The following is a 57,671-nucleotide window of genomic DNA, read 5'->3' as shown; positions in this document are numbered from 1 at the left end:
CCGCACTCCCCTAGAATCGACTGCTATGAGCACAGTCCTGTCCGCGGTCGCCTGGCCGTACGCCAACGGTCCCCGCCACATCGGCCATGTCGCCGGTTTCGGCGTCCCCTCCGACGTCTTCTCCCGCTACATGCGCATGGCCGGGAACGACGTGCTCATGGTCTCCGGCACCGACGAGCACGGCACCCCGATCCTCGTGGAGGCTGACTCCGAGGGCATCACCGCGCGCGAGCTCGCCGACCGCAACAACCGCCTCATCGTCGAGGACCTCGTCGCGCTCGGGCTGTCCTACGATCTGTTCACCCGCACCACGACGCGCAACCACTACCAGGTGGTGCAGGACATGTTCGTGACCGTGCGCGACAACGGCTACATGGTCGAGAAGCTGACCTCCGGCGCGATCTCCCCGTCGACCGGCCGCACCCTGCCCGATCGCTACATCGAGGGCACCTGTCCGATCTGCGGCGCCGGCGGCGCCCGCGGCGACCAGTGCGACAACTGCGGCAACCAGCTCGACCCCACGGACCTCATCGACCCGATCTCCCGCATCAACGGGGAGACCCCGGAGTTCATCGAGACCTCCCACTGGTTCCTCGACCTCCCGGCCCTGGCCGGCGAGCTGGGCCGCTGGCTCGACGACCGCGAGGCCACGGGCCTGTGGCGCCCGAACGTGATCCGCTTCAGCCAGAACATCCTCGACGACATCAAGCCGCGCGCGATGACCCGAGACATCGACTGGGGCATCCCGGTGCCGGGCTGGGAGGACCAGCCGAACAAGCGCCTGTACGTGTGGTTCGACGCCGTGATCGGCTACCTCTCCGCCTCGATCGAGTGGGCGCGCCGCAGCGGCGACCCCGAAGCGTGGCGCGCCTGGTGGAACGACCCCGAGACGCTCGCCTATTACTTCATGGGCAAGGACAACATCGTCTTCCACTCGCAGATCTGGCCGGCGGAGATGATCGCCCAGAACGGGAAGGGCGACAAGGGCGGCGAGCCCGGGAGGTTCGGCGAGCTGAAGCTCCCCACCGAGGTCGTCTCGAGCGAGTTCCTCACGATGGAGGGCAAGAAGTTCTCCTCGTCGAAGAAGATCGTGATCTACGTGCGCGACATGCTCGAGCGATACCAGCCCGATGCGCTGCGCTACTACATCTCGGCCGCGGGTCCGGAGAACCAGGATGCCGACTTCACCTGGGTCGACTTCGTCTCGCGCACCAACAACGAGTTGGTCGCCGGCTGGGGCAACCTGGTCAACCGCACCGCGGCGATGATCGCCAAGAACGTCGGGGAGATCCCTGCTGCCGGGGAGCTCGAGGAGGTCGACGAGAAGCTCCTGGGCGCGATCCGGCAGGGCTTCGACACCGTCGGCGGTCTCATCGAGGCGCACCGGCAGCGCGCCGCGATCGCCGAGGTCATGCGTCTCGTCGGCGAGGCGAACCGCTACGTCTCCGAGACCGAGCCCTTCAAGATGAAGGCCGACGAGCAGCGGCCCCGCCTGCTCACCGTGCTGCACGTCCTCGCGCAGGCCGTCACCGACCTCAACACGATGATGGCTCCCTTCCTGCCGCACTCGGCCAACGAGGTCGAGAAGGCGCTGGGCGGGGAACGGCTGATCGCCCCGATGCCCTCGATCGTGGAGGTCGACGACCTCGACGGCGGGCCCGGATACCCGATCATCACCGGCGACTACACGGGCGTCCCGGCCTGGGAGCACCACCCGGTGGGCGTCGGCCAGAAGGTCGTGAAGCCCACCGGCATCTTCGTGAAGCTCGATCCGGTCATCGCGGAGCAGGAGCTCGAGCGGCTCGAGGCCACGACCGCGGCCGAACCGCAGGGCTGATCCAGAGGGCTGATCCAGAGGGCTGGCTCGGAGGGCTGATCCCGACGGCTGTCCTTCCCGACGGATGTGCACGGCCCTCGCCGCCAGATAACACTTCCTTCCCGAAGTGTTACTACACTGGCGGCATGCCCACACATCCGGCGCCGTTGCCCGTTCCCGCCACCACCCGGCGTGCGGGGACCTGGGTCGTGCCCGATGACGGCCTGGTCTCGCGGTCAGCCCGGTCCCGGGGCACCGGACCCTATGAGTCCACGGTGCCCGCGGTGCTGTCCCGTCCCGCCGGGGCGGCCGACCACGACCTCGACCACCTCCTCGATCTCGCCCTGCCCGGGGATCTCGCCGCCGATGTCGCCGACGGGGAGCGTGCCCTGACCACCTTCGGGCTCCACGCCGCTGCCCGACTCGGTGCGGACAACCCCGCCCTCGGCCCGATGAGCAGCATCCTGCTGCGCACGGAGTCGGCCTCCTCCTCGCAGATCGAGGACCTCACGGTCGGGGCGCGGCAGCTCGCCCTCGCGGAGCTCGAGCAATCCCGCAGCGCGAACGCCCGCGCCGTGGTCGCGAACGTGCGCACGATGGAGGCGGCTCTGCGACTCGCCTCGGACCTCGATCTCCAGGCCGTCCTGAGCGTGCAGGCAGAGCTGCTCGCCCCGGACCCGACAGCGGGCCGTCTGCGCGAGCGGCTGGTCTGGGTGGGACGCAGCGGGCACAGCCCGCTCGGCGCTGTGCAGATCGCCCCGGAGGCGGAGCTGGTGCCTGCCGCGATGGCGGATCTGCTCACCTTCATCGCCCGGGACGACCTCCCGGTGCTGCTCCACGCGGCGATCGCGCACGCCCAGTTCGAGACGATCCATCCCTTCACCGACGGCAACGGCCGTACCGGACGTGCCCTCGTGCACGCGATGCTCACCGGAAAGGGTCTGCTGACGGGCACCACGGCCCCGGTCTCGGCCGGTCTGCTCACGGACCTGCTCGGCTACACCGAAGCCCTCACCGCCTACCGGGAGGGGAACGCCCGACCCGTCGTCGAGCAGTTCGCGCAGGCCGCCCGCTACGCCGCCGTCACCGGGACGCAGCTGGTCGACGATCTCGCCGCGCAGCTGGAGCGGGATCGGGAGCGTCTGGCCGGCGTGCGCCGCCATGCGCTCGCATGGAGGGTGCTGCCCCTGCTGGTGGGACAGCCGATCGTCAATGCGGCGCATCTCCAGCGGAACCTGGGGGTGACCGCGATGACCGCGCAGCGCGCCCTCGCCCAGCTCACGGAGACCGGCGTGCTCACCGAGGCGACCGGGCGCTCACGCAACCGGGTGTGGCAGCACACCGAGATCCTCGGGGTGCTGGACGAGTACGCCGCCCAGGTGCGCCGGCAGGGCTGACCGCCGGACCCGGGAGCGACCGCCCGGTCCGACGCGCTGGTCACGCCGGGTATAGCGTGTCAGCATCCGCGACCGCGACACCGATACCGAACGGGAGGCGTCCTTCCCATGTCCACATCCGAGCAGTCCGCCGGCTCCACGGCGCAGCACGCCCAGCATCTGAACCCCAAGGTCGTCGTCATCAGCGTGGCCGCCGCGATCGGCGGCTTCCTGTTCGGCTTCGACACCTCCGTCATCAACGGTGCCGTCAATGCGCTGTCCGACGAGTTCGCCCTCGGCGCCGGGCTCACCGGCTTCGCGGTCTCCTCGGCGCTGATCGGCTGCGCCGTCGGCGCCTGGTTCGCCGGCAGCCTGTCCAACCGCTTCGGACGCATCCCTGTCATGGTGATCGCCGCGATCCTCTTCTTCATCTCCGCGATCGGCTCCGGTCTCGCCTTCGGGGTGTGGGACCTCATCGTGTGGCGCGTGGTCGGCGGTCTCGGCGTGGGCGCCGCGAGCGTCATCGCTCCGGCCTACATCGCGGAGGTCGCCCCGGCCAGGTACCGCGGCCGCCTGGGCTCCCTCCAGCAGCTCGCGATCGTGCTGGGCATCTTCACCGCGCTGCTCTCCAACGCCCTGCTGGCGAACACCGCCGGGGGTGCGGCCGAGTCCTTCTGGTTCGGGGTCGACGCCTGGCGCTGGATGTTCATGATCGAGGCCATCCCCGCCGCGGTCTACGGGGTCATGGCGCTGTTCCTGCCGGAGTCCCCGCGCTACCTGATCGCGAAGAACGAGCTCGACAAGGCCTCGCGGGTGCTCTACGACTTCACCGGTGAGCTCGACGTCAACCTGAAGATCGAGCAGATCCGTCGCACCCTCGAGCGGGAGGAGAAGGCGAGCCTGCGCGATCTCGTCGGCGGACGCTTCGGGCTGAAGCCCATCGTCTGGATCGGCATCCTGCTCTCGCTGTTCCAGCAGCTCGTGGGCATCAACGTGATCTTCTACTACTCGACGACGCTGTGGCAGTCCGTCGGCTTCGACGAAAACCAGGACCTGCTCACCAGCACGTTCACCTCGGTGATGAACATCGTCGCCACGATCATCGCGATCCTCCTGGTCGACAGGGTGGGACGCCGCCTCATGCTCCTGGTCGGCTCGGCCGGCATGACCGTCTCCCTCGGACTCATGGCGCTCGCGTTCTCCTTCGGGGAGATCGCCCCGGGGACCGATGCCATCACCCTCCCGGATCCCTGGTCCACGGTCGCGCTGATCAGCGCCAACGCCTTCGTGATGTTCTTCGGGACCACCTGGGGCCCGCTGGTGTGGGTGCTCCTGGGCGAGATGTTCCCCAACCGCATCCGGGCCTCGGCCCTCGCCGTCGCCGCTGCTGCGCAGTGGGCCGCGAACTGGGCGGTCTCCGCCACGTTCCCGTCCCTGTCGACCGTCGGCCTGAGCTTCGCGTACGGCCTGTATGCCCTGTTCGCCCTGCTCAGCCTGCTGTTCGTGTTCCTGTGGGTCCCGGAGACCAAGGACCGCGAACTCGAGGACATGGAGGACCTGCAGCTGGGACGGACGAAGAAGACGACGACGTAGACGCCAAACACGACGACAAAGACGACGACGTAGACGACCCCGACGCGAGCCGGCTCCGCCGACCGGCCTCCTGGCGCCTGCACCGACAGTCGCTCCGCACGGACGACGGCCGCCCCTGATCCGAGATCAGGGGCGGCCGTCGCTGTCGGACAGGGCCGTTCGGGCAGGGCCGTTCGGACAGGGCCGTCCGGACGGGGCGGTCAGGCCTCGAGCAGGCTGCGGGCCGCTTCGGCGATGTGGGCCGCATCGATCCCGGCCCAGTCGAGAAGCTCGGCGGGGGTGCCGGATCCCGGGACGCCGTCCACCGCGAGGTGGCTGAAGCGCAGGTCCGTGATCGGCTCCGCGGCCAGCGCGGCGAGCACCGCGGCTCCGAGTCCGCCCTCGGCGTGGTGGTCCTCGACGACGACGACCCGTCCGCCGGTCGCCTCGACCGCGGCACGGATGCCCTCGGCATCGATCGGCTTGACCGAGTAGGCGTCCACGACCCGCGCCCGGGTGCCCTGCTCCGCGAGAGCGGCGGCCGCCGAGAGCGCCTCGTGGAGGGTGACGCCCGCGCCGATCAGCGTGACGTCGTCATCCGCGGACTCCACCAGCGTCTTGGATCCGCCGACGGGGAATTCCTCCCCTGCCTCGTACAGCCCCGGGTACTCGCCCCGTGTGGTGCGCAGGTAGCTCACCCCGGAGGTCTCCGCCATCTGCTGCACGAGAGCCGCGGTGGAGGTGCCGTCGGAGGGGTAGAGCACCGTGGAGCCCTGGAGGGCGGCGAACATCGCCAGATCCTCCAGGCCCATCTGGGAGGGTCCGTCGGCCCCGATCTCGACGCCCGCATGGGAGCCGACCATCCGCAGGTCGACACGGGAGACGGGGGCCATCCGCAGGAAGTCCGCCGCACGGGTGAGGAACGCGGCGAAGGAGGAGGCGAAGGCGATGTGGCCGCGGGTGGCGAGCCCGGTGGCGGCGGCCACCATCTGCTGCTCCGCGATGAACATCTCGAAGAAGCGATCCGGATGCTTCTCGACGAAGGTGCCCGTCCCCGTGGAGTTGGAGACCTCGCCGTCCAGGGCGACGATGCGGGGATCAGCATCACCGAGTGCGGCGAGTGCGGCGCCGTAGGCCTTCCGCGTCGCGACCTCCTCGCCCTTCTCGAAGGTCGGCATGCTCGCGGTGCCCACCTCGGGCGCCGCACGCTCCACCTCCGGAGGCTTCGGCCCGCGCACGAGCAGGTGGCGCTCGCCGCCGAGGCCGTCGATGGCCTCGGCGGCCTTGTCCTCGGGCAGCGGCTTGCCGTGCCAGCCCTCGGCGTCCTCGACCTCGGGGTATCCCTTGCCCTTGATGGTCTTCGCGAGGATGACCAGGGGCTTGTCGAGGTCGCCGTCCGTCTCGGCCAGGGCGGCGTCGATCGCGTCGAGGTCGTGCCCGTCGAGCACGATCGCCCGGGCGCCGAACGCCTCGACGCGGCGCTGGTAGGCCTCGAGGTCCCAGCCGAGATCGGTGGGGCCGCGCTGTCCGAGCCGATTGACGTCGACGATCGTGATCAGGTTGGTCAGGCCGTAGAGGGACGCCTTGTCGAGGGCCTCCCACATGGAGCCCTCGGCCATCTCGCTGTCACCGCACAGCACCCACACGCGATACGGGGCCTTCTCGAGATCCTTCGCGGACAGGGCGATGCCGACCGCGTCGGGGAGACCCTGGCCGAGCGAGCCGGTGGCGACGTCCACCCAGGGCAGCACCGGGGTGGGATGGCCCTCGAGCCGCTCGTCGAAGCGGCGGTAGCCGGTCATGAGCTCCTCGTCGGAGACGACGCCGGCGGCCTTGTACACGGCGTACAGGAGCGGGGAGGCGTGTCCCTTGGAGAAGACGAGATGGTCGTTGCCGGGGGCGTCGGCGTCATCCCAGTCGTACCGCAGGTGGCGGCTCATCAGCGTGGCGAGCAGGTCCGCGGCGGACATGCTCGAGGTGGGGTGTCCCGAACCGGCGCTCGTGGAGGCGCGGATCGAGTCGACGCGCAGCTGGGCGGCGAGCTCGGGGACCTGCGAGAGATCGAGTCCCTCGTGCTGGGTGTTGGTCATGGACTGCTCCTTCCCGGAGCCCGGGTGCGGAGACGTGACCGCGCGGGGGCGCCGATGTTCATCGTCCTGTGTGGTCATCACCTTAGGAGCGTGCCCGGAGGACGACAAGGGTGCTGACGACCGCTCGGTCCAGAAGTGCGGTGATCAGTCGCTCTCGGCGCTCCGGAGCCCACCGAGGTCGTGGACCCGCATCGTCACGGCGTGCTCGGTCCCGGCGGCCCCGCCGCCGTCGCGGAGGATCTGGGGGATGAACTCCTCGGGCACCGGGTGCCCGGTCACGTGCGCGAGATACGCGGCATGGGCGCGCAGCGAGTCCACCGACGCCTGCACCTGCTCGGGTCCGACCGCCTTGGCGTGGGTCGGGGCGGGATGGCCGACGACGAGCAGGGCGCGGGCGCTCCATGGCTCCAGTCCCTCCTGCTCACGCAGCTCACGGAACACCCAGGGATTGGCGGCGTCGCGGGCGCCGTCGGCGGCGCTGAGGCCGGCGGCGCGATGATCGGCCTGGTTCAGCGATCCGTAGGCCTCGAGGTCGAAGTTCGTGGTGAGCACGAGATCCGGGCGCACCTGGCGGATCACGCGGGCGATGTCGCGGCGCAGGCCGAGGGTCGCCTCGAGCATGCCGTCGGGATGCTCGAGGATCCGCAGATCCTCCACGCCGACCACGTCGCAGGCGCCGCGCTGCTCCGTCGCGCGCAGCTGGGCGACGAGCTCGGGGTCCTCGGCCATCCCCGCTTCGCCGCGGGAGAGCAGCAGGTAGGTCACGGAGATGCCGGCCGCGGTCCAGGCGGCGACGGCGGCGGAGGCGCCGTACTCCATGTCGTCGGGGTGGGCGACCACGCACAGCACCCGACGGATCCCGTGCTCCGGCAGGGGCGGCAGCGGCTGGGCGTCGGTGTCGGTCATCGGGATCCTCCTGGGCTGGTGGCGGGTCCCTGCCCACTCTAGGCAGAGACCGCCGGTTCGCGCTCGAGCGCGGCGAGCAGCGCGGTGACCGCGGCGCGACCGGCACGATTGGCGCCGATCGTCGAGGCGCTGGGGCCGTAGCCCAGCAGGTGGATGCGCGGGTCCGAGACCACGGCGGTGCCGTCCAGGGCGATGCCGCCGGCGGCGTTGTGCAGGCCCAGCGGCCGCAGATGGCGCACCTCGTGGCGGAACCCGGTGGCCCACAGGATCGTGTCGAGCCCGGTCTCCGTCCCGTCGGCCTCGCGCACCCCGTCGGGGGTGGTCCGCACGAACATCGGGCGGCGCTCGAGCAGCCCGCGACGCTGCGCGTCCCGCAGCGCGGGGGTCCAGCGCAGGCCGGTGTTCGAGACGACGGAGCCCACCGGAAGCCCCTGCCGCACCCGCTCGATGACCCCGGCGACCGCCTCGCGCCCGTCCTCCTGGGTGAACGGGCCGTCCTCGAGCACGGGCTCACTCCGCGTGTACCAGAACGTCTCGGCCACGTCGGCGATCTCTTGGAGGAAGCCGAGCGCGCTGATCCCTCCCCCGACGATGCCCACGCGCTGACCGGCGAAGTCCGCGGCCCGCACATAGTCCACGGTGTGCAGCTGCCGGCCGCGGAAGTCGGCAGCACCCGGAGTGGCGGGGAGGAAGGGTCTCGTCCAGGTCCCGGTGGCGTTGAGGATCGCGCGGGTGCGCAGCGGCGGCAGCGGGACGGCATCGGGCCCGAGGGCGTGCACCCGGAGCAGTGCTGTTCCTCCCTGGGCGGCGGTCTCCTGGTCGTCCTCGACCCGGACCACACGCACCGGCCGCTGGACCGGGACCTCGAACCGTCGCTCGAAGTCGGCGAAGTACTCGGGCACCGCACGGTTCGCGGGGTCGGCGGGATCGGCCTCGACCACCGGCATCCCGGGCAGCTCCCGGATCCCGTTGACGGTGGCCATGGTCAGGCTGTCCCAGCGATGCCTCCACGCCCCGCCCGGGCCGCTCCCGGCGTCGAGGATCACGACGCTGCGCTCTCCCGGTGCCGCCAGCGCCGCCGGTCGCACGCCCCGGCGCAGCAGATGATGGGCGGCCGAGAGCCCGGCCTGGCCGGCGCCGATCACCACGACGTCCACCACGCCGTCCACGCTGCCTCCAGGGATCCACATGTCCGGTCGAACTCCGAGCATGCCCGGGGTGTTCCCCGACGCGTCGGACATCACCGCGGCCTGTGCGGCATCAGCTCAGCAGAGCCGGTTCCTGCGCCGCTCGATCGGTCCCGGGTGCGACCGCCTCGACGGCGGCCAGGCCCCGCTCGAGATCGGCGGAGAGGTCCTCGAGGTCCTCGAGGCCGATGCTGAGGCGCACCGTGCCCGGGTGCACCCCGCAGGCCCGACGCTGGGGCTCGGTCAGATGCGAATGCGTCGTGGTCCCGGGGTGGCAGACCAGCGATCGGGCATCGCCGATGTTCACGGCGAGGGTGAACAGCTCCAGGGCGTTGCAGAAGGCGGCGGCCGCCTCCTCTCCCCCGGCGAGGTCCACGGAGAACACGCCGGAGGTGCCGTGGGGGAAGTCGCGACGGACGAGGTGCGCGTCGGGACGGCCCGGGATGCTCGGATGGTTGACCCGGGCGATCCCGGCGCTGCCATGCAGGCGCCCGGCGAGCGTCGCGGCATCGGCGCTGATCTTGCGCATCCGCAGGTCGAGGGTCTCGATGCCCACCAGGATCTGCTGCGCGCTGGTCGCCGGCAGCGTGGTCCCGAAGTCGGTGACGTACTTCGCGCGGGCGTACGACAGCAGCCCCGAGGCGCCGCGCTCGTAGTCGTCGGCGAAGACGACGCCGAAACGCCGGTTGCGGGTGGTCAGCCGCTGCCAGCGCTGCGGACATCGCCGCGGGTCGAAGCGCCCTGTGTCCACGATGATCCCCGCGATCGTGGTGCCGTGGCCGCAGAGGTACTTGGTGGCGGAGTGCACGACGACGTCGGCCCCGTGGTCGCCCGCCCGGTACAGCGCGGGGGTGGACAGCGTCGCGTCCACGACCACCGCCACGTCATGGGCGTGGGCGATCGCGCTGATCGCGTCGAGGTCCACGAGCTGCGCGCCGGGATTCGCGATGGATTCGACGAGCACCACGCGGGTGCTCGGGGTGATCGCGCGCTCCCAGGCATCGAGGTCCCAGGGGTCCACCGTCGTGGTCGTCACGGCGAGGTCGGCCAGGGTGTCGTCGAGGAACTCGGTGGTGCCGCCGTACAGCAGCGCGGAGGCGACGACGTGGCTGCCCGGCTCGAGCAGCGCGCACAGGGCGATCGTGGTGGCGGCCTGGCCGCTGGCCACCGCGATCGCCCCGATCCCACCCTCGAGCGCGGTGAGGCGCTGCTCGAGCACCGCCGTGGTGGGGTTGCCGGAACGGGCATAGGCGAAGCCGCTGCGGCGCCGGGCGAACAGCTCCTTGAGGGAATCGTGGTCCGGGTGCGCATAGGCGCTCGTCGCGTAGATCGGGGGTGTGACGGCGCCGTGCATGTCGCCGCCGCTCCAGCCTGCGTGGATCGCTGACGTGCTCACGTGGCCTCCCCGGGGGTGTCGTCCTGTGCGGAATCCTGCTCAGCTTCGGGGAGACCGCGCAGTGCGCGCGAGGAGTGTGACGGACTGTGGCCGTGCGCGGGCTTCACGTCGCACCGGGTCACGCACCGTCATGTCAGGCGGGAGAGCCGTCCTGCGTCCACACCTGCGAGGATCCGCGGCGGTGCGATCCCAGCAGATGGGTGTCGACCACGCCGAGAGCCTCCATGAGCGCGAACATCGTGGTGGGGCCGACGAAACGGAACCCGTGACGCTTGAGCTCCTTCGCCAGGGCGATCGACTCGGCACTGGTGGTGGGGACGTCCTGCGCGGTCGCGGGCATCGGGGTGCGCTCGGGCCGGTGGGACCAGACCAGATCCGCCAGATCGGCGCCGGGCCCGAGCTCGCCGCGCGGGCCGAGCCCGTCGAGGTCGCGCAGGGCGATCGTGGCCCGCGCGTTGGAGATCGTCGCCTCGATCTTGCCGCGATGGCGGATGATGCCCTCGTCGTGGAGCAGCCGCTCGACGTCCTCGGGACCGAAATCGGCCACGACCTCGATCTCGAATCCGGCGAAGGCCCGCCGGAACCCTTCGCGTCGGCGCAGGATCGTCGCCCAGGACAGCCCGGACTGGAACCCCTCGAGGGCGAGGCGCTCGAAGACTCCGTGCTCGTCACGCACCGGGAGGCCCCACTCGGTGTCGTAGTAGTGGCGGAGGTCCTCGTGCACGGAGGCCCAGGCCGGCCGGTGGAGCCCGTCGGGCCCGAGGACGAGACCGTCGGCCATCAGTCGTCGATCTTCCCGATGATCTCGCGCTTCTCGGCCTGGAACTGGTCCTCGATCCGACCCAGCGCCCAGTACGCGGAGACCGAGATCTGCTCGCGCGGGATCCCGGAGTCCTTCACGAGGAGCCGGCGCAGCTGCTTGGTCAGGCCGCGCTCGGCGTGGCAGAACACCTGCAGGCCCTCGGTGCGGGACAGGTCCAGACCGCGCACGGCCTCGAGCAGCTGCTCGCGCTCACCGACGATCCAGCGCAGCTCGACACCGGCGGGCCGTGGGAGCTCGAGCGCGTCCTCCTCGTGGTCGAGGTGGAGGAGCACGAGACCCTCGGCCTGCTCGTCCATGGCCTCGAGGGACGCGGCGATCGCGGGCAGCGCGGCGTGGTCGCCGATCAGCAGGTGGGTCCTGGTGCCGGGCTGCGGGGTGTAGCCGCCGCCGGCTCCGGAGAGGGCGATCAGGTCGCCGGGCAGGGCCTCGTCCGCCCAGCGGGCGGCGATCCCGCTGTCCTCGCCGTGGCCGTGCAGCACGAAATCCAGGTCGAGGGTGCGGGCCTCGTCGTCCCAATGACGCACGGTGTACGTGCGGCGTGCCGGGAGCAGCTCGGGCTGCTCCTCGCGGAGGGCGTCGAGATCGTACGGCGGGTGCAGGCCGGAGGCGGGATCCGCGATCAGCAGCTTGACGTAGGCGTCGGCGTTCTCGTTGCGGTTCAGGTGGTCGTACTGCTCCCCGCCCAGGGTCACTCGGAGCAGGCGCGGGGAGAGACGGGTCTTGCCCGTCACCTCGAGCACCGCCTGCTTCCGGGGGCGCTTCGCGGGGGCGGACGGGGCAGGCGTGGTCTCCATGTCTCCACATTACGCGACACCTGCGTTTCGTTAATGAACGGCAGCTGGGATCTCATCTGCTGGTCTCTGCTGGTCTCTGCTGGTCTCTGCCGGCTCTCGGATCACGACGTCTAAGCTGGCGACATGAGTGCACAGCGGTTCGCCGAGCTCGATGCCGTCGTCGTCGGCTCGGGGCCCAACGGCCTCGCCGCCGCCGTCACCCTCGCCCGCGCCGGGCTGCGGGTGCAGGTGCTGGAGTCGCAGGACACGATCGGCGGCGGCGCCCGCACCCTGGATCTCGGCCTCGCCCCCGGCATCACCCATGACATCTGCTCGGCCGTGCAGCCGCTCGCCCTGGCGAGCCCGTTCTTCCGTGCCTTCGACGTGAGGGCCCGAGGGGTGGAGCTGCGCACCCCCGAGGCGTCCTACGCCCAGCCCCTGGACGACGAGCCCGCGGCGATCGCCTGGCGGGACGTGGAGCGCACCGCCGCAGGCCTCGGGGCCGACGCCGCCGCCTGGCGCGCCACCCTCGGCACCCTCGCGGCCCACTGGGACCTGGTGGTCGAGCTGTCCCTGGGCGACAAGCGGTCCGTGCCGTCGGCGCTGCTGAGCCCCCGCACCCTCGCCGCGGCGCCGATGTTCGGTGCTCTGCTGGGCCTGCAGGGCACCGCCGCCTGGAACCTGCCCTTCCGCACGGAGCGGGCCCGGGCCCTCCTGACCGGGGTCGCCTCCCACGCGATCGGGGATCTTCCGTCCCTCGCCCTCGGCGCCACCTCCGCACTGCTGGGCACCCTGGCGCACGGCACCGGCTGGCCGATCCCCGTCGGCGGCTCGCAGGCGATCATCGACGCCCTCGTCGCCGACCTGCGCGCCCATGGCGGCGAGATCGTCACCGGTCACCACGTGAGCACCTGGCGCGATGTCCCGTCGGCGCGAGCGGTGCTGCTGGACACGACCGCCGGCGCCGCGGCGGACATCCTCGCGAACCGACTGCCCCGGTCCCTCGAGGACTCGCTGCGGCGCTTCCGGCACGGCAACGCCGCCGCGAAGGTCGACTTCGTGCTGTCCGGCCCGGTGCCGTGGCGCGATGCGGAGGTGGGCCGCGCCGGCACGCAGCACCTGGGCGGGACCCGTGCGCAGATGGCGGCCGCCGAGGCCGAGGTCGCGGCTGGCCGGGTCCCCGAGCATCCGGTGACGCTGGTCAGCGACCCGTCCGTCGGCGACCCCTCCCGCATCCAGGCCGGCCTGCGACCGCTGTGGGCCTACGCCCACGTCCCCACCGGCGACACCACGGACCCCACCGAGCTGGTCACGCGCCAGATCGAGCGCTTCGCGCCGGGATTCCGCGACGTGGTGGTCGCCTCTCGCGGGGTGAGCGCGGCAGACATGCCCCACCACAATCCCGCTCTCGTGGGCGGGGACATCTCGCTGGGGCAGGTCACCATGTGGCGCATGATCGCCCGACCCACCGCCCGTTGGGATCCGTACCGGCTCGCCGACACCGGCTGGTACCTGTGCTCCGCCGCGACGCCGCCCGGCCCGGGCGTGCACGGCATGAACGGCTGGCACGCCGCGCAACGGGTGCTGCGCCACGAGTTCGGGATCCACGAGCTGCCGGACCTGTCCCCGCAGACGGCCGACGTGACAGGCTCCGCGACTGACCCGTCACATCCGCGTTCCTGAACGTGACGGCGGACGTCCTGTGTCGCAGGATGATTGACCGTGAATTCTTCAGACCCCTCCGCTCCGACCCCGTCGGCCCCCGCGGCCGAGAGTCGTGAGGCGGATCTGCACAATCCCTCCGGCAAGACCTTCATGGGCCAGCCCCGGCCGCTGGCGAACCTGTTCAGCGTGGAGCTGTGGGAGCGCTTCAGCTTCTACGGCATGCAGGGCATCCTCGCGATCTACATGTACTTCTCGGCCACGGCCGGTGGCCTGGGGATCGACGAGGGCGTAGCCCTCAGCATCGTCGGTGCGTACGGCGGCTCGGTGTACATCTTCTCGATCCTCGGCGCGCTGGTCTCGGACCGGCTGCTGGGCCCGGAGAAGACCCTGTTCGGCAGCGCCGTGATGATCATGATCGGCCACCTCGCCCTGGCCCTCGTGCCGGGAGTGCCAGGCCTGGTCGCCGGACTGCTGCTGGTCGCGATCGGCTCCGGCGGCCTGAAGGCCACCGCCGCGACGCTCGTCGGCTCGCTGTACGACCTCCAGGACACCCGGCGCGACGCCGGCTTCTCCATCTACTACATGGGCGTCAACATCGGCGGGCTCTTCGGTCCGCTCGTGACCGGCTTCGCCCAGAAGGAATGGGGCTTCCACCTCGGCTTCGGGCTGGCCGCGATCGGCATGGCCGTCGGGCTCACGCAGTATCTGCTCACCCGTAGGTCGCTGCCGCGCACCGTGCACGTGGTCCCCGATCCCCTGCCGCGCTCGAAGTACCCGCTGTGGGCCGCGATCGCCGTGGTCGTGGTGCTGGTGGTGCTGATCCTCGTGCTCACCGGGGCGATGAATCCCGGCAACCTGGCGACCATCATGGTGAGCCTGTCGGTGGTCGGCGCGGTCGTCATCTTCACGTTGCTGCTGACCTCGAAGAAGGTGACCGGCGACGAGCGCTCGCGCGTGGTCGCCTTCATCCCGCTGTTCGTCGGGACCGCGGCGTTCTTCGCGCTTTTCCAGCAGCAGTTCACGGTGATCACGCTGTACTCGGACACCCGGCTGGACCGCAACCTGTTCGGCTGGGAGATGCCGATCTCCTGGGCGCAGTCCTTCAACCCGTTCTTCATCATCACGCTGGCACCCCTGTTCGCGGCGCTGTGGACGAAGCTCGGCACCCGCCAGCCCACCACCCCGAAGAAGTTCGCCCTGGGCATCATGCTGATGGGCGCGGCATTCCTGCTGTTCCTGCCGATGGTCCCGGTGGCCTCGGTGCCGGTGCTGTGGATCGCCCTGATCATGCTGGTCGCCACGCTCGGCGAGCTCTCGCTGTCCCCGGTGGGTCTCTCGCTCACCACGAAGCTCGCCCCCGCGGCCTTCCCGGTGATGATGATGGCGCTGTACAACCTGTCGATCGCCCTGGGCACGTCGCTCTCCGGTGCGCTCGCGCAGTTCTACTCCGCCGAGACCGAGGGCGCCTACTTCGGCATCCTCGGCGCGGTGACCATCGCGATCGGCCTGATCATGCTGGCGATCTCGAAGCCGGTGCACCAGGGCATGCGCGGCGTCCTCTGACGCCCCCGCTCCCCTGCCGTCAGGGCATGACGACGGGGATGAGCACGCCGATCACGGCGCACACGATGCCCAGACCGCCCGCGACGCGCAGCAGCGTCCGGGCGGTCGTGTCGTGCCAGCCCTTGAGCAGGCCCAGCGCGACGAAGAGCACGAAGGAGAGGACCGCGAGGGCCCCGACCGCGCTCAGCAGCGCGATCATCGGCCTTCTCCGGTCCGACGGGTCCGATGGATCGGCGGGCGGGCACGGGACGCGGGGACGGGTTCCATGGCCTCACCGTAGGAACTTTCGGTCAGATGTCCAAGTGGTCACCGGACCAGCGCGTCCCGAGCAGCGCCTTCACCATCACATCGTGCGTGCACCGTTGTGCGTTCACCGTCGTGCGATCACCGCTCAGCGCGCCCCGTCACGAACGCCCGGATCGTGGCCGCGTCGAGCTTGGGCCGACGGTCCGCGTCCGCGAGGCCGTTGGCCTCCTGGAGGGTGTCGGTGAGCTGCGTGTAGCAGTGACCGGCGAGCACGGGGCTGGCGTTGAGCGCGGCGAACAGCCCGCCCACCTTCGCCTCGAACTCCTCCGGGGTGGTGACCGTCGCGTAGCCCCAGGTGTTCTCGGCGGCGTAGGCGATCCCGCCGAACTCGGTGAGCATCACCGGGGCACCCTCGGTGACGTGCTGGGCGGCGTCGTCGACCGGGCGCCGACCCTGCGGACCCCGGCCCTCCAGGACGTCCTGCACCGCGGTGTCATCGGCATAACGACGCTCCAGGGTCGCGGCGTCGGTCGTGTAGTCGTGCAGCGCGAGGATGTCCCCGCCGGTGATCTCATAGCCGTCGTTGGCGACCACGGGCCGGCTCGGGTCCAGGGCCCGGGTGATCGCGGTCAGCGCGATCGTGAGGTCCTTCTGCGGGGCGTGGTCGGCGAGGTCGCGCACGCCCCAGGATTCGTTCATCGGCACCCACGTGACCACCGACGGATGGGCGCGCACCTGCTCGACGATCTCCGTCCACTCCGCGGTGATCGCGGCGACGGCGCGGGGTGAGTACGAGTAGGCGTTGGCGGTCTCGCCCCAGATCAGCAGGCCGAGCCGGTCCGCCCAGAACAGGAAGCGAGGATCCTCGACCTTCTGGTGGATACGGGCCGCGGTGAAGCCGAGCTCCTTGATCAGCTCCACCTCCTCCTTGTACGCCGCGAGGGTCGGTGCGGTGAGCTGGGAGGTGGGCCAGTAGCCCTGCTCGAGCACGGAGCGCACGAAGTACGGCTCCCCGTTGAGCAGGAACCGGCCGCGGTCGATGCCGGTGGTGCGCAGGCCGAGGTAGCTCGCGGCCTCGTCGACGACCTCTCCGTCGACGAGCACCTGCAGGGTGACGTCCACGAGGTGCGGATGCTCGGGGCTCCACAGCAGGCGGTCGCGGTCCTGGGTGTTGCGCACCGCGGGCACGTCGATGGTGGTCTGCACGCGCGGGTCGTGCGCGGCGACCTCGACGGCGCCCAGGCTCTGCTCCTCCCCCGCGAAGGCGATCCGCACGGTGGTGCCGGGCTCGGGCCGACGGGCCAGGCGCAGGGTCACGTCGACACGGGCGCGCGGCATGTCGAAGTCCCAGTGGAATCCGGTGACGTGCTGCTCGGCCACGGTCTCGAGCCACACGCTGCGCCAGATCCCGGTGGAGCGGTGGTACCAGATGCCGTGCGGTTCCTCGCGCCAGTCCTGCTTCCCCCGGGGCAGCTCGACGTCGTGCGGATCATCGTGGGCGCGCACCACGAGCACGTGCTCCGTGCCCTCGGTGAGGAGGTCGGTCAGATCGCAGGTGAAAGCGGTCTGCCCACCCACGTGATGCCCGGCCAGGTGCCCGTCCACCCACACGTGGGCCTCGTGGTCCACGGCGCCCATGTGCAGCAGGAGCCGCGTGCCGGCAGCGGCCGACGCGGTGATCGTGCGGCGGTACCAGACCACCGGGTGGAAGGCGGTGTCGTGGATCCCGGAGGCCTCGGACTCGGGCACGAAGGGCACGGTGATCTCGCGATCGAAGTGCTCGTCGCGGGCAGGCTCGAACCAGCGCTCGGCAAGGCCCACGCCGTCGTCGTCATGGGCGAATCCCCAGGCGCCGTCGAGCAGCGTCCAGTCCTCGCGAATCATCGTGGGGCGGGGGTGGGTGCCGTCATGCGTGGTGGCGCGCAGCGTCATCGTCGTTCGCTCCTGGTGGAGAGGGGGCCAGCGGTACCCGCACAGCCTGCCACAACTTCACTGCCCACGTGGGAATCAGGACTCCGTCGAGAGCACCACCAGCTCCTGCGTGGCCCGGGTCATCGCGACGTACCGCGCGACCGCGCCCTCGATGCCGGCCCCGAAGCTCTCCGGCTCCACGAGCACCACGAGGTCGAACTCGAGCCCCTTCACCAGGTGGGGCGGGAGCGTCATGACGCGCTCATGCCGGTACCCGGTGTCCTCCCCGATCACGCAGACCGTCCCCTCCTCGTGCTCGGCGAGCCAGCGCTGGAGGATCGTGCCGAGCTGGCCGGGTCGGCCGTGGCGCACGGGCAACCCGGACTCGCGGATCGAGGTCGGCACGTTCGCGTCGGGCAGCGCCGCCCGGATCACCGGCGCCGCACGCTCCATGACCTCTGCCGGGGTGCGGTAGTTCAGCGTGAGCGTGGACCGCTCCACCCGCTCCAGGCCCACCCGGGCGAGCCGCTCCTCCCAGGTCTCGGTGAAGCCGTGCGCCGCCTGCGCCCTGTCACCCACGAGGGTGAGGCTCTCCGACGGGCAGCGCCGCAGGATCATCGCCCACTGGGCATCGCTGAGCTCCTGCGCCTCGTCGACGACGACGTGGGCGAACGGGCCGGCCAGCACGTCCGGTGCCGCGACCTCGACGTAGGTGGAGTCCTCCAGCGCGTTGCGCAGGTCCTCGCCGCGCAGCATGGACATCTCCTTCATGTCGGAGCTGTCGGAGGCGATGAGGTAGTCGGTCATCAGCTCCACCTCCTCGACGGTCTCCCGGCGGGCCGCGTCCTGCCGGCGACGCCGACCGTCGGCTCCCGGATCGCCGAGCCGGTGCCGGGCGGCGTCGAGCAGCGGCAGGTCCTCGAGCGTCCACGCGCGGGGCTGCTCGCGCTGCAGGATCCGCACCTCCTGCGGACCCAGGGTGGGCGCGCATCGCCGCAGGTAGGCGGGGACCTCGAAGAGATCCCCGACGAGATCCGTCGCCTCCAGCAGCGGCCAGGCCCGGTGCACGATCACCACGAGCTCCTCGTCCGCGGCGAGCTCCTCGCGCACCTGCTCGACGACCAGGTCCTCCTCCGGATCCTCGCCCGGGTCGAGCTGCGCCAGGACGATCTCCGCCAGCTCCTGCCAGATCTCGTCGCGCGCGAGGTTGTGCGGGGTCGAAGGATGCACGGCCTCGAAGGCGTCGGCGAAGTGCTCGGGTTCCAGCCGCACGGGGCCCCACTGGCTCTCGAGCACGTGCGCCACCTCCGGCGGCTCCTCGTACAGGGCGACCGCGGGCTCGATCGCGGTGACCAGCGCAGGACCTGCCTTGAGCGCCGACACCTGCGGATCGCTCTCGGGGACCGCATGCGCACCCTCGGGCACCAGGTCGGCGAGCGTGCAGGTGAGCACGTCCTCCTCGCCGAGGCTGGGGAGCACATCGGCCACGTAGCGGAGGTAGGGCTGATGAGGGCCGACGACGAGCACCCTGCCGCGGCGGTCCCGCAGGCGCGGGTCCGTGTACAGCAGGTAGGCGGTGCGGTGCAGGGCGACGACGGTCTTGCCGGTGCCGGGCCCTCCCTCGACCACCAGCGGGCGACGGGAGCTCGCGCGGATGATGGCGTCCTGGTCTGCGGCGAGGGTGGTCAGCACGGAGCCCATCTGCGGGGTGCGCGCGCGGGTCAGGGCGTCCAGCAGCGCCGACTCCTCGTCCGGGCTGGTCCCGAGCTCTGCGCCGTCGCCCTGCTCCGCGCTCTCCCCCAGCGTCTCGTCCCAGTAGTCGCGGATCCGGCCGCCCTCCCAGCGGTACCGGCGGCGGGAGAGCAGCCCGTGCGGGTGCGCACGGGTCGCGGCGAAGAAGGGCTCGGCTGCCTGCGAACGCCAGTCCAGCAGGAGCGGGGTGCCGCCGTCGTCGTGGACCGCCAGCCGTCCCACGTAGAGCGGCGCCGAACCGTCCTGCGGGGTCATCCGACCCAGCACGGCGTCCAGCTCGACGCGCCGCAGCCCGTGCAGGCGTGCGCGGAAGTGGTCCACGCGCGCCTCGCGCTCGACCCGTCCCGCGGCGTCCCCGGTCTGATGGAGGAGCGTCTCCTCGAGGTTGCCCTGCACCTCGCGGATATCCTCCGCGAGCGCCTCCGCGACCTGCCGGAAATACGCGTCGTCAGCGGCGATGCGGGCGGGCGCGGCCTTGTGAGCCCGTTGCCCGCGCAGGTCGAAAATGCTGGTCGTGGTCATGGTTCCCCCGGTGCTCGATGTGATCGACCGGTGATTCTTGCGCACCGGGGGGACCTTGCCGCAAGCCCCCCACCAGGGCATATACTGGGATTACGGCGCAGGGGGGACGCAGGTGGAACGCAGGGAGAATTCCGCCGGAAGTGGCCCGCGGAGCCGGGCCGCCGCTCAGAACAGCTGCTGGTTGTCCGCGCTGCTCCAGGCCCCGACGACGGGGAACTCCATCACCCGCAGCCTCGCCGTCCCGTAGGGCACCAGGCGGAACCCATGGATCGGCCCGTGGTCGAGCACCGGGCTCGCCGGCGGAACGGCGGCGGAGGCGCCGTCCTTCCCCCACTGCCGCACCCTGGCACCCACGGCCTCCACGGTCGTCGCCTCGCCGAGCGAGAACGGCACCTCCGGCACCGCGCCGCGACGCACCGCCCACTCGGGCGCCTTCTCGAGATCTGCGAGCGCCCAGTTCCAGGTGGTGCGGGGATGCACGGTCCACTCCCCCAGCCCCGGGGCGTCGGGCACCTCAGTCCAGATCTCCCCGGGGCTCGCGACCATCACGAGCGGGCCGAGGTGCACCGCGGCGGCCTGGCGCTCCCGGCGCACGACCCGCGGGCGCATCGGCAACGTCAGCTCGAGGGTCACCTCGCCGGACCACTCCCGGTCGATCTCGACGTGCCCATCACTGCCTGCCTTCGCGATTCCCGCCTCGACGGCGAGCTGTACCCCGTCGACCCGGAGCGTCGGGTCCTCGCACCACGAGGGCACCCGCAGCCGCAGCGGGAAGCGCACGCCGGGCTCGTCGGCGTCGACGGTGATCCGCACCGTGTCCTCGAAGGGGTAGTCGGTCTCGACGTCGATCCGCACCGGGATGCCGCGCACCTCGGTGCTCACCGTGGCGGGGGCGTAGGCGACCGCTCGCAGGGCGTCGTCGGCGTCGCGCGCCCACAGGGAGGTGGCGAACTTCGGCCATCCCTGGTGGAGGTTCGCGGTGCAGCACCCGAAATGCGGTTCGAGGCCGAAGATGTTCGCGTCATCGCTCGAGTAGGACCAGTCCCGCCGGGCCACGGAGATCTCGAGCTGGGTGCCCTGCTGGTGGTACTGGTGGCCACGCATCGACGGGTCGCTCGAGGCGGGCAGCAGGTTGTAGGCGAGCGATTCGAGACGGTCCCCGTGGTGCGCGTCCCCGAACACTCGGGAGAGGGTCGAGGCGGTGTGCATCATCTCGACCACGAGGCAGGTCTCGATGCCGGCGGTGGCCTCCCGCCCGCCGAGCCACTCGTCCCCGGAGAACCAGCCGTGGGCCTGTCCGTGCCAGCGGTCCAGGGCGGCGAGGGCGGCCTCGGTGCGGTCGCGGTGGGCGGGGTCGCCGTCGAGCAGATGAGCGGTCGCCCCGGTCTTCAGACCCTGGGCGACGTTCACCCCATGGGTGGAGTGGGTGAACACCTGGGCCTGCCCAGTGATCAGCTCGGTGGTGAGGTGGTCGTTCCAGTCGAAGGTCTGCGCCTGCACCAGCGCGGCGAGCTCGAGCAGCCAGTCCTCGCCGGTGGCGCGATGGGTCCAGGCGATGGTGAGGACGTCCTCGGCCCCGCGTGCCCTGCCCCAGTCCGTCAGCGGCCGTGAGGGCAGATGCTCGCGCTGGTAGCGGTGCCAGCGCAGCAGGAACGGGGCCACGCGCTCGTCGCCGGTGGCCTCGGCGTGCTGGACGAGGACCTTGGCGGCGACCATGCGCGGCCACCATTCCTCGGTCGCCGCCGGGCCGAAAAACCCGTCGGCCCGCTGGGAGGCGAGCATCCACTCGATCCACGGCTGGGCCTTCGCGATCAGCGACTCGTCGCCGAGGGCGTGCGCGAGCGGCACGAGCCCGTCGAGGTAGTACGGGCCGCGCTCCCAGCTCTCCCCCGTCCCGCCGAGCCAGCCGCTGTCGGCGCCCACGTCGGGCCAGATCTCCTCGAGCTGCCCGGTGATGTTCTCGGCCTGGAGCCGCAGCTGGCGCTCGAGCCATCCCCGGGGCCTGATCACGCCGGGCGGCAGGGCGGTGGAGGCGGCGTGCAGGCGGGTGGTGGGCAGCGTCATCGTCGATCGCTCCTGGGAGTGTGGCAGCAGTGCGCGGCTCCACGATAGGCGGCGCAGCCGCAATACTGGAGGCGTGACCACGCTTCCCGCCGACCGTCTCCTCGAACTGGTTCCTGCGGACGGGGTGATCGGTCTGGGTGAACCGACCCATGGCAGCGCGAACGCCTTCGCGGCGAAGATGGAGCTGGTGCTCGAGCTCGCTCGTCGCGGGAAGCTCTCGGCCCTCGCGTTCGAGGAGTCCTACGCACTGGGTCTGCAGGTGGACAGGGCGCTTCGCGGTGACGGAGACCTCGACGCCGCCTGGGCCCGGGCCACCTCCGTGTGGAGAACCCCGGTGATCCGCGAGGGTCTCGGCGCGCTCCGGGATCTGAACCGCTCGCTGCCCCCGGATCGCCGCATCGCGTTCCTCGGGATCGACATCAAGAAGCCGTCCCTCGCCGCGCAGGGCCTGCTCGACCGCGGCCACGACGAACCGCCGCTGCACGAGCTCGCCGGCGGCAGCGATCCCCTCGGCCCCGCCCGGGCGAACCTCACCCGTCTCTGCCGCCGGCTCGCCACGGGTCCCGAACCGTCGACGGGAGCCCTCGCCCGTCAGCTCCTCCGCTGGATCGAGGCCTACCGGGAAGCTCCAGAGCTTCCGGACCTCCACCTCCGCGACCCGTTCATGGCCGCCACCCTCCTCGAACAGCGGCCGACGGACGGGCTGACCGCGGTGTGGGCCCACAACGAGCACGTGGCGATCAACCCCGACTTCTTCGGAGAGCCCGCGATGGGTCAGGTGCTGGCCGATGAACTCGGCGGTGACTACGCCGCGGTCGGCATCCTGTGCGGTGAGGGCATGTGCCGGGCGGTGGACCCGTCGACCGGCGAGGACGACTACCGCTCCGTGCCGCTCCCCGCAGTGCTGCCCGGCTCGACGGAGGCGGCGCTCGCCGCCCGCAACGACTCGTTCGTCCTCACCACCGAGTTCTCCCATCCCGGGCCCCGGCGATTCCTCGGCTGGAGGATCGACTCCTCAGCGCAGGTCACGGAGCGCGGCGACATCGACATCGCCCGGCCCGCCTCGGACTTCACCGCGATTGCGTACCTGCCCGGCAGCGTCGCCGACACCGCCTGGGTCCCGGCCCGCTAGATCCGGCCGTCGGTTCCGTCATCCGGTGCGTTCTGGTCCCTGATCAGCGCGACGAGGGCGACCATCACGGCGGCGGAACCGGTGAAGTGCTCGCCGTCCCGCTCGAGGATCCCGATCTCGGCGAGATCGCTCAGATCCCTCTGCACGGCGACGAAGCGGCTCACCTCCTCGCGGTCCCACTCCCCGGTGGCGGGGTCGATCGGGACCTGCGAGGCGTACGGATCGGTCGACTGCAGGCCGGGCAGGGTGAGCCCGGAGGGGCCGCAGGCCGTGAGCAGCGCGGCGATGGTGTCGGGCATCCCCCGGAAGCCGCCGTCCTCCGCCTCCCGGGCATCCTTGCCGAAGAGATGCGCGGTGAGCACCGCATGGCCGAACTCGACGAAACCCTCTGCGACCTCGGCGTCGGCGTCTGCAGCGACGTAGGGCACGGGGCCCGAGAGACGGTGCACCCGGGAGCCGGTGACCTCGAGCCAGCCGCCGTCCAGCAGCGTGATCCACGGGCCGGCGAGCTCGGGTCGCTCCCACATCGTCCGCACGGCCGGTGTCGTCCCCGCGGTCTCTCCCTCGAGCAGCTCGACGCAGTCCGCACGGTTCAGCGCGCCGGTGGCGGTGACGGGGCGGTCCCCCTCCCCGAGGAGATCGAGGAGGGCCGCGGCCCGGCGCACGAAGGCGTTGTCTGCGTAGATCGTGTGATCGTCCCCGGGCACCATGTCCTCCAGGGCGATCCCGTCGTCCTCGTCCAGCGCGGGCAGGAACCACGGCCAGCTCCCCGAGACGGTGCTGTCGGCCCTGGCGGCCTGCATCTCCTCCTCGCGGTCGAAGGCCACCGTCGGCGCGGGCAGGCGTCCGGTGTCGCTGAGCTCGACGCGCTCCTCGTCGGGCAGGGAGTTGTACCAGTGCATGTAGCCGGCCAGCTGCTCGTCGTCCTCGAGGTCGACTCCCAGCGCCATGCCGTGGCCGAGCACGTTCGTGGAGAAGGAGCGGCGCGAGGGGTCGTCGGCCGCCTCGAGGGTCGCGAACTCCAGCGACTCCACCATCGCCGGCGCCTCCGTGATCGGCATCGCGCCGTCCTCCCAGCGACCCGTCTCGGAGAGATAGGTGACGAAGCGCACCAGCGTGGGCACCATGTCCATGACACGCTCGCGCGGCTGGACGACGGTGCGCGGCACCACCTCGGTGAGCAGCGCCGTGGCGAGCTCCGGCGTCCACCACCCGGGCTCGGGGCTCCCCTGCTGCTCGGCCTTCAGCCGCAGCAGGGTCTCCAGGGTGCTGACCTCCGCGGCCACGGGGGCCTCGGCATCGGCGGTGAGGCGCCAGGTGCCGTACTCGGACAGCACGAGCTCGCGCTCCTGCTTCCACTGCTCGTCCGTCGTCTCCGCCATCCCCCCAGCATGACGGCCTCCGACGGTTCCTGCCACCGACGGTCATCTCGCCTCGTCTCAGGTCGTCACCGGCAGTTCACCCGTTCGCCCCTCCGCGGGAGCGCCGGGCGAATACGGTGTGAGCGCTCCCACCCCCTCTCCCCCGGAATCGTGATGGACACCTGCTCCGCGCCCACCCGCCCCTCCTCCCCGGCAGCGGGTTCCCCACCCGCGAGGCTCCTCGCTCTGCTCGCGGCCCTCGCCCTGCTCGCCCCCTCCGCCCTGGCTCTGCAGGCGATGCAGGCCCCGCCCGCAGCCGCCGAGGTCACCGACGACCAGCTCGCCGCCGACGGCGTGCTCCGCGACTCCCGCACCTATCAGGTGGCCCCGGGCCTGGACCTCACGAACTTCTCCCGCCTGGAGGACGGCGGCTGGAACGAGGGCAGCGTGCTCACCGCGGACCTCGACGTCCCGACGCTCTCGCTGGACGTGGCCCACGGCGACTCCGTCTCCGGGCGCGCGCCGCTGCAGGAGGTGATGGCCTCCGGTGAGCACGGCGACCGGGCCGTGGCCGCAGTCAACGGCACCTTCTTCGACATCAACCACTCCGACGCCCCGATCTACACCTCCATCTCGCAGCAGGGCGTGCAGATGGGCTCCCCCTCCCCGCAGCCGGCCCTCACCATCGCCGACGGCCACGCCGCGATCCAGGCGCTCTCGGCGACGGGCACCGCGACCCTCGCCGACGGCACCTCGCTCGAGCTCGCCGGGATGAACAACCCCTCGATCTCAGCGGATGGCATCGGTCTGTACACCGCCGCATGGGGCGAGTACACCCTGGACCGTCCGATGGGCGCCCCCGACGCCCCCGCCGAGCAGGTGGCCCGCGCGAGCATCGTCGACGGCGTCGTCACCGAGGTCAGCGGCCTCCAGGACAGCGCCGGCGAACCGGACATCGCCGAGGGCGAGCAGGTGCTCCTGGGCCGCGAGGACGGCGCGGAGACCATCGCCGACCTCGAGGTGGGCGACCGCGTCGACATCGAGGTGGGCCCGAGTGCGGACGTGGACTTCGGCCTCGCCGGCTCCCACCAGATCCTCACCGACGGCGCCGTGCCCGAGATGGGCGACGACTCGCTCGTGACGGGCGACCATCCGCGCACGGCGGTGGGCGTGTCCCGGGACGGCAGCGAGCTGTTCGTCATGGTCATCGATGGCCGCACCACCGACTCCCGCGGCATGACGCTGCCGGAGGCCGGGAAGATCCTGCAGGACATGGGTGCGCACAATGCGGTGAACCTCGACGGCGGCGGCTCCTCCGCCCTCGCCGCGCGCACCGCCGGCGCCGAGGGCTCCTCGATCTGGAACAGTCCCTCGGACGGAAAGGTCCGTGACGTCCCCAACGCTCTCGTCTTCTACTCCGATGCCCCGCTGGAGGAGCTCACCGCCGTGCAGACCACCACCTCGCTGGACGACAACGCCGTCTTCCCCGGCCTGCAGCGCACCCTGCGCGGCACAGGTCTCGGGGCGAACTTCGAACCGCTGAAGGCGGAGGGCTTCTTCGCGGCCGACGGGCCCCTCGACCTGGTCTCCTCCGACGCCGAGGGCGCGGTCGTGCGCGGCACCGGGCGCGGGACCGGCTCGGTGACGTACTCGACGGGAACGCTCGAGGACCGCCTGGAGCTGCGCGTGCTCGGCACGCCCGTCGGCCTCGAACCGGCGGTGCGCGCCCTGAACCTGGCCGACGCCGAGGACTCCGCGGAGCTGACCCTGGACGGCATCGACGCCGACGGGCAGCGGGCCCGCATCGAGACCGCCGACGTGGAGGTCGACGTCTCCGGCGGCTTCGAGGTCACCCCGGACGGGGCCGGTTCGTGGACGGTCGCCGCGACCGGCACCACCGAGACGGGCTCGGCGACCCTCACGGTCGGCGAGCTCTCCACCACGGTCGCACTCACCCACGGCACGGAGACCTCCACCGTGCTGGACCTCTCGGACCCCTCCGCGTTCACCACGGACGCGGCCCGCGCGACCGGCTCGATCGCCGCCGCGGAGGGCCCCGACGGCGGAGCAGGTTCCGCGATCTCGATGAGCTACGACTTCACCACCTCGACCGCCACCCGCGGCTTCTACCTGGTGGCGAAGGAACCGGTGACGGTGGAGGGCGACGCCCTGGCCTTCACGATGGACGTGCGCGGCGATGCAAGCGGCGCCTGGCCGCGCCTGCAGGTGGCCGATGCCGACGGGACCGTCACCAACCTCGACGGCGACCTGATCGAGCACGAGGGCTGGGAGCAGGTGCGCTTCACGGTGCCCGAGGGCCTCGCGCAGCCGCTCACCGTGCAGCGGGTGCGGATGATGGAGACCCGCCCCGAGGCGCAGTACTCCGGCGATATCGCGGTCGCGAACCTCGAGGCGATCACCACCCCGGCGGCGGAGACGCCCGAGGAGCCGGCCGTGCACGATGCGGCCCTCCTGGCCACCGGGAGCGTCGTGGACCGTCCCCAGCAGATCGCTGTGATGAGCGATGCGCAGTTCGTCGCGGCCGATCCCGACTCCGGGGCGGTCGAGGGTGCCCGGCGCACGCTGCGCGAGATCAAGGACGCCGATCCGGACCTGCTGGTCATCAACGGCGATTTCGTCGACGAGGGCTCCCCCGAGGACTTCGCCCTGGCCGCGCAGATCCTCGAGGAGGAGTGGGGCGGGGACATCCCGTACGTGTACGTGCCCGGCAACCACGAGGTGATGGGCGGGGACATCTCGACCTTCGAGGAGGCCTTCGGTCCCGTCACCACGCAGCAGGATCTCGGCGGGACGAGGGTGGTCACGCTGAACACCTCCTCGGGCACGCTCGCCGGAGGCGGCATCGACCAGATCGCCGAGCTCGAGGCCTCCCTCGAGGAGGCCGCCGGCGATGAGGACCTCACCGGGGTCACGGTCTTCTTACACCACCCGCCCACCGATCCCCTGCCCAGCATGACCAGCCAGCTCACCGATCAGCGCGAGGCCCGCGCCGTCGAGGATCTGCTGGCGGACTTCCGCCGCACCTCCGGGAAGTCCGTCGCGCTGGTCAACGGACACGTCGGCGCCTTCCACGGCGCGGCCACGGAGGGCGTGACCACCCTGATCAACGGCAACTCCGGGAAGAGCCCGGCCGGCACCCCCACCACCGGCGGATTCACCGGCTGGACCATGCTCGGCGTCGATCCCGCCGCCGGCGCGGTCGGCACGGCTCCGAGCACACAGGACCGAGTGGACTGGCTGGCCGCCGAGACCCATCCGTGGGTCGACGAGATCTCGGTGCAGGCTCCACGGACGCTGACGGTGGGCAGTGTGGCCAGCACCTCGGCGAGCTTCACCCAGGACGGACGCACCGTGCCCGTGGCCTGGCCGGTGACCGCCCAGTGGGGCGGCGAGGGGGTGCAGGTGCTCGGCGACGGGGCGAAGAGCTCCGATCGCCGCGGCGTGGTGCGCCTGAACCCCACGACCGGCGAGATCACGGGCATGCGCCCGGGCACCGCGACCCTCTCGGTCACGGTCAACGGCCGCACGGCGACCACGACGGTGGAGGTCGCCGGGCGCTGAGGCAGGAGCCCGCCGACGACGGCAGCGGCCGCCCGGAGAAGCTCCAGGCGGCCGCTGTCGTCTCAGACGATCAGACCAGTTCGATCTGCGCGTCCTTGTCGTTCATGACCAGGATCGGCGTGATCGCCGGATACCCGGCGACACGGATCGCCGAGAGGTCCGCGCGCAGCAGCGGGGTGCCGGCGGTGACCTTCTGGCCGGGCTCGACGAGGGTGGTGAAGCCCTCGCCCTGCATCTTCACGGTGTCCACGCCGACGTGGATGAGCAGCTCGACGCCGTCCTCCAGCACCAGCGCGATCGCATGCCCGGTGGGGAACACGTGGCCGACGGTGCCCGTGGCGGGGGCGACGACCTCGCCGTCGCTCGGCTCGATCGCGACGCCCGGGCCCATGATCTCCTGGGCGAAGGTCGCATCGGGCACCTCGGACAGCGGGACGACCGCGCCGGCCATCGGCTGGCGCAGGCGCACGAGGTGCGTCGTGCGCACCGCGGTGTCGGTGCCGTCGGCATCGGCCTCCAGCGCCGCGGCGTCGGCCGGTTCGATCCGGCCGGTCATGATCGACTCCATCGCGTCCTTCACGAACTGGACGCTGGTGCCGTAGATGACCTGGACGGACTGGCCGCCCGGGTGGACGACGCCTGCGGCGCCCGCCTGCTTCAGGGCGCCGTCGTCCACGAGCGTGGTGTCGGCGACCTCCATCCGCAGCCGGGTGGTGCAGTTCTCGAGATCGGTGATGTTGTCCTTGCCGCCGAGCGCGGTGAGGAAGGCCGTCGCCGCGGCGACGTGCTTGCGTTCACCGGAGAGCACGGCGGTCTCATCGGTGAGCATGTCGCCCTCGTCGCGACCGGGGGTCTTGAGGTCGAACTTGAGGATGATCGCGCGGAACACGACGAAGTACACGGCGAACCAGAAGATGCCCATCAGCGGGATCGCCCAGGGGTTCTGCGCCATGGGGTTCACCCAGCCCAGCACGAGGTCGATGAAGCCGCCGGAGAAGCCGAAGCCCATCCGCACCGGGAGCATCGCGCTGACCGCCATGGAGATGCCGGTGAACAGGGCGTGGACCACGTACAGGCCCGGGGCGAGGAACATGAACGAGAACTCGAGGGGCTCGGTGACGCCCACGAAGAACGAGGCGATGGCGCTGGAGAACAGCACGCCTGCGGCCACCTTGCGGCGCGAGGACTTCGCGGTCACGTACATCGCGAGCGCTGCGCCCGGCAGGCCCATCATCATCACGGGGAAGAAGCCGGTCATGTACTGGCCGGTGACGCCGTAGGTGCCGGTGGCGTTGAGGAAGTTGCCGAGGTCGTTGATCCCGGCCACGTCGAACCAGAACACGGAGTTCAGGGCATGGTGCAGGCCCAGCGGGATGAGCATGCGGTTGAGGAAGCCGTAGATGCCCACGCCGAGCGGGCCGAGGGTCAGGATGAACTCGCCGAAGCCGACCAGGCCGGTGAACACGAGCGGCCACAGGAAGAACAGCACCAGGGAGAGCACGAGCGAGGCACCGGCGGCGACGATCGCCACGGAGCGACGACCGGAGAAGAACGCCAGGGCGTCGGGCAGCTCGGAGTCCTTGAAGTGGTCATAGGAGTAGGCGCCGATCAGGCCGCACAGGATGCCCACGAAGACGTTCTCGACGTTGGTGAAGGCGAGGTTCACGTCCTCTTCAGCGACGCCCTTGAAGATCGCGACGCTCGAGGGCGAGAGCAGGTTGGTGACCACGAGCCAGGAGACCAGGCCGGCCAGGGCGGAGGTGCCGTCAGGCTTCTTGGCCATGCCGATGGCGACGCCGATCGCGAACAGCAGCGGCAGATGGTCGAGCAGGGCTCCGCCGGCGATCTGGAAGAAGCCGCCGACGATATTCGTCTCGTTGCCGGTCGCGGTCAGGATCCAGTAGCCGATGCCGCTGAGGATCGCGGCGACGGGGAGAACGGCGACCGGCAGCATCAGCGATCTGCCGAGGCGCTGGAAGAACTTCATGGGAACCTCTCGAGGGGTCGAGGCCGCACCGGAAGGGCCGACGACGGTGCCGGGGGTGCGTGCCTGGGGACGGCCGCCATTGTGCCCCTGCACAGGCCCCGCACCATGATCAGGCGGACCAGGCATGACGGATCCCGCATGACGGTCACCCCGGGAGCCGTTCCCGGTCAGATCCCCGTGGCGCGCACGGACCCCTGGTCCAGCCGCTTCTGGGCGGTCTTGATCGTGCTGGAGTCGTAGGAACCCGTCGACCTGGCCTCGTTCAGGGCGTCCTGCTGAGCGTCGAGGATCAGCTGCATGAGCTCGCCGTACTGCGCCTTGGCGGGGTCCTCGGCCCCGCCGCGTCGTTGGGGATCGGCGATCCGTGCCTGCACCTCTCGCACCTTCTCCAGCACCGCCGGGTCGAAGGGCTCACCGCCGCGGCGGCGCAGTTCGGGGTTGTCGAGCACCTGACCCGCGGCCACCTCGTTGATCTCGACGAGCAGCAGGGCGAGCTCGCGTCGGGCCTGCTCCTCGTCGGTGCCCCGGATGCCGAGCACGCGGATCAGCAGCGGGAGCGTGCCGCCCTGGCCGACGAGGGTCACGAGCGCGACCACGAACGCGACCAGCACCAGCTGGGTGCGATATGGGAAGTCCGTGGGCAGCGACTGCGCGGCGGCGAGGGTGACCACGCCGCGCATGCCGGACCAGGCGAGCACGGCGCCCCCGCGCCAGCCCAACCCGTTGCCGGCGTAGAACCTGGCGTCGGCGCGTCGGCGCTGGAGCCAGCGTTCGATGCGGACACCCCGGGGGTGCTGCTGGAAGCGCTCGTCGGCCGAGACCCGTTCCAGCGCCTCGTCGAAGCGGCGGGCCTGCACCTCGTAGTCCGGCCGTCGGCGGCGGGCGGTGAACACCACCGGGATCACGAAGGCGACCCGGATCAGGCCCAGCAGCACGGTGACGGCGAGCCCCACCCAGACGGCGTGCCACACCGAGAGCCCACCCGAGGAGACGTCCGTGACGAGCGTGCGCAGCTGGAGGCCCATCAGCAGGAACACGCCGTTCTCCAGCAGCAGCTGGACCGTGAGCCAGTTGGTGCGCTCGGCATTGCGGTCGGCCACGCTGAGGCGGCGCACGCTGCTCGCGCCGGTCACCAGGCCGGCGGCGACCACGGCGAGCACCCCGGAGGCGTTCGCCAGCTCGGTGGGCAGGAACGCGATGAACGGCACCACGAAGGAGATCGCGGTGGTGAGCACGGGCTGGTCGATCTTCGAGCGGATGCGCACGGCGACGACGCCGACGGCGGCGCCGATCGCGATGGCGACCACCACCGCGTAGAAGAAGTCCCCGGCGGCCTGCCAGAAGGAGAAGGCCCCGGCGGTGGCGGCGACCGCGGTGCGCAGCAGCACCAGGGCGGTCGCGTCGTTGACCAGCCCCTCGCCCTCGAGGATCGTCAGCAGCCGCGGCGGCAGGCCCAGCCGCTTGCCGATGGCGGTGGCCGCGACGGCGTCGGGCGGGCTGACCACGGCCCCCACGGCCACGGCGGCGGCGAAGCTGAGGTTCGGGAAGATCGCCCATAGCAGCGTCCCGACGCCGAAGGCGGACACCAGGACGAGGACCACGGAGAGCGCGCCGATCGTCCTCAGATCGCGCCGGAAGTCCATCACCGGCATGTTGACGGCCGCCGAGAAGAGCAGCGGCGGCAGCACGACCGCGAGGATCAGCTCCGGCTCCGGGGCGATCAGCGGCATCCCCGGGATGATGCTCACGGCCAGGCCCACGATCACCAGGATGATCGGCGTGGCGAGGCCGAAACGGCTCGAGAAGTACGACGCGGCGACGATGATCACCACCGCCAGGACGGCGACGACCTCGAACTGTTCCAATCCCACGGGGTGTCCTCCCGATCGCCGTCGCTCCACCGCTCCGCGGCACGCCCGCCTTCCGGGACGCTGCGCCCATTTTTCCACCGATCGTCGTGCCCGGCTGGGATTCTGCTCGGGACGGGGCCCTCGGTCTCGATCCCGACACGCAGAGTTTCCAGGTCATACAGATTCAAGCCATGCCTCCGACGCCCTCAGGGCGCACAATTCAGTGGAAACCCCATGTGAATCGGACCACACTGAAGACAGTGGTCCGGAGAGGCGGTGGCGACGATGAGCGTGGTTCGGGTCTACAACCGCGGGTACGACGTCGACACCGGCATCGGCGAGCTCCTGCACACCACCTCCGTGCGCCACGCCTTCGGGATGATCCGGCGCGAGGTCGCCGATCCCGTGGAGCTGGCGATCATCGAGGACCGCATCATCCCCACCGCGCTCGAGCTGACCCGGGAGCTCAGCGGAGCCTGGGTCGAGGGCGCCGGGCAGCGCTCCGTCGGCTTCTCCTATCGGGCGATCCACGAGCGCGACCATTGGACCTGCGCCTACTGCGGGCGCAGCGTCTCCAAGCGGCCGCCCTGCGAAGCACTGCTGGCGACGGTGGACCACATCCAGCCGGTATCCCGCGGCGGAGAATCCTCCTGGTGGAACCTCGTGAGCGCCTGCAAGGAATGCAACAACCGCAAGGGCGCCCTCACCCCGTCGGAGGCAGGCATGGATCTGCGCTTCGAGCCGTACGATCCCGCGCTCGCCTATCGCGTCGGCGGCCAGGTCGAGGCGCTGCCCGTGCTCCTCGCGGTGTGACAGGGCGGTGCCGCAGGGCGGTGTGACCCGCTCCGCACACCAATACCCTCCCCGTATCTCATCTGTGAGATACGGTCGGTCTATGACTGAGAACGAGAACTACCTGGCACGTATCGGCACCCTGATCCGTGACGCCCGTCAGCATTCCGGCCTCACCCAGGCTCAGCTCGCCGAGGAGCTAAGCACCAGCCAGAGCGCCGTGAACCGGATCGAGAAGGGTCAGCAGAACCTAACCCTGGATACCATCTCCCGGATCGGCTCCGCCCTGGACTCCGAGCTGGTGGGCATGGGCACGTCCGGCCCGAGCCACCTGCGCGTCGAGGGCCAGCGGACCCTCAGCGGATCCATCGAGGTCAAGAGCTCCAAGAACGCCGGCGTCGCCCTGCTGTGCGCGTCGCTGCTGAACACCGGCACGACTGTCCTGCGCAAGGTGGCCCGCATCGAGGAGGTCAACCGTCTGCTCGAGGTGCTCACCTCGATCGGCGTCAAGGCACGCTGGATGAACGAGGACAACGACCTCGAGCTGAAGGTCCCCGCCACGCTCGATCTCGCCTCGATCGATGCCGATGCGGCGCGCCGCACCCGCAGCATCATCATGTTCATGGGCCCGCTCATGCACCGCCAGGAGTCGTTCCAGCTCCCCTACGCCGGCGGCTGCGACCTCGGCACCCGCACCGTCGAACCGCATATGACGGCGCTGCGTCCCTTCGGCCTCGACGTCGTCGCCACCGAGGGCGACTACCAGGCGACCGTCGCCCCGGGCGTCGGCCCTCGTCGGCCGATCGTGCTCACCGAGCGCGGCGACACCGTCACCGAGAACGCCCTGCTGGCCGCCGCCCGCTACGAGGGCGAGACGGTGATCCGCAACGCGAGCCCGAACTACATGGTCCAGGACCTGTGCTTCTTCCTCGAGAAGCTCGGCGTGAGCATCCAGGGCATCGGCACCACCACGCTCACCGTGCGCGGCAAGTCCCAGATCAGCACCGATGTCGAGTACGCCCCCAGCGAGGACCCGATCGAGGCGATGAGCCTGATCACCGCCGCGATCGTGACCAGCTCCAGCATCACCGTGCAGCGCGTGCCGATCGAGTTCATGGAGATCGAGCTGGCGCTGCTGGAGGAGATGGGCCTGCGCTACGACCGCTCCGAGGAGTACCTCGCCCGCAACGGGCAGACCCGCCTGGTGGACATCACCACCCACCCCTCCCAGCTCAAGGCACCGATCGACAAGATCCACCCCATGCCGTTCCCCGGGCTGAACATCGACAACCTGCCCTTCTTCGCCGTGATCGCCGCGACCGCCGACGGCCAGACGCTGCTGCACGACTGGGTGTACGAGAACCGCGCCATCTACCTCACCGAGCTCAACAAGCTCGGGGCCAAGGTCAAGCTCATGGATCCCCACCGCGTGCTCATCGACGGGCCGACCCGCTGGAGCGGCGCCGAGATCGTGTGCCCGCCGGCGCTGCGACCCGCCGTCGTGATCCTGCTGGCGATGCTCGCCGCGAAGGGCACCTCGGTGCTGCGCAGCGTGTACGTCATCAACCGCGGCTACGAGGACCTCGCCGAGCGCCTCAACAAGCTCGGTGCGCGCATCGAGACGTTCAAGGACATCTGAGGAGGAGCTCGGACGCCGCGGTGCTTCCGGCGAACGTCGGTTTTCGGCCGACGTTCGCCGTCGCGGCGCTGATCCTCGCGCTGACCGCGCTGACCGCGCTGACCGTGCTGCTCGCACTGCTCTCACCGCTGCGCGGCGCCCGCAGTCGCTGACCCCTCTCCCTCGGGAGCTGTCCCATCCAGCAGACCGTGCCGGGCGAACGCCTGCGCGATCCCACTCTGGTGCACCGTGCCGGTGATCTCATCGGCCGCGGCCCGCGCCTCGGGGGTCGCCTCACCCATCGCGATGCCCACGCCAGTGATGCGCAGCATCTCCAGATCGTTGTTGTTGTCCCCGATCCCGATCGAATCGGCCACGTCCAGCCCGAGCTGGTCGAGCAGGGCCAGGATCGCCGACCCCTTGTTCACCCCACCCAGCGAGACCTCTCCCCCACCGGTCCCCAGATGCGTGATGGTCCCGGTGATCACACTGAATCCCTCGGGTGCGAGCGCCTCGTGGACCCGTTCGAAGGCGTCCGAGGTCACGCCGAGGAAGATCGCCTTGGCAATCGCATCGAGCGGTGCCTTCTCCGCGACCTGCTCGATGTCCAGCTCCTCCCCCGGTCCCAGCCCGGGGCGGTCCTCGATGCCGAGCATCCTGCGCATCTCCTCCCGCCGCGAGGCGACGGGATAGACGCCATCGCGGGCCTGGAGCACGTAGTCCAGATCGAGCTGCCCGAAGACCTCGATCATGCGTCGCACCTTCTCGACGGGCATGGTGTGCTGGGCCACCCACTCCTCGCCGAGGCGCACGAAGGCGCCGGCGCCGAGAACGGCTCCGTCGAATCCGATCTCCGCGAGACGAGGGTCCAGCTCGCTCGGGGAACGACCGGTGGCCAGCAGCACGCGGTGCCCCGCGGCGCGGGCGGTGCGAATCGCGGTGATCGTCGAGGCGGGGAGGGCTCCGTCGTGGGCGATGATCGTGCCGTCGACGTCGAGGAAGACGATGCGGCGTCCGGGGTGCAGGATCACCGTGCCCCCGTCCAGCCCGGGATCGCCGGGGCGTCGGGGATGTACAGGCCCTGCTCGGCGAGCTTGCGGGCGGTGGCAGCACCATCGACATGGCGGCTCACACTCGCGCCGCCGCCCTGGGGCACCACGGAGTGCATGATCGTGGAGTTGTACACATGGACGAGGTTGAAGGCCTGCGCGCCGTCCCGGCCCCGCGTGCCGCGGTCGGGCGTCTGCAGGTCCTGGGTGTAGCAGGTGGCCGAGGCGACGGAGACCGGGATGCCCGCGAAGGTCGCGGAGGTCGAGTAGTGGAAGTGACCCCCGATGATCGCGCGCACATCGCTGCCGGCCAGCACCTGAGCCAGGGCGTCCTGGTCGCGCAGCTCGACGGTGATGGCGAGGTCCTGGACGCACGGGACCGGGGGATGGTGCAGGGCAAGGATCGTTCCCTCCGGGGCAGGCTCGGAGAGCACCTCTCGCAGCCAGGCGTACTGGGCCGGACGGATCTCGCCGTGGGCCCTGCGGGGCACGGTCGAGTCGAGCACGATGATCCGCAGGCCTCCGAGCATGACCACCCGGTCGTACGGGGCGTCGTCGGCCTCCGCATCGAGCAGCTCGGTACGCATCGTGGCGCGATCGTCGTGATTGCCCATCACCCAGATGAGCTCGGCGCCGAGGTGCTCGGCGAGCGGCTCGACCAGCTCGCGCAGCTGCCGATAGGCGGATGCCTCCCCGCGATCGGCGAGGTCGCCGGTGAAGATCAGTGCCTCGGGTCGCAGGTTGGTGGCGACCAGGTCCTCGAGCAGCCCCTCGAGATGCTCATGGACCGGGGCGACCCCGGACAGCAGCTCGCCCGGGGGCACGAAATGGGTGTCCGAGAGGTGGACCAGGGTGTGGTTCGCCCTCGGATATTCGGCGGCGCGCAATGCGTTCATGCGGGTGTCCTTCCGGTGGTGCGGGGCGGCCCGGCGGTGCGCCCCTGGATGAATCGGCCGGGCAGTCGCTCGTGCACGACCCTGCCTCCTGCGGGATCTCCAGGTCCGGCCTCCGCGGATCCGCCCGACCCCGCATCGTCCCCGGTGCCGGTCGCCCCGATCATCCGGGCGATGTTCGCGATGGTCCGCTCGGCGACGTCCTCGACGGCGATGCGCATGGTGGTCAGGCCCAGCAGGTCGATCCCGGGAAGGATCCCGTCGCAGCCGGTGGTGGCGACGTCCTCGGGGGTCCGCAGGCCCGCCTCGTGGAGACGACGGATCAGGGTCAGCTGCCGCAGGTCGGAGGGGACCATGACGGCGCTGACGCGGCCGCGACGGGCCAGGTCCACGGACTCGTCCATCGCGTCGTGACCTCGTCGGTACTCGAGCCGGTGCACCGTGGCTCCGCGGATCTCGAGCAGCTGGGCCATGACGGTGCTGCGCACGAACTCGGGGTAGGAGTCCTCGGCGCGGGCGGTCTGCACGGCCACATCCGTGTGGCCCAGTTCCAGAATGTGCTCGGCGAGGCGACGGGCCGCGTCCTCCTCGTCGTAGGAGACGGCGTGGATCCGCCCGCTGCTCTCCGGGCGTCCGGCCCGGATGATCGGAAGCCGGTCGCGGAAGGGCTCGAGCTGGTCGCTGGTCACTCCGCCCGTGGCGACGATCAGACCGGCCACGCGCATGCCCATCAGGCGGTGCAGGCTGGCCACCTGCTGCCTGCCCTGGTCGTCATGCTTGATGGTCATCGACAGCAGCGTGACGCCGGCGGCGTGGCCCGCCTTCTGCAGCTCGCTGAACAGCAGACCGTAGGCAGGGTTGGAGGCGTCGCGCAGCAGGAGGCCGACGGTGGACGAGCCTCCGGAGGCGAGCTCGCTCGCGGCGACGTTGGTGACATATCCGAGCTCGTCGGCGACCGCGAGCACTCGGCGCCGGGTCCGGTCGGAGACCTTTCCCTGGCCGAGCATGACGCGGGAGGCGGAGGTGCGGGAGACCCCGGCGGCGGCGGCGACGTCCTCCAGCCGGACGCGACCGGGGGGACGTGGCTCGGGAGAGGCGGAGGCGGAGGTGCTCATGAACGGACTTCCTGGTCGACGGCTGTCGCCCCGGCGGTGCCGCGGGCTGCTCGGGTCCCACGATAGGCACGCAGCAGCCAGGGCCAGTCCGTCTGGATCAGATCGGCGCCGAGGTCGAACAGCGGTCCCCACCCGGCAGCGGGCCCGTGCAGCAGCGCCGCCTCGTCGTCATAGCCCGCGAACAGCGGGATCCCGTTCGTCAGCACCTCGGCGTTGACCAGCACGAACAGTCCACGGGCGTGCAGCTCGACGAACAGGTCGGGGTCCGCGAGCGGGTTGTCCGGGCCATCGGCCAGCAGCTCGATGCCCACGACGTCGAGGTCATCGTCCTCGATGAGGTCCTCGATCTGCGCGAGATCCGTGCAGATCGGCAGGTAGGGGTACTTCACCTCGTGGCGCCGCAGGACGTCGAGCGGTCCGGGCAGAGCGGCCGGGCTCTTCAGCAGCAGCTGCTCGGTCATCCCGAGACCATCCAGGGCGGGGAGGAGCGTGGCCCATGATCCCCAGGACCGGTCCACGTTCACCAGGGGCACCGCCTCGTCCTCCACACCCAGCTCAGTGGGACGCAGCGCGGCCAGGAGGTCGAGCAGGCGTTCCACACCAGCCGGACGGCCCGGGCGGTCCACGTGCACGTATCGCAGCTCGTCGATCTGCCGCGCCGTGAGCGTGGTGAGGTTCGCGCCGATCCCGAGCAACCGCTGCTCGGTCCCGTCGTGGAAGGCGTAGAACTCTCCGTCCGCGGAGGTCGAAACGTCGATCTCGACCACATCGGCCCCGGAGACGAGAGCGGCCATCGCCGCCACACGGGTGTTCTCGGCGAAGCTGCCGACGGCCGTGCCGCGATGCGCCACCACGAGGGTCCCAAGCTCGGCGAGGCGCCGGTGCAGGAGCCGGTCGGTGCCGCCCCGCTGCGGGTGCCGGAAGGCGGCGCTCATCGCTCGGCCCCGACGCGATCGCGCTGACGGCGTGCTCGGGCGCGCCGGCCGCCGCGGTCCCGGGCACCCCGCCCGTAGACCAGGTACATCGTCGCGCCGGTGATGATCATGAGCAGCACCGTGTAGACGAAGGTGTTCGCGCGCGCATCGAGGTTGGCATCGCCCTCGGTGCTCGCCTTGATGACCAGGCCCAGAGGTTGGAACAGCGGGTGCGCGAGAAAAACGGAGGTGTCGTAGTCGTCCAGCAGGCTGTTGAAGTTCAGCGCCCCGATCGCCAGGACCGTCGGCAGCACCGCGGGCAGCAGGATCCTGCGGAAGACGTACAGCGTCCTCGCGCCCATCAGCGAGGCGGCTTCCTCGAGGTTGTCATTGATCACCGAGAAGGCAGCCTTCAGCAGGCGCAGGGTGAAGGGGATCTTGCCGATCACGTAGGCGATCAGCAGGATCACGGTGGTCCCGGTGAGTACGCGGCCGCCCACCAGAGGGCTCGGATGGTCGTAGCTGATGATCAGGCCCAGCGCGATCAGGGTGGTGGGCAGGATCCACGGGATGTGGAGCAGGTATTCGGCGGCGAGCGTGATCGCGTTGCGGTGCTTCGCGATGATGCGGGCGACGAACAGCAGCCCGAGCACGCTGATCAGGGAGGCGAGGCCCGCGTAGACGATGCTGATGACGAAGGGCCGCAGGCTCGCGGACTCCCCGAGCACGCGCGCGTAGTTGTCCAGGGACATGGTCGAGAAGCGGAACTGCCCGGACTCGATCGCGCGGGAGTCCTGGAAGGAGTACAGGACGATGAGGATGACGGGCAGCAGATAGGCCGCGAACAGTGCGTAGGCGACCACGTGCACCGCGACGTTCAGCACCGGATTGCGGATCTTCTGCTTGACCAACTGCGAGGAGACCTTGGCGATCGAGAAGTAGGTGCCGCCCTTCTCGATCCGGGTCAGGACGATCAGGAGGAGCACCGTGGCGATGCCAAGCACGAGCGCGAGGAGCGCGGCGATGTCCCGCGAGCTGGGAGTTGCGGCGAACGTCAGGATTATCGGGGTGATGGTCTGGAAGTCGCGCCCGCCGAGCACCTGCGGGGCCGACAGCGCCCCGAGCCCGCCCAGGAACGTGAGGATCGTGACGGCGAAGAGCACCGGTTTCAGCATCGGCAGGACCACTCGGCGCAGGATCGTCCACTCCGAAGCACCCATGCTCCGTGCCGCCTCGATGGTCTGATGGTCCACCTTGGACAGGGCGCTGGAGACGAACAGGAGGTGGTTCGTCGTGGTGGCCAGGGTCATCACGACGACGACGGCGAAGAAGCCGCTGAACCAGTCGGGGTCCATCTCGGGGAACAGTCGCAGCAGGAACCCGGTGATGATCCCGTCGGCGCCATAGACGAACTTGTACCCGGCGGCCAGCACGATGCCTCCGTAGATCAGGGTGGTGGCGTATCCCAGCCACAGGATCCTGCCACCCCTGATGTCGTAGTACCGCGTGACCAGCACGACGAAGATGCCGACGACGTTCACGGTGACCGAGAGGACGAACGCCAGCAGGAACGAATTGCCGAGGGACGTCATGGCCCGTTCCGACGAGGCGAGCTTCTCGACCGCCCGCAGGGTGGGCTCGCCGTCCGGGACGAAGGTCTGCACCAGCAGATTCGCATTGGGCCAGATCAGGAACGCGACGATGAACCAGCCCACGATCGCGCCGGTGACGATCACGAAGGGCGAGCGGATCATCCTCGAGATGCTGCTCGCGCCGTTCATCGCGCGGCCACGGACGTCACGGCGGTCGCGGGCGCCCCGTCCTCGGCGGCGCCAGAGGCGGCCCTGCCCTCGTACTGGAGGATCGTGGCGGGGTCGATGTGCACGGTGACGACGTCGCCGGCCTGAGGGCGGGCGGAGCCGTCCTCGGGCTGCATGACCTTGACGATCGCGCCGTGCGTGCTGATCTCGTAGCTCGAGCGCACTCCGTGGTACCGACGGCGCACCACGGTGCCGGGAAGCGCGACCGATCCGCCGCTCGCCGTCCCGGTGCCGAGCCTCACCTTCTCCTCGCGCACGTACGAGACGCGCGTGGGGTCGAGGGCCGTGCCCGACCGGGCTGCGACCTCCGTGACGAGAGCGGGCGACAGGCGACTCGCATCGCCGATGAAGTGGCACACGAACTCGGTGGCGGAGGCGTCGTAGATCTCTTCGGGGGTGCCGATCTGCTCCACCCGGCCGTCGTGGAAGACGGCGATGCGATCGCTCATGCTCAGCGCCTCGTCCTGATCGTGCGTGACGTAGACGGTGGTGATGCCGAACTGCTCCTGGAGGTCCTTGAGCTGCACTCGCAGCTGGGCCCGGAGCTTCGCGTCGAGGTTCGACAACGGTTCGTCCAGCAGCAGGATCTTGGGGCGCAGCACCAGCGCGCGCGCGATCGCCACGCGCTGCTGCTGCCCCCCGGAGAGATCGGCGAGGTTCTTCTCGAGCTGGGTGGGGGACAGATCGACCTGTTCGGCGATCTCCCGGACCTTGCGCTCCACCTCGGCTCGGGACTCCTTGCGGACCTTGAGCCCGAAAGCGATGTTCTCCCGCACGTTCAGCGACGGGAACAGGGCGTAGTTCTGGAACACCATGCCGATCTGGCGCTTGTCGCTGGGCAGGCGCGTGACGCGCCGGCCGGCGACGTGGACGTCCCCGGCCGAGGGACTCACGAAACCTGCCAGCGTGCGCAGAGCAGTGGTCTTGCCGCAGCCCGAAGGGCCCAGCAAGGTGAAGAATTCGCCGTCGCGCACGTGCAGGTCGAGGCCGTGGATCGCCGTGAAATCGCCGTAGTCCACGCGGATCCCGTCGTAGCGGATCATCTCGGTGCCTTCCGTCAGGGTGCGGTGGGTGGTGGTGGTGCGAAGCCGGTCAGACGACGTACTCGAGCTCGATCTTCTCGACCCAGCCCGGCAGGTTCTCGGTGACGAACTCCCAGTCGATGTCCTGCCGCACGAGACCTTCGTGGAACTCGACGATCGATGGCTCGGCCTGGTCGATCGCGCCCTGGTTCACGGGCATGGAGTCGAACTCCGCGGACCAGGCGGCCTGCAGATCGGCGCCGCCGAACCAGTCGATGAACTCCTGGGACTCCTCGAGCTGGTCGGTGCCCTTGATGATCGCGGCCTGCTCGACCACGAACGGCACGCCCACCTCGGGCTCCACCACACCGGCTGTGATGTCGTAGCTCGCCTCACGGCCGGGCAGGCCGGAGGACGGCAGCTGCCCGTAGTCGACCTCCCCGTCCACGATCCGCTGGAAGACGTCGACGTCCTCGACGGCGGGGCTGCCGGTGCTGAAGTACTTCTCGACCTCGGCCCAGCCCTCCTCGGAGATGCCCATCTCGCCCTCAGGATCGGCATAGCGGGTGAGGATGCCGGACATGACGATCTGGATGGTGGCGTTGCCCATGCTGGTCTCGGACTGGTAGCGGCCCTCGAAGGCGGGGTCGTTCCAGAGGTCGAGCCAGTCGTTCGGGGCGTCGGCCGCATCGATCCTGTCGGCGTCGTAGGCAAGCAGGATGGCCTGCTGCACGACGGGCCAGTAGTTCCCGTCCCCGGAGGCGTCGCCCAGCTCGGCGTCGATCTCGTTGGCCCACACCGGGGTGTACGGCTCGATCGTCTCGGCGTCCACGAGCTGGTTGAAGTAGACGTTGTTGAGCCCGAACACGACGTCGGCGACGGGATTGCCCGCCTCGGCGAGGATCTTGTTGGTGGTGTCCCCGCCACCCTGGCCGACGACCTCGATGTCGAAGCCGGCCTCGGCAGCCTGCTCAGTGAGCCAGTCCCCCCGGCCGTCGCCGTTGGAGTTCGTGTAGACGATGAGGGTGTCGCCGGAGTCGGCGCCGCTGTCGGCGCTTCCGCAGGCGGTCAGGGCAAGGGCTGCGGTCGCGAGGACTGCGGAGGCTTTCAGGAGCTGTCGCATGGGAACACTTTCTGTACACGAAGGGGTGAGGCCCTCCGGAGGGCGGAGTTGCGGACGACTGCGGACGGGCGTCACGTCGAGGCCACACCAGAGGGGAGCGCTCTCCCTCCGTGAGGAACTCTCGTCATCGAAAGTGGATGCGACCCAACTCCGAAGGCATCGCCATGTGAACTCTGGTCGAACAGTGGGGGAGCGCTCCCCCTGTGCGTGATCAGCAACACTAGGGGACACCCAGGCGGCTGCACAAGGGGCCCGGACCGCGTGTTCGTGCGTGCCGACCATAGGGGCCCTTCCTCCCGATCAGCTTGACAGGAATCCACAAACCGGTTTAACTGCTTTCTGTTCAAACCGGTTTGCGCATCGGTGTTGGCGTCAGCGCCAGCACAGCTGCTGAGACCGCCAGACCCAAGAACGACCGACCGGTTCGACCGAGCCGACTGCGCTCACCCCGCCCGGAGGAGGAAGACCATGCACGGTGCACGACCCACCATCGGGGACGTCGCGCGAGCCGCCGGCGTCTCCAAGGGCACCGTCTCCCTCGCATACTCCGGCAAGCGCCCAGTGGCAGAGGAGACTCGTCGCCGTATCTTCGCAGCGGCTGAATCGCTGCGGTGGACCGCGAGCTCGAGCGCCCAGGCGCTCGCGACGTCTCGCACCAGCACAATCGGTCTCGTCATTGCACGGCGACCGGAGATCATCGCCACCGACACCTTCTTCCCACGCTTCATCGCCGGCTGCGAGGCCGTCCTCGCCGAGGCCGGGATGGGCCTGATGCTCAACGTCGTTGCTGATGACGACGCCGAGACGGCGGCCTACGAGCGATACGCCGCGGGACGCGTCGATGGTGTGATCCTGCTCGATGTGGAGCAGGGCGACCGCCGCCCTGACCTCGTCCGCGAGCTGGGACTGACCGCCGTGATACTCAGCGCCGAAGCACCCCACGAGGAGGAGCCCGTCGACACCCCCGTGACCCCCGTGGTCTACACCGAGGACGCCGCCGCCGTCGGCGAGCTCGTGGAGCTGCTCGTCGATGCCGGCCATTCCTCCATCGCGCACGTCTCCGGGCCCCTGCGCTACGTCCACGCCGCAGCGCGCCGGGACGCCTTCGCGGCTGCGATGACCCGCCATGGCCTCCTCCCCGACCGCATCGTCGAGGGCGACTTCACCGCCGCCTCCGGTCGTGATGCGACCGCTGCACTGCTCGACGGCGACGACCACCCGACAGCGATCGTCTACGCGAACGACGTGATGGCGATCGCCGGCCTCTCCTACGCGCGCAGCTCCGGGCTGCGCATCCCCGAGGACCTCTCCGTCACGGGCTTCGACGACAGCGAGCTCTCCGCGCACCTCTCCCCAGGGCTGACCAGCGTCTCCACCGGGGCCGATGTGCGCGGCGCCGTCGCGGCCCGCACGTTGCTGGCGGCGCTCGGCGGCGATGCCCACCGCTCCGTCCTCGTCGACGGCACTGTCGTCGTGCGCCGAGGCAGCATCGCTCCGCCCTCTCAGCCCTGACGATCCGCCCACCACCACGACCACCACCGAGGAGATCGACGATGACCCTCACCCGGCGCGCTCTCGGCGCCACAGCACTCGCAGTTCCTCTGACCCTCGCCGCAGGAGCCTGCTCACGCAGCGCGGTCGACCCTGCGCAGGCGGCGACAACCCGTGGCGCCATCCGAATCTGGGTCTCCAACAACGAGCAGGAGCTCGCCTGGGGCGAGGCGGCCACCGCCGCCTGGAACGCCGAGCATCCCGATGAGCAGGTCACGCTGCAGGAGGTCCCTGCCGGGGCCAGCTCGGAGGAGGCCATCTCCGCCGCGATCGTGGCCGGCACCACCGCAGATCTCGTCTTCAACGCGTCCCCGGCGGCGCTGCCCGATTGGGTGCGTGCCGGCGGCCTGGTCGATCTGACCACGTTCGAGGGCGGCCGGGAGCACATCGAGAGCCGCACCGGACAGCGCGCCCGCGACTACGCCGAGGACGGCGGCCAGGGCGGTTATTATCAGCTGCCCTGGAAGTCCAACCCGGTGATGGTCATGTTCAACAAGGAGATCTTCGCGGCCGCCGGGATCGATCCAGAGTCCCCGGAAATGGACACCTTCGGGTCCTTCCTCGAGGGCTCGCGGCAGATCGTCAGCTCAGGTGCCGCGGCATCAGCCGTCTGGCCTGCGCCCACCAGCGACTTCTACCAGCCATGGTTCGACTTCTACCCGATGTACCTCGCCCAGACCCACGGCACGCTCCTCGTGGAGGATGACGCGACCACGTTCGACTCCCCCGACGGCCTGGCGGTCGCCGAGCTGTGGCGCGCGATGTACGAGGAAGGGCTCGCCCCACGGGAGGAGTCCACGGACGACGCGATGACGATGGGCACCACCGCGATGCAGCTGGCAGGGCCGTGGGCGATCGCCACCTACAAGGATCAGCTCGACTACGGCTTCATGCCGGTTCCCAGTGCGGGCGGCATCACCCCCGAGGAGACCATCACCTTCGCGGATTCCAAGAACGTCGCGATGTTCAGCTCGAGCCGAAATCGGCTCACGGCCTGGGAGTTCCTGTCCTTCGCCACCAGCGAGGAGTGGGACGGCAAGCTGCTCGAGCTCTCCGGTCAGATGCCTCTGCGCACCGACCTGCTCGCCACCTACCCGGACTACTTCGCCGAGCATCCCGACTACACGAGCTTCGCCGATCAGGCCGATCGAGTGGCCGACGTGCCCTACCTGTCCGGCGCCATCGAGATCTGGCAGCGGTTCCGCGACGAGTTCTCCGCCTCCGCGATCTTCGGGAAGAAGTCGGTCGCAGACGGCTTGCACGATGCCGCCGAGCAGATCGACCAGCTGGTGCAGAAGGGAGCACGATGAGCACCCCCGATACCGCCCCGCCCCTACGCCCTCCGACGAGCCCGCTGCGTCGGCTGCTCGGGAAGCAGCCCCTCGGTCTGGGACTCTCCCTGCCGTACATCGTGTTCCTCGCCGCGGTGATGGCATATCCCCTGGCCTACGCCGTGTACATCTCGTTCTTCGACTACGTGTTCACCGCCCCCGGCATAAACATGGACCATCCGTTCGTGGGCCTGGAGAATTACCGCACCGCCCTGACCGATCCCCGCGTGCTGCAGTCTTTCGGCAACATCGCGGTGTTCCTCGTGATCAATGTGCCTCTCACGGTCATCCTGTCGATGGGGTTCGCCTCGGCCCTGAACGCGGTCACCCGCTGGGCCGGTGCTTTCCGCGTGGCGTTCTACGTCCCGTACGTGACGGCGAGCGTGTCGCTGATCGGCGTGTGGATGCTGCTGTTCTCGCAGGATGGCCTGGTCAACACGATCCTCGGGCCTCTCGCCCCGGATCCTTCGTGGCTGGTCAACGACGCCCTCGCGATGCCGTCGATCGCCTTGTACGTGACGTGGAAGCAGCTGGGGTTCTACATCCTGCTGTATCTCGCCGCGCTGCAGAACGTGCCGAAAGAGCTGTACGAATCCGCCTCGACCGACGGGGCCGGGATCCTGCAGCGCTTCCGACACATCACGGTGCCGGGCCTTCGCGCCACCACGATGCTCGTGCTGATCCTCTCGATCATCACCGGCGCGAACCTGTTCACCGAGCCATATCTGCTGACCAGCGGCGGCGGACCGGATGGCGCCTCCACCTCACCGGTGCTGATGATCTACCAGAAGGGCATCCAGCAGGGGAACCCGGACGTCGCCTCTGCGATCGGCGTGCTGCTCGTGATCGGCGTCGGCCTGCTGTCCCTGGCCTCCACCCGTCTGACGAAGGAGAGCTGACATGAGGTCCCGCACCCCCACCCGGATCGCGCTGTACGTGGTCCTCGCGCTCGCGGCGCTGGTGTTCATCTTCCCCTTCTACTTCATGATCGTCGGTGCCCTCCAGGAGAACCCGACCACCACCCCGGCGGGCATGTTCCCTACCGGGGGCTGGACCCTGGAGAACTTCGCCAGCATCAACGAGCGGCTCCCGCTGCTGCGTGCGCTGCTGAACTCGGTGGTGTTCACCGCCGGTGTCCTGCTGGGTACCCTGACCTTCGGCCTCAGCGCCGGGTACGCCCTGTCCCGGTTGCATTGGCGTGGCCGCGGGGTGCTGTTCGTGGTCATGCTCGGAGTGCAGATGGTCCCCTTCCAGCTGCTCATGATCCCCCTGTACGTGCAGGTCGCCGGCTCCTACGGGCTAGGGGACACCTACGCCGGGATGATCCTGCCGTTCTTCATCAACACCACCGCGGTGTTCATCTTCCGGCAGTTCTTCCTGGCCCTGCCCGAGGAGATGTTCGAGGCGGCGAGGATCGACGGGGCGAGCGAGCTGAGAGTGCTGTGGGCCATCGCGATTCCGCTGGTGCGCCCGGCGATCGCGACGGTCGTGCTGATCACCTTCATCGGCCCGTGGAACGAATTCCTCTGGCCGTTCCTCATCACGAAGGACGCCTCGATGCAGCCCCTCGCGGTGGCGCTGGCGAACTACATCGCCAACATCGCCCAGACCGTCGCGAACCCCAATGGCGCGATCCTCGCCGGGGCCTGCGCCCTCGCGCTGCCCGTCGTGATCCTGTTCTGCCTGTTCCAGAAGTACTTCACGGCCTCCGACATCGGCGCCGGAGTGAAGGGGTGATCGGCCGACACGACCGACGCATCTGACGCCACCGATACGACTGATACGGCCGCAGCTGAAGCGACCGCAGCAGCGGAGGCGATCGGCGCCACCGCGCCGAGCCGCCGCAGCTCTCCTCCTCGACCCCCACTGCAAAGGACCTCCCCATGACTGCCACCAGCCTCTTCGGCGACGCCCGCTTCCCGCTGGGCCCCTTCACCCCCTACGAGAACAACCCGATCCTGCGGCCCAAGGGCGACTCCTGGGAGTCCTCGAACCTCTACAACCCGGCGGCACTGGTCGTCGATGACCAGGTGGTGCTGCTGTACCGGGCCCACGCGGAGGACATCGTCTCCCACGTCGGCATCGCGTTCAGCGACGACGGCTACCACTTCGAGCGGGAGAACGCTCCGATCCTCTCGCCCGAGCACGACTACGAGCGCTTCGGCTGCGAGGACCCGCGCATCGCATACATCGAGGGCACCTACTACCTCACCTACACGGGCTGGGACCGACGCTCCGCGCAGCTGTGCCTGGCGACCTCTCCCGACCTGCGCACCTGGACCAAGCACGGCCCGCTCTTCGAGGACTTCGACACCTTCAAGACCATGGACCCGCGCGGCTTCAACTGGTCCAAGGCCGGCGTGATCGTCCCTCAGCAGATCGACGGGAAGTGGTGGATGTACTTCGGAGAGGGCGGGATCTACTGGGCGACCAGCGACGACCTCATCCACTGGACCCCCGGCACGAGCGACGAGGAGCCGATGTACTCCCCCACCCCGGGCACCTGGGACGAGGCCCTCGTAGAGATCGGCACCTCTCCGGTGCTGACCGACAACGGGCTCCTGCTGATGCTCACCAACGGCGCCACCCGGCGCTACCTGGAGGACGGCACGCGGGAGGTCGACTACCGCTGCGGCCAGATCGTCATCGACCCCGCGAACCCGACGACGGTCCTCGCCCGTCTCCAGGAGCCGTGGCTGCGCCCGCAGACCTTCGAGGACACGCACGGGCTGGTCTCGAACGTGACCTTCGTGGAGGGTCTCGTGAAGTTCCGCGAGAGGTGGTTCGCGTACTACGGCCAGTCGGACACCACGCTCGCCGTCGCGGTCGCCGATCCGGGCGCGACGTACGGGACCGATCTGCGCGCCGACGGCTGAGCTCACTCGGTCGGACCTCGGCACGGCACGGCCCGCCTCCCCGATTCCCCCCGGGGCGGCGAGCCGTGCGTGCGCGAGGACTCTCAGGGCAGGGAGAGCAACGCCTGCATCGGCAGATGATCGGACGCGAAGGCTCCGCTGGGATCGCGGTGGTCGTTGATCGCGGCCTGATGCGTGGTGATGTCTTCCGTGGTCAGCACCCAGTCGATCCGGTCGCCGCCCTCGACCGCCTCCGCGTATCCGGGGCAGGTCTCCCAGGCAGGGGTGAGCTGCTCGGCCGCGGCATCCCAGGAATCCACGGTGGGGCCGTCCGTGACGAGGGTCGTGTAGGCGCCGGAGTCGTGGGCGGGTGAGTTGTAATCGCCGGTGACGATGGTGGGGAGCTGGTCGAGCTCACCACCGTCGAAGAGGTCGATCATCGCCTGGCCGCTCTTGATCCGTGCCTGCTCGGACTCGTGGTCGAAATGGGTGTTGATCATCGCGAACTCGGCCCCGCTGGCGAGGTCCCGCAGCCGCGCCCACACCACGATGCGGGTGATGCGGTTCCCCCAGGTCGCGGAGCCGATGACCTCCGGGGTGTCCGAGAGCCAGAACTGGTCCCAGGCCAGCACCTCGAGGCGGGTCGTGTCGTAGAAGATCGCCGAGTGCTCGTCCTTGCTGCCGCCCTTGCGCCCGTAGCCGATCATCCGATGCCGGGGCAGGGCGGAGTCGATCGCGCTCATCTGGGTGTACTGCGCCTCCTGCACGCCCAGAAGGGTCGGCTCCTCACGGGCCAGCAGATCGATCAGCACCGGTTCACGGTCCGGCCAATGATCGGGGTCCCCTGGTTCTGTCTCGGGGGTGGTGTCCTGGCGGATGTTGAACGACATGACATGGAGGCGGTCGCGGCCTGCCCTGCCGATCAGCGGTCGAGCATTGTTGCCGTCGGCTCTCACGGGTGCGGCCGAGGCGGGAGCGGCACGCGCTGCGGCAGCTCCTCCGAGAGCAGCTGCCCCGACTCCGGTCGCGAAGGTGCGGCGGGCGATCGACATGTCCATGGTCTTCTCCTGAAGGTCGTCGTCATGGGAGATCCACACTAGGGGGAGCGCTCCCCCGAAGTACGGAGTTCTCCGAATGGACCATCGATCGGTCTCGGAAGTCATGCTCTGGGAACCGTCCGGCCATCCGGTACGCGGCACCTGCCCGACAGCGGGAACTCCCGCGAGCCGCCGTGCGGCGCGGTGCACGGTGTGCGAGCCTGGTCGGCAGTGCGGCCGACGAGCGACGGATCCCTGACATCGGAGAGCGAGGTGCGGAGTGGACGAACCCGGTCTGCTCCTCACTCTCGGCGTGGCCCTGAGCGTGTTCATCGGCGCCATCTCCCAGCGCGCCACCGGGATGGGCTTCGCGCTGCTGTCCGCCCCGTTCCTCGTGCTCGTCCTAGGTCCGCTGCAGGGCATCCTCGCGGTCAACGCCGCCTCGGTCCTCGCCAACTCGCTGATCCTGGTGCAGGTGTGGCGGGACGTGGACTGGCCGCGCGCGAAGCTGCTGGTCCCGATGGGGGTGCTGGGCGTCCTCCCCGGCGCCCTCGCCGTCGCACTGCTGCCGGAAGCCCCGCTGACCATCATGGTCAGCCTCCTGGTCGTCCTCGGGCTCGGCGTCACGATCCTGATGAGGGGCCGCACGGCACCTCCATCGGCCGCGCTGGGCGCCGCAGGCGGCTTCGCCTCGGGCTTCATGGGCGTCACCGCGGGAGTGTCCGGGCCGGGCATGGTGGTCTATGCCCGCGCTACGGGCTGGGAGCACCGCCATTTCGCAGCCACCGCGCAGCTGCACGGACTGGTGCTCGGCATCGCCTCCCTCGCCGCGAAGCGCGCTCTGCCGTCCTTCGAGGCCTCGGGCTGGATCGCACTGCTGGTCGCGCTGCTCGTCGGCCTCCTGGTGGGAGACCGGCTCTCACGTCGCATCGACGGCGCCTCCGCGATGCGCGTCGTCGTCGTGATCGCGATGGCGGGAGCAGTCCTGGCTCTTGTGCGTGGTGTGCTCGCCGCTCACTGAGCGGGGCCCGTCGCGCCGCCGACAGCGCCGCCCGCAGACGGTGTCGCCCGCAGACGGTGCCTCCGGTCAGCGTTGCCGTCGTCCCACTCGGTGAGAAGCTTCCGCCGACGACGATGCCCCTGCCTCCTCCCGCGGACGGCGGGGGCGACAGGGGCATGTCCACGGCGAGGTCGCATGCACCTCGCCGGTCCGCTCAGAGAGTGCTGGCGAAGGGGTCGAAGCCCTCCTGCACCAGCGGGACCTCGCCCACGGAGCTGTTGACGGTGACGAACTCGCCAGAGGCTGCGGACTCCTCGGCGGAGAGCATCACGTCGAGCACGTGGTAGCCGAGCTCGCCGCTGGCCACGTGCGGGCGGCCCTCGGCGATCGCGCGGACCATGTCCAGCAGGCCGGTGCCGCGGCCTGCGACGACGCCTTCCTGCGGGACCTCGATCCACTCCTGCTCCGGGGGCTGCTCGCCGAAGGAGTCGAAGGGCTTCACATAGGCGATGCGACCCTCGAACATGTTCGGGTCGGGGACCACGAGCGACCCCTCGGTGCCGTGGATCTCCACGACGCCCTGGCGCGCGAGCGGCGAGTCGAAGCTGACCAGCGACGTGCCCGTCTGGCCGGCCTCGAACTGGGTGAGCACCGAGATCGTGGAGGGCACCTCGACGGGGAAGGTCTCCCCCGCGTTCGGACCCACCTGGATCGCACGCTCCTCCTTGGCCTTCAGCCCCACGGCTGCGACCTTCTCGACGGTGCCGAACAGGCTCACCAGAGTGGTGAAGTAGTACGGGCCGATGTCGAGCAGCGGGCCGGCGCCCTTGGCGAACAGGAAGCCGGGGTTCGGGTGGAACACCTCGGGACCCTGGTACTGCATGGAGGTCTGCGCGAACAGCGGACGACCGATGGTGCCCTTGGCGATCTCGCGCTTGGCGGTCTGGACGCCCGGGCCGAGCACGGTGTCGGGCGCGCAGCCCACCCGCAGCCCGGCCTCGTCGGCGGCCTTCAGCAGCGCCGACGTGGACTCGCGGTCCAGGCCCAGCGGCTTCTCGGTCCACACGTGCTTACCGGCGGCGATCGCCGACGCGGAGATCTCGGCGTGCACGGCGGGGATCGTCAGGTTCACGACGACCTGCACGCCCGGGTGGTCCAGCACGTCCTGTGCGGTTCCCCAGGCGGGGATGCCGTGCTTCTCGGCCTGGCTGCGGGCACGATCGGTGTCGAGGTCGCCGAGCACGAGCACGTCGACGTCCGGGAAGGAGCCGAGGTGCTCGAGGTAGGTGTCGGAGATGACACCGACGCCGATGAAGCCGACGCCGACGGGCCCGGTGGAGGCGCTCATGCTGCGAGGCCGTTCTCGATCAGGAAGGTGTAGCTGTCCGCGATGTCCTCGAAGACGTCGCCGGGGGCGTTGTCGTACTCGATGACGGCGTACTTCAGGTCGGTCGCGGCCTGCAGCGCCTCGATGGTGGGCACGTCGCCGTCCCCGGCGTGGCGCTGGTCCAGGCTCGAGGAGTCGAACGTGGGGGCGTCGGGCGCGAAGGGGTTCGAGGCCGGCGCGACGCCGTCCTTGACGTGGATCGCGACGAGGCGGTCGCCGAGCTTCTTCACGAGGCCCACGGCGTCCTGCTGGCCGGCCAGCGCCCAGAACAGGTCCAGCTCGATCACGACGGTCGGGTCGACCAGGTCGAGGAAGCGCTCGTAGGCGGTCTGTCCGTCGAACGAGGCGACGAACTCCTGTGCGTGGTTGTGGTAGCCGACGGTGAGGCCGAACTCCTTCGCCTTCTCGGAGGCGGCGTTGAGACGCTCGGCGATGTCCTTGACGCCGTCCTCGGTGAGCCAGCGGTCCGCGGCGACCATCGGCTCGATGACGGTCTTCATGCCGATCTCGGCGGCGGCCTCGAACACGATCTCGTTGGCCGGGGTGGGGATCGAGCCGTCCGGGGTCCACAGCTCGTCGGAGAGCAGCGGGGCGTGGCCGGTCGGGGAGGTCAGCCCGGCCTTGTCGAGGGCGGCGCGGATCTCCGCGGGGCGACGCACGAAGTCGAAGGCCTCGACCGTGCGCAGGCCGATGCCGGCGAGCTTGTCGAGGGATCCGTTCATGTCCGCCGAGAACTCGGCGGCCAAGGAATAGAGCTGGATGGAAGCGATGGGCAGGGCCACGACGAACCTTCTTTCTGGCGGTTTTCACCCGCTAAGCCGCACGTCACGGTGGGGGCGTGGGGGAAACGCTAGCACGCAAATCCTCCACGTGGAGGTTTTGTCCGGGTAGCCTCTGGACATGTCCACCGATGAAGCCAGCGCCGCCGCCGAGCCCACCGTCATCGGCCGCGCCGGTTCGTATTCCAAAGGCGTGGCTCGACGCCAGGAGATCCTCGACCGGGCGATCGAGGTGTTCCGCGAGCGAGGGGCCGACGGCACCTCGCTGCGTCGCATCGCCACGGCCATCGGGGTCTCGCATGCCGCGCTGCTGCACTACTTCGATTCCCGTGAGCAGCTCCTGGTCGCGGTCTACGAGCACGCGGAGTCCCAGCGCGACACCGCGAAGATGTACGAGGACAGATCCGCGCTCGACGTGCTGGTCACGGCGGCCGTGATCAACATCGGCGTGCCGGGCATGGTGGAGCTGTACACGACGCTCGTCGCCACCGCCCTCGCGGTGGACGGCTCACCGTCGAACACCTTCTTCAGCTCACGCTTCGCGCGGATCCGGGAGGATCTCACGCAGCGCCTGGCGGCCGGGCAGGCCGCCGGCAACGTACGGAAGGATGTGGATCCCGCCGATATGGCGGCCCTCCTGATCGCCGCGTCCGATGGCCTGCAGGTCCAGTGGCTGCTCGAGCCCACCGTGGAGCTCGAGCGCACCCTGGAGACCTTCGCGGTGCTGTTCGCCCCTACGTCTTGAGGCTGCCGCGCAGGTCGGGCACGTCCGAGAGCAGCCGCCGGGTGTAGTCGCCCTGCGGGGAGAAGATGACCTCCTCCGTCGTGCCCCGCTCGACGACCTTGCCGTGCTCCATGACCGCGACTCGGTCGGCGAGATAGCACGCCTGGCCGATGTCGTGCGTGATGAACAGGACGGTCAGGCCCAGATCGTTCTTCAGATCGTGCAGCACGTTGAGCACGTTCACGCGCAGGGTCGCGTCGAGCATGCTCGTCGCCTCGTCCGCGAGCAGCACCTTGGGACGCATCATGAGGGCACGGGCCACCATGACGCGCTGCCGCTGCCCGCCGGACATCTGGTGCGGGAACTTGTGCAGCACCTCCTTGGGCCGCAGGTCGACATAGCCGAGACACTCCTCGATCAAGGAATCGGCCTCGTCCTTGGGGACCTTCGCGAGGGCGAGGCCGCGCCGCAGAAGGGACCCCACGGTGAAGAACTGGTTGAACGAGGAGAAGGGGTCCTGGAAGACCGCCTGCACATCCGTCCAGTACTCCCGCAGATCACCGCCCCTCAGATGGGTGACGTCCTGCCCGCGGTACGTGATCGTCCCCGAGGTCACCGGCATCAGGCGCAGCAGCATCCGGGCCAGGGTCGACTTGCCCGAGCCCGACTCCCCCACCACGGCCAGCACGCTGGACTCGGGGAACTCGAGGCTGACATCGTCGACCGCGGTGATCTTCGACCCCGCGACGCTGAACTCCTTGGTGACGTTCTGGCACGACAGCAGGATCTCGGCGTCGGTCGTGCTGCGCGTGATCATGTCGTCCTGCGGGGCGTCCTGCGCAGCAGCTGCAGCGGACTCGTTCATGGCGTCCCCACCTCCTCGGTGGTCGTGGGAGTCGTGGCGCCCGCCGTACGGCGGGCGACGCCGCGCCTGCGCGTCTCCTGGCTGGGATCGAGCACCGAGGACAGCAGCTTGCGCGTGTACGGGTGCTGGGCGTCCTCGACGAGCTGCCGCGTGGGCCCGGACTCGACGATGCTCCCGGCGTTCATGATCGCCAGCTTGTCGGAGACCTGGGAGAGGACCGGCAGGTCATGGGTCACGAAGACCACCCCCGACATGATCCCCTGCTGGACCATCTCCAGCAGCATCTCCACCAGCATGCGCTGGCTGGAGACGTCCAGGGCCGACGTCGGCTCGTCGGCGATGAGCAGGCGCGGGTTCTGCAGCGTCGAGATCACGGTGATCATGCGCTGCTTCATGCCGCCGGAGAGCTGGTGCGCGTAGGAGTCGAGCACGCGCACGGGCATGTCCAGCATCTTCAGCCGCTCCCGCGCCAGGTCCAGCGCCTCGTCCTTGGTGATCTTCGGGTCGTGGGCCCGCATCACGTCCCGGACCAGGCTGCTGATCCGCAGCGTGGGGCTGATGGAGTTCATCGCGCCCTGCGGGAGCATCGAGACGGTGCGCCCCCGGTAGGGCCGATGCCGCGTGAGGTCCGACGGCTGGAGCGTCGACAGGTCGATCGTCTCGCCGTCGATCTCCAGGGTCCCGGACAGGACGTACAGCGGCGGGGTGGCGATCATCGCGAGCGCATTGCCCAGCGTGGTCTTCCCGCAGCCGGACTCCCCGGCCAGCCCCAGGATCTCTCCCTCGCCGAGCTCGATCGAGACTCCGTCGACGGCGGTGAAGTCCTCCTCGCCGCCGCCGTAGACACAACGGATGTTCTCGGCGCGGGCGAGGATTCCCGACCGCGAGGGGGATGACGTCGTGCCCGATGGCGTGTTCGTCATGCTCATGCCTTCTCACCTGCTCTCGCTCGGTCGGAGGGTTCCGGCGGCGCCGTGGCGGGTTCGGAGACGGCCTGCTCGGCGAGCAGGCGGGCCTCCTCGACCCGTCGGGCTGCGGCCTGCTTCATCTGCTTGCGCTTGCCGCGGCGCAGGCGCGGGTTGAACACCTCGTCGAGGCTGGCCTGCAGCAGCAGGAAGCCGAAGGAGACGAGGGTCAGGATGATCGTCGGCGGGAGGAATGCCCACCAGGCGCCGCTGGCGACGGCCTGGAACGCGAGCGCCCAGTGGAGCTGGGTGCCCAGGGAGTTCGCGCCCGACGGGCCCAGGCCCAGCATCGACAGCGCGGCCTCGGCGAGGATGGCGCCGGCGACCTGCAGCACGAACGCCATCACGGCGTAGGACAGGATGTACGGCAGGACGTCCTTGAGCAGGATCCCGGCCAGCCGCGCCCCGGAGAGCCGGGCCACGTCGATGTGCTCGCGGGTGGCGACCGAGGACGCCTGCGCGCGCACCGCCCTGGCCGTCCAGGGCCAGGACGTGATCCCGATGACGATGGCGAGGGACCAGATGGTGCTCTCGGGCAGCGACATCGAGATGAGGATCAGCACGACGATCGAGGGGATCGCGAGCACCACGTTGGTGACGCCCATGAGCAGTTCCTCGAACCAGCCGCCGACATAACCGGCCAGCAGCCCGATGCCCACGCCGATGGTCGTCGCGACGGTCCCGGCGACCAGGCCGATGATCAGCGAGGTGCGTGTGCCGGCCATCAGGACGGCCAGGACGTCGTGCCCGAAGTTGTCGGTGCCCAGCAGCAGGCCGGCACCTGGCGCATCGTAGAGCGAGCCGACCTTCTCCCCGGCGGTGGTCGGGTAGATGTACCCGGCCAGGCCCAGGGCGACCACGAAGACCACCAGCACGAGGGAGATCCAGAAGCGTCCGGAGAAGTTGAAGGAGCGCAGGGTGTTCGCGCGCGGAGCGGCCGTCTCCTCGGCCATGGAGGTGTTCACCGTCGACATATCACTTCTCCCCGGACTTGGCCGCGCGGATGCGCGGGTCGACGATTCCGTAGACGATCTCCACGGCGAAGTTCGCCACCAGCACGGCGACGGTGATGATGAGCGTCACCGCCTGGATGACGGGATAGTCATTCGCGGAGATCGCGTTGAACAGCAGCAGACCGACGCCCGGATAGCTGAAGACCAGCTCGGTGATGAGCGCGCCTCCGACGAGGGTGCCGATCGCCAGAGCGAGGCCGGTGATCTGCGGGAGCATCGCGTTGCGGAAGATGTACTGCGTGATCTTGTTGTCCCGGATGCCCATGGCCCGGGCGTAGTTCACGTAGTCGCCGCCCAGCTCGTAGATGGCCATCGAGCGCATGCCCACGGCCTGGCCGCCGATGAAGACGACCACGAGCGACAGGAAGGGCAGCCAGTAGTAGCTGACCGCATCCCAGAGGAACGCGAGGCTGAACTCCGGTGTCAGCCCGAGCGAGTACGCCCCGCCGACGGGGAACACCCCGGCGACGACGGCGAGTCCGTACAGCAGCAGGATCGAGAGGCAGTAGTACGGCATGGCGGAGAGGAACAGCGAGCTGGTGAACACGCTGCGGTCCCAGTTGCCGCCGCGGAACGCCGCGATCGCGCCCACGACGTTGCCGAGGATCCAGCCGATGAGGATCGCCGGCAGCTGCACGGCGATCGACCAGGGCAGCGCCTGGCCCACGAGGTCGTTGACCGATGCCGGGTAGTACGCGAAGGACGTCCCCAGATCACCGGTGAACACCTTCCCGAGATAGGTGAGGAACTGCGCCCAGAGGGACTGGTCGAGGCCGAACTCCTGGACGTAGCTCTCATAGACCTGCTTCTGCTGCTCGCTGGTGACGGAGCCGCCGCGGGACAGGTTCGAGACGATGACATCGACGGGGTTGCCCGGGACGAGCCGGGGCAGCAGGAAGTTCAGACCTACTGCTGCCACCAGCGCGACCAGGTACCACACCGTCTTCTGGGCGATGTAGCGGCCGAGATTCACAGGTTCCCTCAGCCGCCGATCTTCTTGAGCTTGAAGAGCCAGTCGTTGCCGGCGCCGCGGAACATCGGCGGGGCGTAGTCGTTGTCCTCGGTGGGCCAGTTCGACCAGTTCGAGGCGTTGAACTCGAAGAACTCATCGGGCCGGTACATGAGCGGGAAGGCAGGGACCTCCGCACGGTACAGATCGTCGAGCGCGGTGATCGCCTCCTTCTTGGAGGCGTCGTCGGGCGCAGCGGCAGCCGTCTCCAGGAGATCGTTGACCTTGTCGTTCTCCCAGCGACCGAAGTTGCGGTAGGCGGTCTGACCCAGCGGTGCCATGTCGACGTTGCTCATGACGTCGCTGAAACGCTGCCACGGGGCGGCAGGGTTCGTACCGGCCACCGACCAGCAGCCCATGTCGAAGTCGCCGTTCTGGAAGGCGGTCGAGGTCTGGGCCTGCTGCGGGAAGTTGGTCGAGGCGTCCACCCCGATGGCCTGGAAGTTCTTGGCCACGATCTCGAGCGCCGCGTTCCAGTCCGTCCAGCCCTGCGGGGTGATGAGCTTCCAGGGACCGAGCTTCACGCCGTCCTTGGCGTAGAAACCGTCGTCGCCCTTGGCATAGCCAGCGCCCTGGAGGATCTCCTCGGCCTTCGCGGCGTCGAAGGTCCAGCCATCGGCCTTGGCCTTGTCTCGATCCAGCCAGGCGTCCTCGGCGCCGTCCGGGACGACGAGCGAGGCGAGCACCTGGGAGGAGTAGCCGGACATGGCGGTCTCGGCGATGGAGCCGTAGTCCACGGCGTGGGCGAGGGCCTTGCGGACCTCGACGTCATCGAGCCCGGGCTTGGTGGTGTTGATCATGAACATCGGCATGGAGCCGGGCGAGAAGTACGGCTTGTCCTGCAGGTAGGTGCCCACAGGCTTGTCCGCCTCCCACATCTTCCAGATCTGCGGCACGAACTGCTGCATGACATCGAGCTCGCCGTTCTGGAACTTGAGGTTGCCGTCCTCGTTGGACTTGAAGATCGGGTGGATGATCTTCGTCATCGGCGGCAGACCCTTGTAGAAGTCCTTGCCCCAGTAGTCCTCGTTGCGGGCGAGGATGATCTGGGTCTGGTCCGCGAGCTCGAGGCTGAAGGGACCGGTGCCGATCGCGGTGTCGGTCTCCCAGGAGGCGATCTTGTTGTCGGTCTCCTTCGCGACCTTCTCGAACACTGAATCGGCCCGGGTTCTCTGCCGCTACTTTGTGGGTGCGGGCTCTCGGGTGAGGGCCTCGTAGTGGAGCGTCTCGAACTC

General features: G+C 69.9%; 45 protein-coding genes. 17 read left to right on the top strand and 28 right to left on the bottom strand.

The genetic code is table 11. The features are described 5' to 3' along the window. The first annotated feature begins 25 nt into the window (after positions 1 to 25). From metG to ABD093_RS09410, 3 genes are all read left to right on the top strand, one after another. Positions 26 to 1,837 (top strand): methionine--tRNA ligase, encoded by a 1,812-nt coding sequence (gene metG, locus ABD093_RS09420; protein WP_193117543.1) that lies wholly within the window; start codon positions 26 to 28, stop codon positions 1,835 to 1,837. A gap of 125 nt (positions 1,838 to 1,962) precedes the next feature. Then, complete coding sequence (locus ABD093_RS09415; protein ID WP_343923999.1) at positions 1,963 to 3,213, top strand: Fic family protein; 1,251 nt, start codon at positions 1,963 to 1,965, stop codon at positions 3,211 to 3,213. Between the two features lie 108 nt (positions 3,214 to 3,321). Next, positions 3,322 to 4,785, top strand: a complete 1,464-nt coding sequence (locus ABD093_RS09410) for a sugar porter family MFS transporter (protein WP_343923997.1) — start codon at positions 3,322 to 3,324, stop codon at positions 4,783 to 4,785. Positions 4,786 to 4,985: 200 nt separating this feature from the next. Here the strand turns inward: ABD093_RS09410 and ABD093_RS09405 are convergent, their stop codons facing one another. The 6 genes from ABD093_RS09405 to ABD093_RS09380 all read right to left on the bottom strand — a co-directional run bounded on the left by ABD093_RS09405 (position 4,986) and on the right by ABD093_RS09380 (position 11,960). Continuing rightward, on the bottom strand, positions 4,986 to 6,854 hold the full coding sequence (locus tag ABD093_RS09405) for a transketolase (RefSeq protein WP_343923995.1): 1,869 nt from the start codon (positions 6,852 to 6,854) through the stop codon (positions 4,986 to 4,988). Between the two features lie 144 nt (positions 6,855 to 6,998). Then, complete coding sequence (locus ABD093_RS09400) at positions 6,999 to 7,760, bottom strand: PIG-L deacetylase family protein (protein ID WP_343923993.1); 762 nt, start codon at positions 7,758 to 7,760, stop codon at positions 6,999 to 7,001. 38 nt (positions 7,761 to 7,798) lie between these two features. Beyond that, complete coding sequence (locus tag ABD093_RS09395) at positions 7,799 to 8,950, bottom strand: FAD-dependent oxidoreductase (protein ID WP_343924072.1); 1,152 nt, start codon at positions 8,948 to 8,950, stop codon at positions 7,799 to 7,801. Between the two features lie 70 nt (positions 8,951 to 9,020). Beyond that, positions 9,021 to 10,343, bottom strand: coding sequence for an O-acetylhomoserine aminocarboxypropyltransferase/cysteine synthase family protein (locus ABD093_RS09390; protein ID WP_193117539.1), 1,323 nt, complete (start codon positions 10,341 to 10,343; stop codon positions 9,021 to 9,023). Positions 10,344 to 10,476: 133 nt separating this feature from the next. Next, positions 10,477 to 11,124: a DNA-3-methyladenine glycosylase I gene (locus ABD093_RS09385; protein ID WP_193117538.1), complete on the bottom strand. Its 648-nt coding sequence runs from the start codon at positions 11,122 to 11,124 to the stop codon at positions 10,477 to 10,479. Beyond that, the gene (locus ABD093_RS09380; protein ID WP_193117537.1) at positions 11,124 to 11,960 is read right to left on the bottom strand and encodes a siderophore-interacting protein; all 837 of its coding nucleotides are present in this window, start codon (positions 11,958 to 11,960) and stop codon (positions 11,124 to 11,126) included. Before ABD093_RS09380 ends, ABD093_RS09385 begins: the two co-directional genes overlap by 1 nt. A gap of 123 nt (positions 11,961 to 12,083) precedes the next feature. Here ABD093_RS09380 and ABD093_RS09375 point away from each other — a divergent pair, with 123 nt between their 5' ends. Continuing rightward, positions 12,084 to 13,622: a phytoene desaturase family protein gene (locus ABD093_RS09375; protein ID WP_193117536.1), complete on the top strand. Its 1,539-nt coding sequence runs from the start codon at positions 12,084 to 12,086 to the stop codon at positions 13,620 to 13,622. Positions 13,623 to 13,754: 132 nt separating this feature from the next. Next, positions 13,755 to 15,167 (top strand): peptide MFS transporter, encoded by a 1,413-nt coding sequence (locus tag ABD093_RS09370; RefSeq protein ID WP_193117607.1) that lies wholly within the window; start codon positions 13,755 to 13,757, stop codon positions 15,165 to 15,167. A gap of 19 nt (positions 15,168 to 15,186) precedes the next feature. Here ABD093_RS09370 and ABD093_RS09365 read toward each other — a convergent pair whose 3' ends face one another. From ABD093_RS09365 to ABD093_RS09350, 4 genes are all read right to left on the bottom strand, one after another. Next, complete coding sequence (locus ABD093_RS09365; RefSeq protein ID WP_193117535.1) at positions 15,187 to 15,366, bottom strand: hypothetical protein; 180 nt, start codon at positions 15,364 to 15,366, stop codon at positions 15,187 to 15,189. 185 nt (positions 15,367 to 15,551) lie between these two features. Beyond that, on the bottom strand, positions 15,552 to 17,345 hold the full coding sequence (locus tag ABD093_RS09360; RefSeq protein WP_193117534.1) for a glycoside hydrolase family 2 protein: 1,794 nt from the start codon (positions 17,343 to 17,345) through the stop codon (positions 15,552 to 15,554). Positions 17,346 to 17,420: 75 nt separating this feature from the next. Continuing rightward, positions 17,421 to 19,598: an RNA polymerase recycling motor ATPase HelR gene (gene helR, locus ABD093_RS09355; RefSeq protein WP_193117533.1), complete on the bottom strand. Its 2,178-nt coding sequence runs from the start codon at positions 19,596 to 19,598 to the stop codon at positions 17,421 to 17,423. 165 nt (positions 19,599 to 19,763) lie between these two features. Continuing rightward, positions 19,764 to 21,662, bottom strand: a complete 1,899-nt coding sequence (locus tag ABD093_RS09350) for a beta-L-arabinofuranosidase domain-containing protein (RefSeq protein ID WP_343923986.1) — start codon at positions 21,660 to 21,662, stop codon at positions 19,764 to 19,766. A 73-nt stretch (positions 21,663 to 21,735) separates the two neighbouring features. Between ABD093_RS09350 and ABD093_RS09345 the strand changes: the two genes are divergently transcribed. Then, the gene (locus ABD093_RS09345; protein WP_343923984.1) at positions 21,736 to 22,794 is read left to right on the top strand and encodes an erythromycin esterase family protein; all 1,059 of its coding nucleotides are present in this window, start codon (positions 21,736 to 21,738) and stop codon (positions 22,792 to 22,794) included. On the opposite strand, the gene ABD093_RS09340 is transcribed toward ABD093_RS09345, so the two are convergent. Then, positions 22,791 to 24,176 (bottom strand): hypothetical protein, encoded by a 1,386-nt coding sequence (locus ABD093_RS09340; protein ID WP_343923982.1) that lies wholly within the window; start codon positions 24,174 to 24,176, stop codon positions 22,791 to 22,793. The genes ABD093_RS09345 and ABD093_RS09340 overlap by 4 nt on opposite strands. A 153-nt stretch (positions 24,177 to 24,329) precedes the next feature. Between ABD093_RS09340 and ABD093_RS09335 the strand changes: the two genes are divergently transcribed. Next, the gene (locus ABD093_RS09335; RefSeq protein ID WP_343923980.1) at positions 24,330 to 27,737 is read left to right on the top strand and encodes a phosphodiester glycosidase family protein; all 3,408 of its coding nucleotides are present in this window, start codon (positions 24,330 to 24,332) and stop codon (positions 27,735 to 27,737) included. Positions 27,738 to 27,807: 70 nt separating this feature from the next. Here ABD093_RS09335 and nagE read toward each other — a convergent pair whose 3' ends face one another. Both nagE and ABD093_RS09325 read right to left on the bottom strand, forming a co-directional pair. Continuing rightward, positions 27,808 to 29,724, bottom strand: a complete 1,917-nt coding sequence (gene nagE / locus ABD093_RS09330) for an N-acetylglucosamine-specific PTS transporter subunit IIBC (RefSeq protein ID WP_343923978.1) — start codon at positions 29,722 to 29,724, stop codon at positions 27,808 to 27,810. Positions 29,725 to 29,891: 167 nt separating this feature from the next. Beyond that, positions 29,892 to 31,595 (bottom strand): cation:proton antiporter, encoded by a 1,704-nt coding sequence (locus ABD093_RS09325; protein WP_343923977.1) that lies wholly within the window; start codon positions 31,593 to 31,595, stop codon positions 29,892 to 29,894. 264 nt (positions 31,596 to 31,859) lie between these two features. Here ABD093_RS09325 and ABD093_RS09320 point away from each other — a divergent pair, with 264 nt between their 5' ends. The 3 genes from ABD093_RS09320 to ABD093_RS09310 all read left to right on the top strand — a co-directional run bounded on the left by ABD093_RS09320 (position 31,860) and on the right by ABD093_RS09310 (position 34,157). After that, the gene (locus tag ABD093_RS09320; protein WP_343923975.1) at positions 31,860 to 32,387 is read left to right on the top strand and encodes an HNH endonuclease; all 528 of its coding nucleotides are present in this window, start codon (positions 31,860 to 31,862) and stop codon (positions 32,385 to 32,387) included. 82 nt (positions 32,388 to 32,469) lie between these two features. Continuing rightward, positions 32,470 to 34,005, top strand: coding sequence for a UDP-N-acetylglucosamine 1-carboxyvinyltransferase (locus tag ABD093_RS09315; RefSeq protein WP_343923973.1), 1,536 nt, complete (start codon positions 32,470 to 32,472; stop codon positions 34,003 to 34,005). A 20-nt stretch (positions 34,006 to 34,025) separates the two neighbouring features. Beyond that, positions 34,026 to 34,157, top strand: coding sequence for a hypothetical protein (locus tag ABD093_RS09310; protein ID WP_343923971.1), 132 nt, complete (start codon positions 34,026 to 34,028; stop codon positions 34,155 to 34,157). On the opposite strand, the gene ABD093_RS09305 is transcribed toward ABD093_RS09310, so the two are convergent. Genes ABD093_RS09305 through ABD093_RS09275 form a run of 7 tightly spaced genes read right to left on the bottom strand, consistent with a single transcriptional unit; the run spans position 34,128 to position 41,920 of the window. Continuing rightward, positions 34,128 to 35,015 carry an HAD family hydrolase gene (locus ABD093_RS09305; protein WP_343923969.1) on the bottom strand — a complete coding sequence of 296 codons (888 nt, stop codon included), beginning with the start codon at positions 35,013 to 35,015 and terminating at the stop codon, positions 34,128 to 34,130. The two genes, ABD093_RS09310 and ABD093_RS09305, sit on opposite strands and share 30 nt — an antisense overlap. Further along, the gene (locus ABD093_RS09300; RefSeq protein ID WP_343923967.1) at positions 35,012 to 35,929 is read right to left on the bottom strand and encodes a phosphodiesterase; all 918 of its coding nucleotides are present in this window, start codon (positions 35,927 to 35,929) and stop codon (positions 35,012 to 35,014) included. Before ABD093_RS09300 ends, ABD093_RS09305 begins: the two co-directional genes overlap by 4 nt. Beyond that, entirely contained in the window at positions 35,926 to 37,041 is a 1,116-nt protein-coding gene (locus tag ABD093_RS09295) for a LacI family DNA-binding transcriptional regulator (protein ID WP_193117522.1), read from the bottom strand. The genes ABD093_RS09300 and ABD093_RS09295 overlap by 4 nt, the downstream gene beginning before the upstream one ends. Beyond that, positions 37,038 to 37,976 (bottom strand): glycerophosphodiester phosphodiesterase family protein, encoded by a 939-nt coding sequence (locus tag ABD093_RS09290; protein ID WP_343923965.1) that lies wholly within the window; start codon positions 37,974 to 37,976, stop codon positions 37,038 to 37,040. Before ABD093_RS09290 ends, ABD093_RS09295 begins: the two co-directional genes overlap by 4 nt. After that, on the bottom strand, positions 37,973 to 39,709 hold the full coding sequence (locus ABD093_RS09285; protein WP_226850130.1) for an ABC transporter permease: 1,737 nt from the start codon (positions 39,707 to 39,709) through the stop codon (positions 37,973 to 37,975). Before ABD093_RS09285 ends, ABD093_RS09290 begins: the two co-directional genes overlap by 4 nt. A gap of 23 nt (positions 39,710 to 39,732) precedes the next feature. Next, a complete protein-coding gene (locus ABD093_RS09280) occupies positions 39,733 to 40,818 on the bottom strand; it encodes an ABC transporter ATP-binding protein (protein ID WP_193117519.1) in 1,086 nt (361 codons plus the stop codon). Positions 40,819 to 40,867: 49 nt separating this feature from the next. Continuing rightward, the gene (locus ABD093_RS09275; protein ID WP_343923962.1) at positions 40,868 to 41,920 is read right to left on the bottom strand and encodes an extracellular solute-binding protein; all 1,053 of its coding nucleotides are present in this window, start codon (positions 41,918 to 41,920) and stop codon (positions 40,868 to 40,870) included. 468 nt (positions 41,921 to 42,388) lie between these two features. Here ABD093_RS09275 and ABD093_RS09270 point away from each other — a divergent pair, with 468 nt between their 5' ends. The 5 genes from ABD093_RS09270 to ABD093_RS09250 all read left to right on the top strand — a co-directional run bounded on the left by ABD093_RS09270 (position 42,389) and on the right by ABD093_RS09250 (position 47,678). Beyond that, positions 42,389 to 43,432, top strand: coding sequence for a LacI family DNA-binding transcriptional regulator (locus tag ABD093_RS09270; protein ID WP_343923960.1), 1,044 nt, complete (start codon positions 42,389 to 42,391; stop codon positions 43,430 to 43,432). 41 nt (positions 43,433 to 43,473) lie between these two features. Next, positions 43,474 to 44,781, top strand: a complete 1,308-nt coding sequence (locus tag ABD093_RS09265; protein ID WP_343923958.1) for an extracellular solute-binding protein — start codon at positions 43,474 to 43,476, stop codon at positions 44,779 to 44,781. Continuing rightward, positions 44,778 to 45,701 carry a carbohydrate ABC transporter permease gene (locus ABD093_RS09260; protein ID WP_343923956.1) on the top strand — a complete coding sequence of 308 codons (924 nt, stop codon included), beginning with the start codon at positions 44,778 to 44,780 and terminating at the stop codon, positions 45,699 to 45,701. The genes ABD093_RS09265 and ABD093_RS09260 overlap by 4 nt, the downstream gene beginning before the upstream one ends. A 1-nt stretch (position 45,702) precedes the next feature. Continuing rightward, complete coding sequence (locus ABD093_RS09255) at positions 45,703 to 46,539, top strand: carbohydrate ABC transporter permease (protein ID WP_343923954.1); 837 nt, start codon at positions 45,703 to 45,705, stop codon at positions 46,537 to 46,539. Positions 46,540 to 46,685: 146 nt separating this feature from the next. Continuing rightward, a complete protein-coding gene (locus tag ABD093_RS09250; RefSeq protein WP_193117515.1) occupies positions 46,686 to 47,678 on the top strand; it encodes a glycoside hydrolase family 130 protein in 993 nt (330 codons plus the stop codon). Positions 47,679 to 47,761: 83 nt separating this feature from the next. Here the strand turns inward: ABD093_RS09250 and ABD093_RS09245 are convergent, their stop codons facing one another. Then, entirely contained in the window at positions 47,762 to 48,820 is a 1,059-nt protein-coding gene (locus ABD093_RS09245) for an endonuclease/exonuclease/phosphatase family protein (protein WP_343923952.1), read from the bottom strand. A gap of 154 nt (positions 48,821 to 48,974) precedes the next feature. On the opposite strand from ABD093_RS09245, the gene ABD093_RS09240 reads away from it, so the two are divergent. Further along, positions 48,975 to 49,715 carry a sulfite exporter TauE/SafE family protein gene (locus tag ABD093_RS09240; protein WP_343923950.1) on the top strand — a complete coding sequence of 247 codons (741 nt, stop codon included), beginning with the start codon at positions 48,975 to 48,977 and terminating at the stop codon, positions 49,713 to 49,715. 193 nt (positions 49,716 to 49,908) lie between these two features. Here ABD093_RS09240 and ABD093_RS09235 read toward each other — a convergent pair whose 3' ends face one another. Continuing rightward, positions 49,909 to 51,042, bottom strand: coding sequence for a Gfo/Idh/MocA family protein (locus tag ABD093_RS09235; protein ID WP_343923948.1), 1,134 nt, complete (start codon positions 51,040 to 51,042; stop codon positions 49,909 to 49,911). Continuing rightward, positions 51,039 to 51,863, bottom strand: coding sequence for a sugar phosphate isomerase/epimerase family protein (locus ABD093_RS09230; protein ID WP_343923946.1), 825 nt, complete (start codon positions 51,861 to 51,863; stop codon positions 51,039 to 51,041). Before ABD093_RS09230 ends, ABD093_RS09235 begins: the two co-directional genes overlap by 4 nt. A gap of 118 nt (positions 51,864 to 51,981) precedes the next feature. Between ABD093_RS09230 and ABD093_RS09225 the strand changes: the two genes are divergently transcribed. Continuing rightward, complete coding sequence (locus ABD093_RS09225) at positions 51,982 to 52,605, top strand: TetR/AcrR family transcriptional regulator (protein WP_343923944.1); 624 nt, start codon at positions 51,982 to 51,984, stop codon at positions 52,603 to 52,605. On the opposite strand, the gene ABD093_RS09220 is transcribed toward ABD093_RS09225, so the two are convergent. The 5 genes from ABD093_RS09220 to ABD093_RS09200 are packed head-to-tail and all read right to left on the bottom strand — an operon-like array spanning position 52,595 to position 57,590. Further along, a complete protein-coding gene (locus tag ABD093_RS09220) occupies positions 52,595 to 53,449 on the bottom strand; it encodes an ABC transporter ATP-binding protein (RefSeq protein WP_343923942.1) in 855 nt (284 codons plus the stop codon). The two genes, ABD093_RS09225 and ABD093_RS09220, sit on opposite strands and share 11 nt — an antisense overlap. Further along, positions 53,446 to 54,378 (bottom strand): ABC transporter ATP-binding protein, encoded by a 933-nt coding sequence (locus tag ABD093_RS09215; protein WP_343923940.1) that lies wholly within the window; start codon positions 54,376 to 54,378, stop codon positions 53,446 to 53,448. The genes ABD093_RS09220 and ABD093_RS09215 overlap by 4 nt, the downstream gene beginning before the upstream one ends. After that, positions 54,375 to 55,388 (bottom strand): ABC transporter permease, encoded by a 1,014-nt coding sequence (locus ABD093_RS09210; protein WP_343923938.1) that lies wholly within the window; start codon positions 55,386 to 55,388, stop codon positions 54,375 to 54,377. The genes ABD093_RS09215 and ABD093_RS09210 overlap by 4 nt, the downstream gene beginning before the upstream one ends. A 1-nt stretch (position 55,389) precedes the next feature. Continuing rightward, positions 55,390 to 56,400 (bottom strand): ABC transporter permease, encoded by a 1,011-nt coding sequence (locus ABD093_RS09205; protein WP_343923936.1) that lies wholly within the window; start codon positions 56,398 to 56,400, stop codon positions 55,390 to 55,392. An 8-nt stretch (positions 56,401 to 56,408) separates the two neighbouring features. Further along, positions 56,409 to 57,590 carry an ABC transporter substrate-binding protein gene (locus ABD093_RS09200; RefSeq protein WP_343923934.1) on the bottom strand — a complete coding sequence of 394 codons (1,182 nt, stop codon included), beginning with the start codon at positions 57,588 to 57,590 and terminating at the stop codon, positions 56,409 to 56,411. Positions 57,591 to 57,671 lie beyond the last annotated feature (81 nt).

Source organism: Brachybacterium tyrofermentans, from assembly GCF_039526165.1.
Classification (GTDB): domain Bacteria; phylum Actinomycetota; class Actinomycetes; order Actinomycetales; family Dermabacteraceae; genus Brachybacterium; species Brachybacterium tyrofermentans.
Note: the sequence above shows the minus strand (reverse complement) of the source record. Positions and strands in the feature narration are given on the sequence as shown.

Coding starts and splice junctions, on each gene's coding strand:
- ABD093_RS09285 (WP_226850130.1), bottom strand. CDS start 39,709: ATGATCCGCTCGCCCTTCGTGATCGTCACCGGCGCGATCGTGGGCTGG.
- ABD093_RS09360 (WP_193117534.1), bottom strand. CDS start 17,345: ATGACGCTGCGCGCCACCACGCATGACGGCACCCACCCCCGCCCCACG.
- ABD093_RS09255 (WP_343923954.1), top strand. CDS start 45,703: ATGAGGTCCCGCACCCCCACCCGGATCGCGCTGTACGTGGTCCTCGCG.
- metG (WP_193117543.1), top strand. CDS start 26: ATGAGCACAGTCCTGTCCGCGGTCGCCTGGCCGTACGCCAACGGTCCC.
- ABD093_RS09295 (WP_193117522.1), bottom strand. CDS start 37,041: ATGAGCACCTCCGCCTCCGCCTCTCCCGAGCCACGTCCCCCCGGTCGC.
- ABD093_RS09320 (WP_343923975.1), top strand. CDS start 31,860: ATGAGCGTGGTTCGGGTCTACAACCGCGGGTACGACGTCGACACCGGC.
- ABD093_RS09405 (WP_343923995.1), bottom strand. CDS start 6,854: ATGACCAACACCCAGCACGAGGGACTCGATCTCTCGCAGGTCCCCGAG.
- ABD093_RS09215 (WP_343923940.1), bottom strand. CDS start 54,378: ATGAGCATGACGAACACGCCATCGGGCACGACGTCATCCCCCTCGCGG.
- nagE (WP_343923978.1), bottom strand. CDS start 29,724: ATGAAGTTCTTCCAGCGCCTCGGCAGATCGCTGATGCTGCCGGTCGCC.
- ABD093_RS09395 (WP_343924072.1), bottom strand. CDS start 8,950: ATGTGGATCCCTGGAGGCAGCGTGGACGGCGTGGTGGACGTCGTGGTG.
- ABD093_RS09385 (WP_193117538.1), bottom strand. CDS start 11,124: ATGGCCGACGGTCTCGTCCTCGGGCCCGACGGGCTCCACCGGCCGGCC.
- ABD093_RS09235 (WP_343923948.1), bottom strand. CDS start 51,042: ATGAGCGCCTCCACCGGGCCCGTCGGCGTCGGCTTCATCGGCGTCGGT.
- ABD093_RS09265 (WP_343923958.1), top strand. CDS start 43,474: ATGACCCTCACCCGGCGCGCTCTCGGCGCCACAGCACTCGCAGTTCCT.
- helR (WP_193117533.1), bottom strand. CDS start 19,598: ATGACCACGACCAGCATTTTCGACCTGCGCGGGCAACGGGCTCACAAG.
- ABD093_RS09380 (WP_193117537.1), bottom strand. CDS start 11,960: ATGGAGACCACGCCTGCCCCGTCCGCCCCCGCGAAGCGCCCCCGGAAG.
- ABD093_RS09300 (WP_343923967.1), bottom strand. CDS start 35,929: ATGAACGCATTGCGCGCCGCCGAATATCCGAGGGCGAACCACACCCTG.
- ABD093_RS09225 (WP_343923944.1), top strand. CDS start 51,982: ATGTCCACCGATGAAGCCAGCGCCGCCGCCGAGCCCACCGTCATCGGC.
- ABD093_RS09290 (WP_343923965.1), bottom strand. CDS start 37,976: ATGAGCGCCGCCTTCCGGCACCCGCAGCGGGGCGGCACCGACCGGCTC.
- ABD093_RS09220 (WP_343923942.1), bottom strand. CDS start 53,449: ATGAACGAGTCCGCTGCAGCTGCTGCGCAGGACGCCCCGCAGGACGAC.
- ABD093_RS09250 (WP_193117515.1), top strand. CDS start 46,686: ATGACTGCCACCAGCCTCTTCGGCGACGCCCGCTTCCCGCTGGGCCCC.
- ABD093_RS09280 (WP_193117519.1), bottom strand. CDS start 40,818: ATGATCCGCTACGACGGGATCCGCGTGGACTACGGCGATTTCACGGCG.
- ABD093_RS09275 (WP_343923962.1), bottom strand. CDS start 41,920: ATGCGACAGCTCCTGAAAGCCTCCGCAGTCCTCGCGACCGCAGCCCTT.
- ABD093_RS09410 (WP_343923997.1), top strand. CDS start 3,322: ATGTCCACATCCGAGCAGTCCGCCGGCTCCACGGCGCAGCACGCCCAG.
- ABD093_RS09260 (WP_343923956.1), top strand. CDS start 44,778: ATGAGCACCCCCGATACCGCCCCGCCCCTACGCCCTCCGACGAGCCCG.
- ABD093_RS09270 (WP_343923960.1), top strand. CDS start 42,389: ATGCACGGTGCACGACCCACCATCGGGGACGTCGCGCGAGCCGCCGGC.
- ABD093_RS09245 (WP_343923952.1), bottom strand. CDS start 48,820: ATGACTTCCGAGACCGATCGATGGTCCATTCGGAGAACTCCGTACTTC.
- ABD093_RS09315 (WP_343923973.1), top strand. CDS start 32,470: ATGACTGAGAACGAGAACTACCTGGCACGTATCGGCACCCTGATCCGT.
- ABD093_RS09350 (WP_343923986.1), bottom strand. CDS start 21,662: ATGACGCTGCCCACCACCCGCCTGCACGCCGCCTCCACCGCCCTGCCG.
- ABD093_RS09400 (WP_343923993.1), bottom strand. CDS start 7,760: ATGACCGACACCGACGCCCAGCCGCTGCCGCCCCTGCCGGAGCACGGG.
- ABD093_RS09370 (WP_193117607.1), top strand. CDS start 13,755: ATGGGCCAGCCCCGGCCGCTGGCGAACCTGTTCAGCGTGGAGCTGTGG.
- ABD093_RS09210 (WP_343923938.1), bottom strand. CDS start 55,388: ATGTCGACGGTGAACACCTCCATGGCCGAGGAGACGGCCGCTCCGCGC.
- ABD093_RS09340 (WP_343923982.1), bottom strand. CDS start 24,176: ATGGCGGAGACGACGGACGAGCAGTGGAAGCAGGAGCGCGAGCTCGTG.
- ABD093_RS09335 (WP_343923980.1), top strand. CDS start 24,330: ATGGACACCTGCTCCGCGCCCACCCGCCCCTCCTCCCCGGCAGCGGGT.
- ABD093_RS09375 (WP_193117536.1), top strand. CDS start 12,084: ATGAGTGCACAGCGGTTCGCCGAGCTCGATGCCGTCGTCGTCGGCTCG.
- ABD093_RS09415 (WP_343923999.1), top strand. CDS start 1,963: ATGCCCACACATCCGGCGCCGTTGCCCGTTCCCGCCACCACCCGGCGT.
- ABD093_RS09365 (WP_193117535.1), bottom strand. CDS start 15,366: ATGATCGCGCTGCTGAGCGCGGTCGGGGCCCTCGCGGTCCTCTCCTTC.